Source organism: Streptomyces sp. PKU-EA00015, assembly GCF_013387495.1.
Classification (GTDB): Bacteria; Actinomycetota; Actinomycetes; order Streptomycetales; family Streptomycetaceae; genus Streptomyces.
The window spans coordinates 112,658-166,824 of sequence record NZ_JABZEE010000037.1 but is presented as its reverse complement, the minus strand read 5'-3'; the positions used below and the strand labels follow the sequence as shown (position 1 = coordinate 166,824).

54 protein-coding genes and 5 pseudogenes (1 of these 59 cut by a window edge) are annotated in these 54,167 nt (G+C 73.2%); 20 read left to right on the top strand and 39 right to left on the bottom strand.

Translation table 11 applies throughout. The features are described 5' to 3' along the window. A partial coding sequence (dnaK, locus tag HW130_RS23185) for a molecular chaperone DnaK (RefSeq protein WP_177151582.1) occupies positions 1–1,228 on the bottom strand: 1,228 nt, incomplete at its 3' end. A 204-nt stretch (positions 1,229–1,432) separates the two neighbouring features. Between dnaK and HW130_RS23180 the strand changes: the two genes are divergently transcribed. Beyond that, a complete protein-coding gene (locus HW130_RS23180; RefSeq protein WP_177151581.1) occupies positions 1,433–1,867 on the top strand; it encodes a CBS domain-containing protein in 435 nt (144 codons plus the stop codon). Positions 1,868–2,032: 165 nt separating this feature from the next. Here the strand turns inward: HW130_RS23180 and HW130_RS36130 are convergent, their stop codons facing one another. The 4 genes from HW130_RS36130 to HW130_RS23165 are packed head-to-tail and all read right to left on the bottom strand — an operon-like array spanning position 2,033 to position 3,689. Next, positions 2,033–2,236 (bottom strand): hypothetical protein, encoded by a 204-nt coding sequence (locus HW130_RS36130; RefSeq protein WP_256356266.1) that lies wholly within the window; start codon positions 2,234–2,236, stop codon positions 2,033–2,035. Further along, on the bottom strand, positions 2,215–2,712 hold the full coding sequence (locus tag HW130_RS23175; RefSeq protein ID WP_256356265.1) for a DUF3618 domain-containing protein: 498 nt from the start codon (positions 2,710–2,712) through the stop codon (positions 2,215–2,217). The genes HW130_RS36130 and HW130_RS23175 overlap by 22 nt, the downstream gene beginning before the upstream one ends. Continuing rightward, positions 2,688–3,053 carry a phage holin family protein gene (locus HW130_RS23170; protein WP_309140536.1) on the bottom strand — a complete coding sequence of 122 codons (366 nt, stop codon included), beginning with the start codon at positions 3,051–3,053 and terminating at the stop codon, positions 2,688–2,690. The genes HW130_RS23175 and HW130_RS23170 overlap by 25 nt, the downstream gene beginning before the upstream one ends. 54 nt (positions 3,054–3,107) lie before the next feature. Next, positions 3,108–3,689 (bottom strand): hypothetical protein, encoded by a 582-nt coding sequence (locus tag HW130_RS23165; protein ID WP_177151579.1) that lies wholly within the window; start codon positions 3,687–3,689, stop codon positions 3,108–3,110. A 534-nt stretch (positions 3,690–4,223) separates the two neighbouring features. Here HW130_RS23165 and HW130_RS23160 point away from each other — a divergent pair. Next, complete coding sequence (locus HW130_RS23160; protein ID WP_177151578.1) at positions 4,224–5,066, top strand: hypothetical protein; 843 nt, start codon at positions 4,224–4,226, stop codon at positions 5,064–5,066. Between the two features lie 62 nt (positions 5,067–5,128). Here HW130_RS23160 and HW130_RS36125 read toward each other — a convergent pair. The 7 genes and pseudogenes from HW130_RS36125 to HW130_RS37015 form a co-directional block, all read right to left on the bottom strand. After that, positions 5,129–5,370, bottom strand: a pseudogene (locus HW130_RS36125) (SMP-30/gluconolactonase/LRE family protein); the annotation flags it as partial. 525 nt (positions 5,371–5,895) lie between these two features. Beyond that, positions 5,896–6,228 carry a hypothetical protein gene (locus HW130_RS23150; protein WP_177151577.1) on the bottom strand — a complete coding sequence of 111 codons (333 nt, stop codon included), beginning with the start codon at positions 6,226–6,228 and terminating at the stop codon, positions 5,896–5,898. Between the two features lie 265 nt (positions 6,229–6,493). Continuing rightward, positions 6,494–6,694, bottom strand: coding sequence for a hypothetical protein (locus HW130_RS36115; protein WP_309140535.1), 201 nt, complete (start codon positions 6,692–6,694; stop codon positions 6,494–6,496). Next, a complete protein-coding gene (locus tag HW130_RS36110; protein WP_256356264.1) occupies positions 6,679–6,876 on the bottom strand; it encodes a hypothetical protein in 198 nt (65 codons plus the stop codon). Before HW130_RS36110 ends, HW130_RS36115 begins: the two co-directional genes overlap by 16 nt. Positions 6,877–6,967: 91 nt before the next feature. Beyond that, on the bottom strand, positions 6,968–8,773 hold the full coding sequence (locus HW130_RS23140) for a gamma-glutamyltransferase family protein (RefSeq protein ID WP_177151576.1): 1,806 nt from the start codon (positions 8,771–8,773) through the stop codon (positions 6,968–6,970). 253 nt (positions 8,774–9,026) lie between these two features. Beyond that, positions 9,027–9,125, bottom strand: a pseudogene (locus HW130_RS37020) (hypothetical protein); the annotation flags it as partial. 70 nt (positions 9,126–9,195) lie between these two features. After that, a pseudogene (locus HW130_RS37015) lies at positions 9,196–9,324 on the bottom strand (FCD domain-containing protein); the annotation flags it as partial. Between the two features lie 63 nt (positions 9,325–9,387). Between HW130_RS37015 and HW130_RS23130 the strand changes: the two are divergent. After that, positions 9,388–10,018 (top strand): annotated as a pseudogene (locus HW130_RS23130) (SDR family NAD(P)-dependent oxidoreductase); the annotation flags it as partial. Between the two features lie 168 nt (positions 10,019–10,186). On the opposite strand, the gene HW130_RS23125 reads toward HW130_RS23130, so the two are convergent. Then, entirely contained in the window at positions 10,187–10,549 is a 363-nt protein-coding gene (locus HW130_RS23125) for a hypothetical protein (RefSeq protein WP_177151574.1), read from the bottom strand. Positions 10,550–10,820: 271 nt separating this feature from the next. On the opposite strand from HW130_RS23125, the gene HW130_RS23120 reads away from it, so the two are divergent. The 3 genes from HW130_RS23120 to HW130_RS23110 all read left to right on the top strand — a co-directional run bounded on the left by HW130_RS23120 (position 10,821) and on the right by HW130_RS23110 (position 12,636). Then, entirely contained in the window at positions 10,821–11,024 is a 204-nt protein-coding gene (locus HW130_RS23120) for a hypothetical protein (RefSeq protein WP_177151573.1), read from the top strand. A gap of 567 nt (positions 11,025–11,591) precedes the next feature. Next, complete coding sequence (locus tag HW130_RS23115) at positions 11,592–12,080, top strand: hypothetical protein (protein WP_177151572.1); 489 nt, start codon at positions 11,592–11,594, stop codon at positions 12,078–12,080. 151 nt (positions 12,081–12,231) lie between these two features. After that, complete coding sequence (locus HW130_RS23110) at positions 12,232–12,636, top strand: ChaB family protein (protein ID WP_177151571.1); 405 nt, start codon at positions 12,232–12,234, stop codon at positions 12,634–12,636. Between the two features lie 39 nt (positions 12,637–12,675). Here the strand turns inward: HW130_RS23110 and HW130_RS23105 are convergent, their stop codons facing one another. Both HW130_RS23105 and HW130_RS23100 read right to left on the bottom strand, forming a co-directional pair. Beyond that, positions 12,676–13,431, bottom strand: a complete 756-nt coding sequence (locus tag HW130_RS23105; protein WP_375256573.1) for a polysaccharide deacetylase family protein — start codon at positions 13,429–13,431, stop codon at positions 12,676–12,678. Continuing rightward, a complete protein-coding gene (locus HW130_RS23100) occupies positions 13,425–14,258 on the bottom strand; it encodes a DMT family transporter (RefSeq protein WP_177151570.1) in 834 nt (277 codons plus the stop codon). Before HW130_RS23100 ends, HW130_RS23105 begins: the two co-directional genes overlap by 7 nt. On the opposite strand from HW130_RS23100, the gene HW130_RS23095 reads away from it, so the two are divergent. After that, positions 14,257–15,084 (top strand): galactosyldiacylglycerol synthase, encoded by an 828-nt coding sequence (locus tag HW130_RS23095; protein WP_177151569.1) that lies wholly within the window; start codon positions 14,257–14,259, stop codon positions 15,082–15,084. The two genes, HW130_RS23100 and HW130_RS23095, sit on opposite strands and share 2 nt — an antisense overlap. Before the next feature lie 49 nt (positions 15,085–15,133). Here the strand turns inward: HW130_RS23095 and HW130_RS23090 are convergent, their stop codons facing one another. From HW130_RS23090 to HW130_RS23080, 3 genes are all read right to left on the bottom strand, one after another. After that, positions 15,134–15,493 carry a hypothetical protein gene (locus HW130_RS23090; RefSeq protein ID WP_177151568.1) on the bottom strand — a complete coding sequence of 120 codons (360 nt, stop codon included), beginning with the start codon at positions 15,491–15,493 and terminating at the stop codon, positions 15,134–15,136. 37 nt (positions 15,494–15,530) lie between these two features. Next, complete coding sequence (locus tag HW130_RS23085) at positions 15,531–15,947, bottom strand: DUF2795 domain-containing protein (RefSeq protein ID WP_177151567.1); 417 nt, start codon at positions 15,945–15,947, stop codon at positions 15,531–15,533. 120 nt (positions 15,948–16,067) lie between these two features. After that, a complete protein-coding gene (locus HW130_RS23080; protein WP_177151566.1) occupies positions 16,068–16,814 on the bottom strand; it encodes an SDR family oxidoreductase in 747 nt (248 codons plus the stop codon). Between the two features lie 520 nt (positions 16,815–17,334). Between HW130_RS23080 and HW130_RS23075 the strand changes: the two genes are divergently transcribed. Next, entirely contained in the window at positions 17,335–18,609 is a 1,275-nt protein-coding gene (locus HW130_RS23075) for an MFS transporter (RefSeq protein WP_218183887.1), read from the top strand. A gap of 86 nt (positions 18,610–18,695) precedes the next feature. On the opposite strand, the gene HW130_RS23070 is transcribed toward HW130_RS23075, so the two are convergent. The 11 genes from HW130_RS23070 to HW130_RS23020 all read right to left on the bottom strand — a co-directional run bounded on the left by HW130_RS23070 (position 18,696) and on the right by HW130_RS23020 (position 31,892). Then, positions 18,696–19,775: a glycosyltransferase family 9 protein gene (locus HW130_RS23070; RefSeq protein ID WP_309140533.1), complete on the bottom strand. Its 1,080-nt coding sequence runs from the start codon at positions 19,773–19,775 to the stop codon at positions 18,696–18,698. Between the two features lie 54 nt (positions 19,776–19,829). Further along, positions 19,830–21,233: a D-glycero-beta-D-manno-heptose 1-phosphate adenylyltransferase gene (rfaE2, locus tag HW130_RS23065; protein WP_177151565.1), complete on the bottom strand. Its 1,404-nt coding sequence runs from the start codon at positions 21,231–21,233 to the stop codon at positions 19,830–19,832. Beyond that, the gene (locus HW130_RS23060; RefSeq protein ID WP_177151564.1) at positions 21,230–21,862 is read right to left on the bottom strand and encodes an SIS domain-containing protein; all 633 of its coding nucleotides are present in this window, start codon (positions 21,860–21,862) and stop codon (positions 21,230–21,232) included. Before HW130_RS23060 ends, rfaE2 begins: the two co-directional genes overlap by 4 nt. Positions 21,863–21,958: 96 nt before the next feature. After that, complete coding sequence (locus HW130_RS23055) at positions 21,959–23,203, bottom strand: glycosyltransferase (RefSeq protein WP_177151563.1); 1,245 nt, start codon at positions 23,201–23,203, stop codon at positions 21,959–21,961. Continuing rightward, the gene (locus HW130_RS23050; protein ID WP_177151562.1) at positions 23,200–24,165 is read right to left on the bottom strand and encodes a glycosyltransferase; all 966 of its coding nucleotides are present in this window, start codon (positions 24,163–24,165) and stop codon (positions 23,200–23,202) included. Before HW130_RS23050 ends, HW130_RS23055 begins: the two co-directional genes overlap by 4 nt. Next, positions 24,162–25,247, bottom strand: coding sequence for a glycosyltransferase family 9 protein (locus tag HW130_RS23045; protein WP_177151561.1), 1,086 nt, complete (start codon positions 25,245–25,247; stop codon positions 24,162–24,164). Before HW130_RS23045 ends, HW130_RS23050 begins: the two co-directional genes overlap by 4 nt. Beyond that, positions 25,244–25,897, bottom strand: a complete 654-nt coding sequence (locus HW130_RS23040) for an HAD-IIIA family hydrolase (protein WP_177151560.1) — start codon at positions 25,895–25,897, stop codon at positions 25,244–25,246. The genes HW130_RS23045 and HW130_RS23040 overlap by 4 nt, the downstream gene beginning before the upstream one ends. Further along, the gene (locus HW130_RS23035) at positions 25,894–26,967 is read right to left on the bottom strand and encodes a glycosyltransferase family 2 protein (RefSeq protein WP_177151559.1); all 1,074 of its coding nucleotides are present in this window, start codon (positions 26,965–26,967) and stop codon (positions 25,894–25,896) included. The genes HW130_RS23040 and HW130_RS23035 overlap by 4 nt, the downstream gene beginning before the upstream one ends. Further along, positions 26,964–28,628 (bottom strand): carbamoyltransferase C-terminal domain-containing protein, encoded by a 1,665-nt coding sequence (locus tag HW130_RS23030; protein WP_177151558.1) that lies wholly within the window; start codon positions 28,626–28,628, stop codon positions 26,964–26,966. Before HW130_RS23030 ends, HW130_RS23035 begins: the two co-directional genes overlap by 4 nt. A gap of 76 nt (positions 28,629–28,704) precedes the next feature. Next, positions 28,705–29,667 (bottom strand): UDP-glucuronic acid decarboxylase family protein, encoded by a 963-nt coding sequence (locus tag HW130_RS23025; RefSeq protein WP_177151557.1) that lies wholly within the window; start codon positions 29,665–29,667, stop codon positions 28,705–28,707. Positions 29,668–30,419: 752 nt separating this feature from the next. Continuing rightward, complete coding sequence (locus HW130_RS23020; RefSeq protein WP_177151556.1) at positions 30,420–31,892, bottom strand: NAD-binding protein; 1,473 nt, start codon at positions 31,890–31,892, stop codon at positions 30,420–30,422. A 504-nt stretch (positions 31,893–32,396) separates the two neighbouring features. On the opposite strand from HW130_RS23020, the gene HW130_RS23015 reads away from it, so the two are divergent. After that, positions 32,397–33,827, top strand: a complete 1,431-nt coding sequence (locus HW130_RS23015) for an amino acid permease (protein ID WP_177151555.1) — start codon at positions 32,397–32,399, stop codon at positions 33,825–33,827. Positions 33,828–34,068: 241 nt separating this feature from the next. Here the strand turns inward: HW130_RS23015 and HW130_RS23010 are convergent, their stop codons facing one another. Next, positions 34,069–34,992: an EamA family transporter gene (locus tag HW130_RS23010; protein WP_309140532.1), complete on the bottom strand. Its 924-nt coding sequence runs from the start codon at positions 34,990–34,992 to the stop codon at positions 34,069–34,071. 83 nt (positions 34,993–35,075) lie between these two features. On the opposite strand from HW130_RS23010, the gene HW130_RS23005 reads away from it, so the two are divergent. Beyond that, positions 35,076–35,999 (top strand): LysR family transcriptional regulator, encoded by a 924-nt coding sequence (locus HW130_RS23005; protein WP_177151554.1) that lies wholly within the window; start codon positions 35,076–35,078, stop codon positions 35,997–35,999. An 82-nt stretch (positions 36,000–36,081) separates the two neighbouring features. Further along, positions 36,082–37,092 (top strand): NAD-dependent epimerase/dehydratase family protein, encoded by a 1,011-nt coding sequence (locus HW130_RS23000; RefSeq protein WP_177151553.1) that lies wholly within the window; start codon positions 36,082–36,084, stop codon positions 37,090–37,092. A 254-nt stretch (positions 37,093–37,346) separates the two neighbouring features. On the opposite strand, the pseudogene HW130_RS22995 reads toward HW130_RS23000, so the two are convergent. Then, positions 37,347–37,982 (bottom strand): annotated as a pseudogene (locus HW130_RS22995) (phosphoribosyltransferase); the annotation flags it as partial. A gap of 127 nt (positions 37,983–38,109) precedes the next feature. On the opposite strand from HW130_RS22995, the gene HW130_RS22990 reads away from it, so the two are divergent. Together HW130_RS22990 and HW130_RS22985 are read left to right on the top strand one after the other, a co-directional pair. Beyond that, the gene (locus HW130_RS22990) at positions 38,110–39,222 is read left to right on the top strand and encodes a CapA family protein (protein ID WP_177151551.1); all 1,113 of its coding nucleotides are present in this window, start codon (positions 38,110–38,112) and stop codon (positions 39,220–39,222) included. Positions 39,223–39,370: 148 nt separating this feature from the next. Next, on the top strand, positions 39,371–40,234 hold the full coding sequence (locus HW130_RS22985; RefSeq protein ID WP_177151550.1) for a class II glutamine amidotransferase: 864 nt from the start codon (positions 39,371–39,373) through the stop codon (positions 40,232–40,234). Positions 40,235–40,246: 12 nt separating this feature from the next. Here the strand turns inward: HW130_RS22985 and HW130_RS22980 are convergent, their stop codons facing one another. After that, entirely contained in the window at positions 40,247–41,338 is a 1,092-nt protein-coding gene (locus tag HW130_RS22980; protein ID WP_177151549.1) for a glutamate--cysteine ligase, read from the bottom strand. A 490-nt stretch (positions 41,339–41,828) separates the two neighbouring features. Continuing rightward, complete coding sequence (locus tag HW130_RS22975; protein WP_177151548.1) at positions 41,829–42,194, bottom strand: hypothetical protein; 366 nt, start codon at positions 42,192–42,194, stop codon at positions 41,829–41,831. A gap of 185 nt (positions 42,195–42,379) precedes the next feature. On the opposite strand from HW130_RS22975, the gene HW130_RS22970 reads away from it, so the two are divergent. From HW130_RS22970 to HW130_RS22960, 3 genes are all read left to right on the top strand, one after another. After that, positions 42,380–42,682, top strand: a complete 303-nt coding sequence (locus HW130_RS22970; protein WP_177151547.1) for a DUF3040 domain-containing protein — start codon at positions 42,380–42,382, stop codon at positions 42,680–42,682. A gap of 458 nt (positions 42,683–43,140) precedes the next feature. After that, positions 43,141–44,493, top strand: coding sequence for a potassium transporter TrkG (locus HW130_RS22965; RefSeq protein ID WP_309140530.1), 1,353 nt, complete (start codon positions 43,141–43,143; stop codon positions 44,491–44,493). Then, a complete protein-coding gene (locus HW130_RS22960) occupies positions 44,486–45,205 on the top strand; it encodes a TrkA family potassium uptake protein (protein ID WP_177151545.1) in 720 nt (239 codons plus the stop codon). The genes HW130_RS22965 and HW130_RS22960 overlap by 8 nt, the downstream gene beginning before the upstream one ends. A gap of 107 nt (positions 45,206–45,312) precedes the next feature. On the opposite strand, the gene HW130_RS22955 is transcribed toward HW130_RS22960, so the two are convergent. Together HW130_RS22955 and HW130_RS22950 are read right to left on the bottom strand one after the other, a co-directional pair. Further along, entirely contained in the window at positions 45,313–45,702 is a 390-nt protein-coding gene (locus HW130_RS22955; protein ID WP_177151544.1) for a DUF2267 domain-containing protein, read from the bottom strand. A 109-nt stretch (positions 45,703–45,811) separates the two neighbouring features. Further along, on the bottom strand, positions 45,812–46,249 hold the full coding sequence (locus HW130_RS22950) for an Hsp20/alpha crystallin family protein (RefSeq protein ID WP_177151543.1): 438 nt from the start codon (positions 46,247–46,249) through the stop codon (positions 45,812–45,814). Between the two features lie 128 nt (positions 46,250–46,377). On the opposite strand from HW130_RS22950, the gene HW130_RS22945 reads away from it, so the two are divergent. Further along, positions 46,378–47,046, top strand: a complete 669-nt coding sequence (locus tag HW130_RS22945) for a type III effector protein (protein ID WP_177151542.1) — start codon at positions 46,378–46,380, stop codon at positions 47,044–47,046. A gap of 7 nt (positions 47,047–47,053) precedes the next feature. Further along, complete coding sequence (locus tag HW130_RS22940) at positions 47,054–47,218, top strand: hypothetical protein (RefSeq protein WP_177151541.1); 165 nt, start codon at positions 47,054–47,056, stop codon at positions 47,216–47,218. Positions 47,219–47,274: 56 nt separating this feature from the next. Here HW130_RS22940 and HW130_RS22935 read toward each other — a convergent pair whose 3' ends face one another. The 4 genes from HW130_RS22935 to HW130_RS22920 all read right to left on the bottom strand — a co-directional run bounded on the left by HW130_RS22935 (position 47,275) and on the right by HW130_RS22920 (position 53,367). Further along, positions 47,275–47,943 (bottom strand): dienelactone hydrolase family protein, encoded by a 669-nt coding sequence (locus HW130_RS22935; RefSeq protein WP_177151540.1) that lies wholly within the window; start codon positions 47,941–47,943, stop codon positions 47,275–47,277. Positions 47,944–48,082: 139 nt separating this feature from the next. Then, entirely contained in the window at positions 48,083–50,002 is a 1,920-nt protein-coding gene (locus HW130_RS22930; RefSeq protein ID WP_177151539.1) for a DUF2264 domain-containing protein, read from the bottom strand. Between the two features lie 29 nt (positions 50,003–50,031). Beyond that, the gene (locus HW130_RS22925; RefSeq protein WP_177151538.1) at positions 50,032–52,449 is read right to left on the bottom strand and encodes a polysaccharide lyase 8 family protein; all 2,418 of its coding nucleotides are present in this window, start codon (positions 52,447–52,449) and stop codon (positions 50,032–50,034) included. 480 nt (positions 52,450–52,929) lie between these two features. Then, positions 52,930–53,367, bottom strand: coding sequence for a hypothetical protein (locus HW130_RS22920; RefSeq protein ID WP_256356263.1), 438 nt, complete (start codon positions 53,365–53,367; stop codon positions 52,930–52,932). 54 nt (positions 53,368–53,421) lie between these two features. On the opposite strand from HW130_RS22920, the gene HW130_RS22915 reads away from it, so the two are divergent. Both HW130_RS22915 and HW130_RS22910 read left to right on the top strand, forming a co-directional pair. Beyond that, positions 53,422–53,826, top strand: a complete 405-nt coding sequence (locus HW130_RS22915; protein ID WP_256356262.1) for a discoidin domain-containing protein — start codon at positions 53,422–53,424, stop codon at positions 53,824–53,826. A gap of 18 nt (positions 53,827–53,844) precedes the next feature. Further along, positions 53,845–54,167, top strand: partial view of a Gfo/Idh/MocA family protein gene (locus HW130_RS22910; RefSeq protein ID WP_177151537.1) — the start only. The gene runs 865 nt beyond the window's last position; 323 of the gene's 1,188 nt are visible here — the first part of the coding sequence; the start codon lies at positions 53,845–53,847; the stop codon falls past the right edge of the window.

The following is a 54,167-nucleotide window of genomic DNA, read 5'->3' as shown; positions in this document are numbered from 1 at the left end:
GCTGGTTGTCCTCGGCCGTCGTGAAGACCTCCGAGCGCTTGGTCGGGATCGTGGTGTTGCGCTCGATGAGCTTGGTCATGATGCCGCCCTTGGTCTCGATACCGAGGGACAGCGGGGTCACGTCGAGGAGCAGGACGTCCTTGACCTCACCCTTGAGGACACCGGCCTGGAGCGAGGCGCCGATCGCGACGACCTCGTCCGGGTTCACACCCTTGTTGGCGTCCTTGCCCGTCAGCTCCTTCACCAGCTCCGTCACCGCCGGCATACGGGTCGAACCTCCGACCAGGATCACATGGTCGATGTCGGAGACCTTGATCTTCGCGTCCTTGACGGCGTTGTGGAACGGAGCCTTGCAGCGCTCCAGCAGATCCGCCGTCAGCTGCTCGAACTGGGCGCGGGTGAGCTTCTCGTCCAGGTGCAGCGGCCCCTCGGCGGACGCCGTGATGTACGGCAGGTTGATCGCCGTCTCGGTCGACGACGACAGCTCGATCTTCGCCCGCTCGGCCGCCTCGCGCAGACGCTGCAACGCCATCTTGTCCTTGGACAGGTCGACGCCGTAGCCGTTCTTGAACTGCTTCACCAGGTGGTCGACGATCCGCTCGTCCCAGTCGTCACCGCCCAGGTGCGTATCACCGTTGGTCGCCTTCACCTCCACCAGGCCCTCGCCGATCTCCAGCAGCGACACGTCGAACGTGCCGCCGCCGAGGTCGAAGACGAGGATCGTCTGGTCGTTGCCCTTGTCCAGGCCGTAGGCGAGAGCGGCGGACGTCGGTTCATTGATGATCCGCAGGACGTTCAGACCCGCGATCTGCCCTGCCTCCTTCGTGGAGGTGCGCTGCGCGTCGTTGAAGTACGCCGGGACGGTGATCACCGCGTCCGTGACGTCCTCGCCGAGATACGCCTCGGCGTCCCTCTTCAGCTTCTGCAGCACGCGGGCCGAGATCTCCTGGGCGGTGTACCGCTTGCCGTCGATGTCTCCGGACGCCGGGAAGTGCCAGTCGCCCTCGCCCATGTGCCGCTTGACGGACCGGGCGGTGCGCTCCACGTTCGTCACGGCCTGCCGCTTGGCGAGCTCCCCGACGAGCACCTCGCCGTTCTTGGCGAACGCCACGACCGACGGCGTGGTCCTCGCGCCCTCGGTGTTCGTGACGACCGTCGGCTCGCCGCCTTCCAGGACACAGACCACGGAATTCGTCGTTCCCAAATCGATGCCCACTGCTCGTGTCATCGCAGCCTCCTCGGAGACAGGAACTGCCGGTATGTCCTGCGTAAATCCTGTCTCCGATCAAGTCAAGACCGGCCCGGGACGGAGACCGGGCTGCGACGGCCGCTCCGGCGCCCGGGACCGGGCGCTGTGCCCGGGAGCACCCTGGCGCGGGGCGTGGTCTCATCGAAGTGTGGGCGGAACACGCTGACGAGACCGGGAGGAAACATGGCCGGACAGCTGAGAGCCCGAGACATCATGACGAGCGGAGTGCACTGCGTAGGGGCGCACGACTCGCTGCACAACGCGGCGAGGATGATGCGGGATCTGAACGTCGGATGCCTGCCCATCTGCGGTGACAACAACAGGCTCATCGGCCTGGTGACCGACCGCGACATCGTCGTCACATGCTGCGCGGAGGGGATCGACCCGGCGACCGTTCAGGCCGGTTCGCTGGGCGGGACCCTGCACTGGATCGACGCCGAGGCGGAAGCCTCCGAGGTCCTGGAGGTCATGGAGAGCAATCACATCAAGCGCCTGCCGGTGATCGATGTCGCGGGCGGCCACCGTCTGGTCGGGATGATCACCGAGGCCAACGTCGCGAAGAACCTCAGCGACGAACAGATCGCGGAGTTCGCGACCCACGTCTACGCGACCACGTAGAGAGTCGCCCGACAGCCCGTCACGTTGCGGACCCGTAGGGCCGGGCAAGGCCGGTGGCCGGGCCCTCCTGCTGTGCAGGTCGGCCGCCGGTGCACCGTTGCGCAGGCCGGGGAAGGAGGCGCCCGCCTGCGCAACGGTGCCGTCGCCCGGAACCCCGCGTGGCCCTCACATGGTGCCGGGGCTCTGCCCGCGGGCCTCGTCCGCGACCTGCTTCCCGGAATCCCGGGCCTGTTCGCCGACCTGTGCGGCCCGGTCACGTGCCTCTTCCCCAGTCGTGCGCGCCGCCTCGGCTGCCGTCTCCTTGACCTGCTCGCCTGCCTGTTGTGCGGCCTGTGTGGCGTCCTCCTTCAGCCGCTGCGCGGATTCCACGGCGGCCTGCTTGACCGGTTCGATCGCGTCCCCGGCCTGCTCGGACAGCTGGGCGGCGGACTGCTGCCCGCCTCTGAGGCGGGCAGCAGCGATGCTGCCAGCAGCCCTGCGCCGAAAGCGATCAGTCCGGCCGCCAGCGGGTTGCCCTGTGTCTGCCTCATGGCCTGCTCGGGGGCCCTCTTCGCCGCGTCGCCCGCCTGTCCGGCCGCGTCGCGCACGGTGTCCGCCGCCTGGCCCGCGCTTTCCTGTGCCGACTGGGCGGTCTCGTGCAAACCGCCCTGAGCGCGGCTCGTGGCGTGCGATGCGGTGCCCATCACGCGGTCGCGTGCTCCGGACAGCGCGCCCCGCAAGCGGCGACTGCGGCGTCGTGCCATCCGGCGCGGGCTGGTGCGGTCGGCCAGTTCGTCGACGTCGTACGACAGCTGCCGCCGGGTCGATTCGATCTCGGCCCTCATTCGGTCGGGTGACGTGCCCATTGCGCATCCTCCTTCAGTGTCTCCACGGTCCGCTCCGGCTTCGGCGACACCTGCCGCATGCGCGCGCGGCCCTTCACGAACAGCACAGCACCGACGACCGTCCACACGCCGGTGACGATCAGTGCCGCCCAGCCGGCGTCCATCACGTTGGCCAGTCCGAACACCGCCGCCAGCGAAGCGAACAACGCCACCATGGAGCCGGCGAACCCGGCTCCTCCGTACATCCCGGCGGCCTTGCCCGCCTTGGCCGCCTCCTCACGGACCTCCGCCTTGGCCAGCGCGGCCTCCTGCCGGAACAACTGCTGCACGTCCGAGGTCACGGCCGTGAGAAGTTCGCCCACCGACCGGTCCTGTGTACCCGGCCGCGCCGAGTGCGATGAGATCGAGGACATGGGTCACACCCCCGGAGGGCCCGGCAGCCCGACACGTGGTGCGGCTGCCGGCGGCAGCGGCGCCTCGTCGCGGGCCGGTGCCGCAGGCTGCCGGTCGGGGGACCGGCCCTGCTGGGTCCCCGCCTTCGCGAGGCGGCCCACCACCAGTCCCGCGAGCACCGCTCCGCCGAGGAACGCTCCCGGCCGCCTTCGCGCGAAGCTCTGAAGGTCGCCCAACAGTCCTTCAAGGCCCTGCTTGTCCAGGTAGTCCGCCGCGCGGTGGCCGCCGTCCGCCGCCTGCGCCGCCATGCTGCGGGCCGGGGAGTCCCCCGGCGCGTTCTCGGCCAGCCCCGCGAGGTCGTCGGCCCACTGACGCATGGTCCCGGCGAACCGCTCGGTCTGCCCGCGTGCCTCCTCCCGCAGTCGCCCCTGGAGGTCACGGACCGCCGTACCGGCCTGTTCACGGGCCTGGCCGGCCACATTCCTGGCCTTCTCGGCGGCGACCCCGCCCACCTGGCCGGCCGCCTGGCCGGCCTGACCGGCGGTGGCCGACGCCTGTTCCCTGGCGGCCTGTCCCGTTTGTTGTGCACGCCCGACATCGCTCATGGATCATTCCTCCTTCAGGTCTCGGATTCCGCGCCGTACCCCGCCTCTCGCGGGCCGTCACCCGGGCCGCAAGCCCGGCCGGGCGACGGGACGGCGCCTCCGGATTCCCTGGGGCCGTGGGTACCACCCCGTATGCCCGTGAAACACCTGCAGACCGAAACGCGGACCAGGTGGATCGGCCTCCGTGGGCTGACCTGCGGCGACCTGGCCCGGTGCAGCCCCGTCGGCGGCCGCCCCACGGGGGCATCACCTGCGCCGAGGCCGAAGCGGCGGGGACAACAGGCCGACTGAACGACAACAGGAACCGCGAACGCGAGAGGGGCAACGAATGTTCGCAGGCGCGGTCTTCGCCCAGGCCCGCGACCACTCGGCGAACTGCCATGGAAGCAGACGTCGTTGGGATCGTGACTTCCTGCTCCGTCGTGCGTTGTGCGAAAGGGGATGTTGCGGAAAGGTGACCGCCGCGCAACATCGGCCGTACCCTGCAACACAACAACCCGAACGCCACACCCCCCAACTCACCAGGAGGGCGTCATGCCGACGACACCCAGCACAGACACCATCGAAACAACAACCGCACTGCTGCAGGCTGAACTTCCCCGCCTCGAAGAGCATCAGGTGGCGCTCCAGAAGGAACTCGCCGTGGTCTCCGAGCGGCTCGAATCCGTGCGCAGCGCCCTGTCGGCGCTCAGCGCGCTGGCTGCCACGACCGTGCCGCGGCCCCGTGCTTCGGAGCAGCAGGCCGAAGCCGCGGCGACCGTGGCCGACGAACCGCCGGCCCCCACCGCAACGGACGAGCCCGCGCCGGAGCCCGCCCAGGAATCCGCACCGCTGCCCGAACCGGCCCAGGAGCCCGCTCCGGCTGCGGAGTCCGCCGACGTCGGCCCTGACAGCGACACCACCGACACCACAACACCCGCGGACGGAGCCGAGACCGCTTCTCCCACGCCCCGCAAGGCCGCGAGCCGGACCAAGAGGAAGGCCGCGCCCAAGGCCGCTGCTCCGCAGGCGGCCACGCGCCGGCCGGCGAAGAAGCGCACCACCGCGAAGGCCGCCAAGACCGCAAAGCCCGCAGCGAAGCCCACGAAGACAACGAGGGCCGCGCTGGACAAGCAGGCCACGAAGGGCAAGCAGGACGCACCGAGCAAGGCGGCTGCCACGGTCGCACAGGACACCAGTGGGCTCACCGAGCAGGTCATCGCCATCCTGTCCGGGAAGGCCGGCACCCCGCTGCGGGCGCGGGACGTCGCTCAGGCTCTCGGCCGTGACGAGAGCGCGGGCGCCATCAACACCGTGCGCAGCACCCTGGACCGCCTCGTCGCCACCTCCCGCGCCCACCGCGCCGGCCGCGGCCTCTACCAGGCGCCCACCGGCTGACATCGGCCTGCGCAACGGCCGGGCGGTGGCCCGGCCGTTGCGGGCGGACGCGTACACCGTGGTCAGCCGCCGGACGCGGCGGCGGCCGTCCCCTCCCCCGCGTCCGGCACGACGAGCAGGGAACCACTGAGCGGGTGCGGGCGGGCAGGACCGTGCGCGCGGTGGTGATGTACAGGCCGCGCAGGCCCGCGCCGCCGAAGGCGCAGGCGGTGGGACGGCGCACGGGCAGGTGAAGAGTGCGGTCCAGACGCCCGTTCGGGTTGTGCCTGCGCACCTGGGCGCCGTCCCAAAGAGCGCCCCAGACGCGCGAGGTATTCGGACTCGTTGAGCGTGTCGGTGTGCAGGGCGACGGGCAGGTCGCGGTGTTCCGCGACGCCCAGGCAGGTGTCGACGATCCGGGGCGCCGCGCCCCAGTCCTCGTGGATCTTGAACCCGCCGGCTCCGGCCAGGACGGCGCGCTCCAGCAGTTCCTGCGAGGACGACGAGCCACGGGCGAGGAACGCCACGTTGACCGGCGTGTCACGCCACGCCTCGATGAGGCTGTGCAGGTTGTACGCGGGTTGGCGCCCACGTCCCACACGCCGCCGATGCCCATGCCCATGCCCACCAGGGACGTGACGCCCGCGGAGAGCGATGCGGGGACGACCTCGGGGCTGGAGAGGTGGACGTGCTGCCGACGCGATGATCTCGCATGACGATCGGCAGCGACGTCGGCCGGGCGGTCTGTGTCCACTGCGGCACAGCGCACATGCCCACCCAGCCGGACGGGGGGTTCACCGAACCCGGCCCGACTGGGCGGCACCGTTGATGCGTCGTCAACTCCTAGGCATCAGTGGCTGTCACTGCCCCTGTCGCCATTGTCGTGGCCGTTGTCGTCCTGGCCATTCCCGTTGCCTCCACGGCCGTCGTCGTCGCTGTCGTCGTGGTTCCCGTTGCCTCCGCGGCCGTCGCCGTTGTCGTCGTGGTTCCCGTTGCCTCCGCGGCCGTCGCCGTCATCGCAGTTGTCGCCGTGACGGTCCCAGTAGTCGTATGCGCAGTCCTCGTACGAAGTCGAGTGCGACGAATCGGTGGCACTCGCAACGCCGGCTCCGCCGAAGGCGAGAGCCACAGCTGCGAACAGGCCGGCGAAGAGCTGGAGAATCCTGGTCGTCTTTGCCCTCATTATGTGCTTCCTTCCGGGGCGTAGACGGGGCCGATGGCCCGCAGGGGCGAAGCAGCGCAAGAAGCAGCACAAGAGGTGCAGCAAGATGATGCGTTCGCGATAGGGGACCCGGTACGTCGGTGCCGGGTGGCTGGAAGCGCCACCACCGGCTCACGCGCTGAACGCGCGGCATCGGGCAACCCTGCGGCGGGGAATCCGCCCCTCGGAATCGTTCAATCTGCTCCTAAACTAGGCATACCGCTAGATGAAAGTCAAACGGCACAAATCACTTTGCGCACAAGGGGATGGGACCGCACCGATACTGCTCGGAGCCGCAGTGGGCCCGGGTGGCGCGTTCGGGCAGCGGGGCGTACGGTCCGTCAGGCGGGCCCGCCGCGCGCAGAGCGAAGAGCGCGGTCGCCGCGTCGACGGGGTCGGTGGGCTGGTAGCCCGTGAGTTCCGAGAACCGGCTCAGCCGGTTGAGCACCGTGTTCCGGTGTGGCAGTACAGCTCGTGCGTGGTCGCCGAGACGGACCCCGTCCGGCAGTAGGCGACCACTGTCTCCAGGAGGCGGTCGCGTTCCTGCGGCGGCAGCGGGCCCAGTCCCGCGAGCACGGAGTCGGCGAGCATCCCGGCCATGGCGCCCAGACGTGCCGCAGCGACGGCCATCCACGCGTCGCTGAGTGTCACGGGACCGGCCGCCGAGGAGGCGCATTGTGCATGTGCCCATCATCGGCGACGCCGGAACGTCGCGCCGGGATCAGCGGCCCACCGCGTACCCCTGCATCCCCCTCGGGTTGGCTCCCGCCGACAGGATGCCGGTCTCCGGGTCGCGGGACACCGCGCACAGACGGCCCTCGGACCACGCCTCACCGGTCGAGACGTCGTGTCCGCGGCGGCGCAGCTCCTCCGTCACCTCCGGTCCGATCCGGGACTCGACCGTGACGCCGCCCGGTCGCATCTGCCGCGGGTAGAAGGAGCCGGGGAAGCTGTCGGTGTGCCAGTTGGGCGCGTCGATCGCTCCCTGGAGGTCGAGTCCGCCGCGTACCGGGTCCCGCAGCGCGACCGCGAGGAAAAAGTGCAGTTGCCACTGGTCCTGCTGGTCGCCGCCGGGGGTGCCGAAGGCCATGACGGGTACGCCGCCCCGCAGGGCGAGCGAGGGGGTGAGGGTGGTGCGCGGGCGACGGCCGGGGGTGAGAGAGTTGGGCAGGCCGGGATCCAGCCAGGTCATCTGCAGCCGCGTGCCGAGCGGGAAGCCGAGGGACGGCACGACGGGGTTGGACTGGAGCCAGCCGCCGCTGGGGGTGGCGGCGACCATGTTGCCCCACCGGTCCACGATGTCGAGGTGGCAGGTGTCGCCGCTCGTTGCGCCGTTCCCGGCGACGGTCGGCTCGCCCGCGCCCGGGACGCCCGTGGCGTCGGGGCCGGGCCCGCCCGCCGCGACGGCGAGCGCGTGCCGGCTCAGCCGGGGCGTGCGCCCGTCGGGGCTGCCGGGGCGCAGCTCGTACGACGCCGTGTCGCCGATCAGTGCGCGGCGCTCGGTGTTGTACGCGTCGGACAGCAAGGCCTCGACGGGCACGGTTCCGGGGCCGTCGGCGTCGCCGTACCAGGCCTCGCGGTCGGCCATGGCGAGTTTGGCGCCCTCGACGAGGGTGTGGACGTACTCGGCGCTGCCGTACGCGGGGAGCCGGCCGGGGAGCAGGGCCAGCTGTTGCAGGAGCGCCGGGCCCTGGGACCAGCCGCCGGCCTTGCAGACCGTCCAGCCGTTCCAGTCGTAGGTGACCGGGTCCTCGTAGGTGGCGCGGTGGGCGGCGAGGTCGTCGCCGGTGAGGGCGCCGGCGTGGCGGGTGCCGGAGGTGTCGAGGGTGGGGCGGGCGGCTGCTTCGGCGAGCGCCTCGGCGACGAACCCTTCCCGCCAGACCCGCCTGGCGGCGTCGATCTGCGTCTCGCGGCCGCTCCCGGCGGCCTGTGCCTCGGCGAGCAGCCGGCGCCATGTGGCGGCGAGGGCCGGGTTCTTGAGGAGCCGTCCGGGCGCCGGAGGCCGCCCGCCGGGCAGATAGACCTCGGCGGAGGACGTCCATTCCGTCGTGAACAGCTGGCGCACGGTCTCGACCGTCTGCCCGACGCGCTCGACGGGCGGGTGGCCCGCCTCGGCGTACCCGATGGCGTACGTCAGCACCGAGGCGAGGGACTTCGTGCCGTGGTCGCGCAGCAGGATCATCCACGCGTCGAACGCGCCGGGAACGGCGGCGGCGAGGGGCCCGGTCCCCGGCACGAGGTGCAGGCCGAGTGCGGTGTAGTGGCCGATGGTCGCCGCGGCGGGCGCAGGGCCCTGGCCGCACAGGACCCGTACCGGCCCGCCTGCGGGCGCGAGGACGATCGGGACCTCGCCGGCGGGGCCGTTGAGGTGCGGTTCGACGACGTGCAGGACGAAGCCGGCGGCGACGGCCGCGTCGTAGGCGTTGCCGCCGTCCTCCAGGACGGCCATGGCGCACTGCGAGGCCAGCCAGTGGGTGGACGACACCATGCCGAAGGTGCCCTGGAGGGTGGGTCGGGTGGTGAACACGTTCGGCGGCTCCCTCTGATCGCGGTGCGGTGCAGCGGCCTGTGGGGGCCCGGAGCCGGCGGGACCCCACAGGCCACTGCCCCGCAGCCGCTCCGATCAGACGACGGCTCCCCGGCCGAGCTGCCCGCACGGTACCCGGCAGGCCGACAACACATGCTCCTCGGCGGCCTGTTGCAACGTCACGACGTCCCGTTCCCCTGATCAGCCGCACCAGCTCGCGATGCTCCTCGACGACCACCGCGCGGTAGTTGTCGTACCCGAGCCGGACGCGGGTCGGCTGGAACAGGTGGACCTGCGAGCGCACCGCCGCCCAGCCGTCGTACAGTCGGCGGATGCGGGCCAGGCGGTAGATCCGGTCGTGGAAGTCGAGGTCGAGGGCGAGCAGGCGGGGTCCGTCGGGCGCCGCGGTCGAGTTCCGCCGCCATGGTGTCGACGATGCTGTCCAGCTCGGCGACCTCCTCCTCGGTGGCGCGTTCGGCGGCGAGGCGCGCGGCCAGCCGTTCGAGAGCGGCCCGGACGGCGTAGACCTCCTCCGCCTCGTCCGGTGTCACGTCGATGATCTTCGTGCCGCAGTGCCACTCGCTCCGGATGAGCCCCTCCCGGGCGAGCACGGACAGGCCCTCGCGGACCGAGCCCCTGCTGGCGGCCACACACTGGTCCAGGGCGACCTCACCGATGCGGCGCGCGTCGAAGCCCTGGTCGCCGAGGCCGACGAGGCGCTCGGCGGTGTGGACGTCCTGGTGAACAACGCCGCCGTGATGATCCGTCACCCGCTGCCCACTACGTCGTACACGGACTGGCAGGAGGCGTGGCAGCGCACCGCCGCCGTGAACCTGTTCGGCGCGGTCAACGTCAGCTACTGCGCCGCCCGCCGCATGATCGACGGCGGCCGGGCCGGGCGCATCGTGAACGTCGGCTCGCGCGGCGCGTTCCGGGGCGAGCCCGACCATCCGGCGTACGGCGCCACCAAGGCGGCGCTGGCACGCGTTCGGCCAGTCGCTGGCCGTCTCGCTCGCGCCGCACGGCATCGCGGTCGCCTCGGTGGCGCCCGGTTTCGTCGCCACCGAGCGGGTCGCCGACAGGCTCAGCGGCGCGGAGGGCGAGCAGATCCGGTCGCAGAGTCCCTTCGGCCGTGTCGCGGCCCCGGAGGAGATCGCCTCCGCCGTGCTCCATCTCGCCTCGCCCGAAGCCACGTGGTGCTCGGGCACGGTCCTGGACGTCAACGGAGCCTCGCACCTGCGCACCTGCGCACCTGAGCGGCCGACGCGAGGGGGCCGGCGTCCCTGTGGACGCCGGCCCCCTGTCGGCCCGGTGTGCGGGCCGGCCCGCGGCGGAAAGAGTTGCACGTCCTTCGCTCGGTTTTCTCCTTTTCTCCACACACCCGAACGGGCCGTGAATACATCGGGAATTCGGTCAGAGGCGGCGGACTCGCGAGGAGACACCGTGACCGACCAGGAGATAGATCACTGCGGGCAGTCCGTAATTGAGGAGAACGCGGAGACCGTCCGTGTCCATCGTGAAAATGTCCTGTGACCACCATGCCAGCCAGTCGGCCATCCCCTCGACGAACTCGACGAAGATGTTCGAACGGTTGGCCTCGAGCAGGTAGAGCAGGATCCACAGCCCCAGGAACACGGCGGCGATGTCGGCGATCGTGTGGATGACCAGGGCGGCCCGGCGTGCGGCGGACCCGTCCCCGTCACGGGAGCGGCGCGGGTCGCCGCCCTGGTTGAAGTCGTACTGCCGCTGGTCCGGCAGGGGTTCGGTGTTACTCACTGGAGTCCCAATCTGACGCGTACACCGCCTCGACGGCACGGAAGTTCGGTCACTGCGCAAAAGGGAATTCCCGCAGCGGGAGAAATCCCGGCCGTGACCGCATACAGGGCGCTCCTCGCACCCCTGCCCGAAACTGCGCCGCACGCGGACGAAGCGTTACACGGAGGCCGGACAGGCCCTATACCGACGACTACGAGAATTCCCGTCGCCCGAGACCGAACGGCCCGCAACGCCGCCCGGCCACGCGACGGCTCCGCTCTTCCTCGAGGCAGTGGCCCTCTACGACGCGACCGACGGGAGCGCGGCGGCGCGGGCCCTCGACGCCGACACGAACGCGGACGCGGACGCGGCGTACTGCACCCCCGTCCTCCAGGGCATGGCCGTACGGGCGCGCGACGGCGCCTCGCAGACGGAGCCGGACCGTGCCCCCGACCTCGCGACGGCGTCGTGGGACGTGGTGACCGGGACCGGCTGACGCCTCAGCGGCCGGCTCCCCGGCCCGGCCGCCGGGTCCCGCCCGCGTGCCCCGGCACCCCCGCGAGGTCACGGTCGGCGGCCGATCTTTGCAGAAGCATCACAAGTAATGCGCAGCGCCTGCCGAGATCGTGGCTAGCGTTGCTGGCCGACCGAACCCATGCGCGAGAGCGCACAAGGCGCCGATGTCTCTGGCAGCTCCGGCAGCACAGAAAGTTTGCAGATGGACTACTGCTCGTCATGTCGTCGGCACCTCAACGGAGCTCTGGTGTGCCCGGGTTGCGGCGCGTACGCACCGGACATCGCCCCGCCCTCTCACAGCGGTGACCCGGCGACGACGGCCACGGCGGAGTGGGGTCCGTTCCGCGCGGAGCGGTCGCCCGCTCCCAAGTCGCCGTCCGGCCCCGGTTCCCGAACCGTCACCGGCGCACGGGCGGGGACGGCCATATCGGACGGCTCCGCGGGCGACGCAGCAGTCACGGCCTCCGGATCCACCGCTTCCGGCGCGCCGGGCCGTGCGGCCCGGCGGCGACAGCTCGCCCGCTGGAAGAAGAGCCGGCGGCGCGCCGTGGCCGGGACTGCCATCGCCCTCGTCGGCGGCGGCCTCACCATCGCGGCGCTGCCCTCCGGGTCCTCCAAGGGCAAGATGAACGCGGTCTCGGCACCCGAGACCGTCACCCCCAACGCGGCCCGGATGAGCGAGCCCGTCTCGCCGTCCGCGGAGCCGACCAAGCCGGCGACGCGGAAGCCGGACACCCGTCCCTCCCCGACGGCCGTCCCTCGTCAGCGGACGGCGACGATCACCGTGGCCCGCCCCGCGGCCACGCCTCCGCCGCAGCGCCCTGTCACCGAGACGGCCGCACGGCCCGACGCACAGCGCTCCGAGGCCCCGGCCCCGCAGCCCACCGCCGACGACTCCGCCGCGCAGAAGCCGAGCACCTCGGGCAGCACGGGCGATTCGGGTACATCGGGCGAGGACCGTCCTGAGGCGACGCCGTCGCAGACGGCGACCACGTCGCCGAGCGAGGTGTGCCTGCTCGTCCTCTGCCTCGGCTGACGGCAGGACGGGCGTCACTGCGACTCGGGACGCCGGAACCGGCGTCCCCGACGACCGCGCAGTCTCTGCGCGGTCGTCGGCGTTCCCCGCGCGGCACCGTTTCGTCCGGAGCGCAGAGGGCACACGGCCTGCATCGCACCGGAGGTGAACCATGCCAGGACGCGAAGAGCTCCCTTCGACGCTGGAGCGCTCGTCCAAGGACGCACAGCGCACATGGATCAAGGCTCACGATTCCGCCGTGGAGCAGTACGGCGAGGGCGAGCGGGCCCATCGGGTCGCCTTCAGCGCGCTCAAGCACACGCACGAGAAGGTCGCCGACCACTGGGAGCGGAAGGAACACGGCCGCAAGGGACCGTCGGACCCGCGCGCTCGGACGCCGCGGCAGCGGCCCGCCCGCAGTGGTGAGGGCGTCGACGAGAACGCCACCAAGCAGCATTTGTACGACCTGGCCCAGCGCCTGGACATCACGGGCCGGTCCCGGATGAGCAGGTCCGAGCTGCTGGAGGCCATTCGCAAGGAGAACCGCTCGAAGACCCGCCAGGCTCGTTCACGGTGAGACGGGTGGGACGGGGCCGTCCCCGGTCGGCGTCACCGGTCAGCCGATGCCGTGGTCGGCGAGCCGTCCCACCGTCAGTCCGCGGGACCGGCACGCCTCCACCACCAAGGGCAGCGCGGCCAGCGTGATCCGCCACGATCCGGCCGCGCTGTACGCGTCGGTGTCGTGGAGCAGCACCGTCGCACCCCCGCGCAGGGTGCTCGTGACCTCCGCGAGGACCCTGCCGGGGGTGGCGGATGCGGTCCAGTCGCGTCCCCAGGCCGACCAGAGCACCGGCGTGAGCCCGGCACGGCGCGCCGCTGCCCAGCGTCCGCCGGTGAGGACACCGTAGGCGGGCCGGTACCAGCTGGGGTACACGCCCGAGACTCCGTGGACGGCGTCCGCGGCTCGGGCCACGTCGTGCGCTTCGCGGACCGGGCGGGGCGCCCAGCCGCGTTCGTGGCGCCAGCCGTGCACGGCCAGTTCATGGCCCTCGGCGGCCATGCGGCGCCCCAGCTCCGGATGCCGCGCGAGCCTGCTGCCGAGCACGAAGAACGTGGCGCGCACGGAGAGCCGGTCGAGGGCGCGGAGGAAGTCGGGGGTACTGCGGGGGTCGGGGCCGTCGTCGAAGGTGAGGGCCACCCGGCGGGGATCCCCACGACCGTCGAGGGTCGCTGCGAGCGCCGCCCGGACGGACGGGATCCAGGTGGCCGCCGGCCCGATGTGCCATGCCGTCACCGCCAGAGCCGCAGCGGCGGCGGCCGGGACTGCGGGCCTGCGCCCGTCGGCCGCGGCCGTGTGTGGGGTGGTCACCACGCTGCCTCCTTGTCTTCCTCGCCCCCGAGCAGGGGCGACCTGGCCAGCTGCGCCGTGCCGGCGACGAGTACGGCCAGTGCGGCCGCCTCGGGCAGGATCCGCAGTCCGAGTTCCACGTGTTCGCCGAACAGCACCGAGCCGAGGACCACGCTGAGCAGGGCGTCTCCCAGGATCAGCGCGGGCTGCGAGGCGACGAGCGTGCCCGCCCGCAGGGTCACCTGGAGCAGCAGGAAACTGCCGAGTCCGACGGCGAACGCGGTGTACAACTGCCACGCGGCGAACAGGGCGGCGACGCCTTCGTCCAGCCGTCCCGTCGCGTCCTTGATCAGCGCGGCGGTGCAGGCGAAGCCGAGGGCTGTCGCCGTGCCGAGGACGGCCGCCCGCGGCGCGGACGACAGGCGCGGTGACACGGCGACGAGCGCGACGACCACCGTCGCGACGGCGACGGCCGCCCACAGCCACCGGACTCCCGGTACGGTCGTCGGCTCGCCGGACGGTTCGAGGAGTGCGAGGAAGGCGGCGAGGCCCGTGGCCATGGCGAGCAAGGCCCACCATGTGCGGCCGTCGGGGCGGCGGCGGAACACGATGCCGCCGATGGCCAGGGTGAAGAGCAGTTCCGTGGTCATGACGGGCTGCACGACCGACAGCGGGCCGGTGGCGAGGGCGGCCGCCTGGCACAGCCCCGAGACGGCGAGCAGGACCGCTCCCCAGATCCAGATCGGCCGCCGGACCAGCCGGACCGCCCAGGACCAGGGGCGGGCGGGCTCGGAGGACGGGTCCGCCTCCTCGGCGGCGGCACGCCGCTGGAGCACGGAGCGCAGACTCATGGAGCTGGTGGAGCTGTGGTGGCCGGACGCGGTCGTCTCCACGTTCCACCTGGCCGCCGAGATCACGGGACGGCTGCGTGCCCGGGGAACGCTGGCGGTACCCGCGGCCGTCTTCCTCACGGACTTCGCGGTGCACCGAGGGTGGCTGCACCCGGGCAACGACCTGTACGTGTGTGTCACCGAGGAGGCCGCGGCGGCGGTCCGCTCGGACACCGGGCGGCCCGCGCTGGTGTCGGGACCGGTCGTCGCGCCCCCGTTCCGTACAAGGGCCCGCGTGCCCTCCCACTGGGAGTCCGACTTCGCGCGGCTGGCGCCCGGCCGGGCACCCGTGCTGCTGTCCACGGGCGCGTGGGGTGTGGGCTCGGCGGTCCCGGACACCGCGCGGTCGCTCGCGGACCACGGATGGCTGCCCGTCGTGCTGTGCGGGCGCGACCGTGCCTTGATGCGACGCACGGCCCAGCTGCCGGGCGTACTGGGGCAGGGGTGGGTCCCCGACATGCCCAAGCTCCTCGCGTCGGTGCGGGTCCTGATCGACAATGCGGCCGGGCAGACCGCGGTGCAGGCGCTCGCCTCGGGCGTTCCCGTCATCGGCTACCGGCCCCTCCCGGGCCACGGCGCCGAAGGCGTGCGGAGCATGGCGGCGGCCGGCCTCTGCGTCCACGCCCGGGATCTGCCGGACCTGCTGCGGGCCGTGGACCGGCTGGCGTCCGCCGGAGCCGCACGGGACCGGCAGTGCGCCCGCGGCGCGGCGGCGTTCACCGCCGACGCCGCCGCACTGATCAGTGACTTCTGCCTCCCCGGGCCCGCGGACCACGGCCCTTCATGACCCGGCCCGCCGAGTGGGGGCGGGCCGGGCCGGCGACGTACGCGGCCGTTCAGCGGGGCTGCGCCGGATTCTGCGGCGTGCCGTGGGACGGCGGATTGACCGGCGGGCCGGCCGTCTGCGGGGACACCCCGGTTCCCCCGCTCGGCCCGGGGGCCTGTTCCGGTGTGAGCCCGGCCGGGGAGCCGCCGGACGGCGCGGCCCCCGACTCCAGTTCCTCCAGCCGGACCTGCAGCGCCTGGACCACGGGGAGCCGGTTGGCGTGGGCCTCCTCGTACGCGAGCAGCTGCCGCACCCCGTCCTGCGACAGGGTCCGGACGCGCTGCTTCACCGCCTCCAGGCCGAGGTGGTCGTAGTCGGGAAGCGGCAGTGCGCCGTGCTTCGGTGCCCCCGACGTCCTGTCGTCGGCCATCGTTCACTCCTTCGGTCGTGGTCCTTCTCGTGGTTCCTCAGGTGGTGGGCCGGTGACCGAGCGCCCTGACGATCTCGTCCGCGTTGTGGAAAGTGCCGTCCTCCGGGAGCCGGCGCGCCTCTTCCAGCACCGGTTCGGGCGCGTGGCTCTCCTCCAGGGCGCGCAGCACGGCACGGCGGTCCGCCGGGAAAACCGTCCGGTCGAGGTGCCGGGCGATCTCCAGGCGCAGGGCGTCGGCGCCGGCCTGCGCCTCGGCCTGCTCGCGGGCCTCTCCGGGGGGCGGGACCGGACCGCCCGGGTGCACCACGACGTCGTCGTCGGCGGTGGGCTCGGGGTCGTGGGCCTCCTCCGCGTGCGTGTGCTGGCCGGACCGGAGGTAGCCCTCCAGTTCGTGCTTCCGCTCGTCGTCCTCGCGCGGGCTCACCGGGTTGCTGCCTCGCTCCATCCTGTTCATGTCCTGGGCGCCTCCTTCGTTCCTGCGCGTGCTTGGGCTGCCCTGCCGCAGGGCCGGGTACCCGGGTACGGCAAACCCATACGAACCGGTCGACCGGTGCCGGAGCGCGCTGTGCGGCGGTCAGGGCCAGGACGGTTCCTTGCGCGGCACGACGACCAGTTCGGAGACCGCGCTGCCGGGCGGCACCGAAAGGGCGTACAGCAGTGTGTCGGCCACGATGTCGGGGCTCTGCAGCATCGAGACGTCGGCGTCCGGGAACCGCTCCAGGATGAACGGCGTCTCCATGCCGCCGGCGATGATGCCCGTGACGCCGATCCCCGGGCAGTCCCGCTGCGCCTCCTTGAAGAGGGTGTGCGTGAACGCGCGCAGGCCCGACTTGCCCGCCGAGTACGGTCCGGCCTCGGTCCAGGTGCGGTTCGCCGCTGTCGAGAGGATGTTGACGATGTGTCCGCCGCCGCGCGCGATCATGCGGCGATACGTCTCCAGGCACAGGTACATGGGGCCCAGGAGATTGGTGGTGACGACGCGGGTCACCTCCTCCGCCGTCAGGTGCTCGATCGGCTTGGAGACGTCGACGGCGGCGTTGTTGACCAGAATGTCCACCGCCTGCCCTTCCGCGTCCAGATCGCGGAAGACGTCCGCGACCATCGCGGAGTCGCAGACGTCCAGCTCCACGAAGCGGGCGTCGTGACCGGCCCGGGTCAGGTCCTCGCACAGCTCCCGTGCGGTCTCTTTCCGTACGTCCGCCGCGAGGACCGACGCCCCCGCCCCGGCGAGCCTGCGCGAGATGGCGGCTCCCAGTCCCCGGGCGCCCCCGGTCACCAGTGCCTGCTTTCCCCGAAGATCGACCTGCACTGCGCTGCCCATGTCCCTGCCTCTCCTTGACTGCACCGTCACCGGTACCACCGTGTGCGCCGGGAAACCGCTCCGTCTCTCACTGTGACTCCGCCGGGTGCCCGCGGCACGCCGTACTAGGCCGCCTCCCGGGGCCCGTGGGAGTGGCCGCCGTCACCTTCACCGGCCCCGCGCTCACCGGCCCTGCCGTCCCGGCCGGCCCTGTGAGCAAGCACACGAGAAGTACGGATTCCCAGGCGGCACAAGGGCTGTGCGGACCGGCCGCCGTCACCGCGCCGCCCCGCGGCGGCTCTTGTCCGTTCCGGTCTGCCACGATGGTCGACGCCGTCTCCCGGGGTGAACCGCCCCCGGGCGCCACGGCACCAGACAGATCCGGTGGATCAGCCGCGCAGAGCAGCCGGCCGTCCGACGTCCGCCGTATGCCGCACCTGCCTCCCGGTACTTCACTGTGTCTTCTTCCTCCGCCGTCCGCTCCGGCACGTCCGCGTCCGCCACCGACCGCTCGCCCTGGCGTTCCCTCAGGTACCGCAGCATGCGCTGGTGGTCCGTCGCGAACTTCGTCTCCAACGCCGGTACATGGATGCAGCTGACCGTGCAGAACCTGCTGGTCCTGCAGATCACGGGCTCCGCTGCGGCGACGGGTCTGTCCATGTCCGTGCAGGCGGCGCCTGGCCTGCTGATGAGTGTCGCGGGCGGCGCCGCCGTCGACCGCTGGCCCCGCAAACTGACCGCGGCCGCCAGCCAGGCGCTGCTCGGTGCCGTGGCGTTCCTGACGGCGTTCCTGGTGGCCTTCGACCAGCTCAACCTCGGCATCCTGATGGCGCTCGCCGCCGTCACCGGTGTGATCGCCACGGTCGACGGGCCGGCGTGTGCGCTGCTGGGCAACGACCTGGTCCGCACCGAGGACGTGCCCTCCGCCATCGGCGTGGGTTCCTTGGTGCACAACGCCGGGCGGCTCGCGGGCGCGGCGCTCGCGGGTGCGACGGTCGGCTTCCTGGGCACCGGCGCCGCCTATGCCGCCAACGGGCTCTCGTTCGTGTTCGTCGCCTGCGTCATCCCCTTCCTGCGTCCCGTGCACAAGACGGTCCCGCGGGCGGAACGCGGAGCAGTGCCCGCGCCGCGGCGCGGGGACGGGGGCGCGGCGCCCCAGGACGATATGACGGTGCGTCAGGGCCTGGCGTTCTTCATGCGCCGCCCGCGCCTGGTCGCGCTCGCCGGCATCAGCGGCATCAGTGCCATGTTCGGACGCAACTACGGCCTCACCCTGGCGGTCCTCGTCACGGGTCCGCTCGCCGGAGGCGCCGGGGCGTTCGGCACGGTGTCCACCGTTCTCGCGGTGGGCGGCATCGTCGGCGCCGTGCTCGGCGCCCGGCTGCGCAAGCCCTCCGTACGCCTGGTCGGCACGCTGGCCGCCGCGGGCGCCCTGCTCCAGGTGGTGGCGGGACTGTCGCCGTCGCTGGCCGTGCTGCTGGTCCTCGTTCTGCCCATGGCCGTGGTCGAATCCGTGTCGGACACCGCCGGGACGACGGTCCTCCAGACGGACCCGCCCGCGCACCTGCGCGGCCGTGTCCTCGGCGTCTGGGGCAGCATCCGCACCCTGTGGGGTCTGGCCGGACCGCCGGCGCTCGGCCTGCTCATGGAGCTCGCCGGGGCGCGGGGCGCCCTCGTCACCGGTGGACTGCTCATCGCGGGCGCGATCGGCGCGGGCTGCCTCCTGCACCGTCGCCGTACGGCCCCGCCCGTGGTGCTGCGCACGGAGGAGACCGTCGCGGCCGAACAGCGCCCGGCCCTGATCACCGCCGCCTGACCACCACGGCCTGATCACCGCTCGCCGACGCGCCGGCCGCCCTTGCCGCCGGCGAGGTCGGGGCGGCCGCCGCCGAGGCGGCGGGCTCATGCCTGCGCCACCGCGGTCCTTCCGGGCCCCGCCGCCGGCCCGCGCGAGCGAGCCGGCTCCGGCTCCGGCAGGGCGCGGACCGCGTCGACGACCTCGTCGACACCGATCCTCAGCAGCCGTTCGTCCGGGAGCCGTCCGTGGGCGTCCCCCGGGCGGGGCGAGTCGTCCCCGCCGGGGTGCCACAGCACGCGGTGCCGTGCGCCGGCGGGCGGCCCCCACAGCCGCGGTGCGACCGGGCCGAACAGGACGACGGACGGCGTGCCCAGTGCCGTCGCGAGGTGGGCGAGCCCGGTGTCCCCCACCACCACGCAGCGCGCCTGCCCGACCAGCGCGGCGAGCCGCTCGAAGGGGACGTCGTCCCCGCCTCCCAGCACCGCCCCGGGCGGCAGGCCCGCCGCGCACGCCACCCGGTGTGCGAGCGGCCCCTCTCCCGCACCGGCGGTCACCACGACATCCTGGCCCGAGCGGTGCAGCTCTCCCGCCACGGCCGCGAACCGCTCGGGCGGCCAGCGGCGGGCGCCCGCGTCGGCGCCGGGGTGGATCACGACGGCGCCCGGGGCCGGGGAGGGGACGGGCGCGGGCGGGATCCACACCTCGCCGGGGTCCGCGGCGATGCCGTACCAGGCGAGCAGCCGGCACCAGCGGTCCCGCTCGTGCTCGTCCTCCCGCCACACCGGCCCGGCGATCCTGGGCGTGCCGGGGTGCGCATAGGCGAGCAGGCGTCGGGGGCCGAGCCGCTGGAGGAGCAGGTGGCTGGGCGGGCCGTTGCCGTGCAGGTCCACGGCGACGTCGGGTTCCGGTCCGCTCCAGGCCAGCTCGGCGGGCACGTCCCGTCCGGTCGCCGTGGTGGGCAGCAGCCGGTCCACCAGGCCGGTGGCAGCGGCCGCCGCCGCCAGCCTGCGGGGTCCGGCGAGCACGAGGTCGTGGCCGGGCAGGTGCCGGCGCAGCGCACACAGCGCGGGCACCGCCGTCAACAGGTCGCCCAGGCCGAGTGCGCGCAGCACCAGCACGCGCGGGCTCGCTGCCACCGCCCGGTCGCCGTCGTCCCGGGGGGCCGCATGGCGGGGCGTGCTCACGTCACGTACACCTCTCTCGCGTGAAGGCGGCCCGGACCGGCAGTGCCGGGGCGGTCAGGCCGGGGACGGGCCGGACCGTACGGCGGCCTGCGCCGCGCGGCGGGCCAGCAGGGTCGTCGAGCGGCCGTCGAGGTAGGGCAGGACGACCGCCTGGCCGCCCCACGCCCGCAGGACCTCCGCCTCGGGCAGGTCCTCGACCGCGTAGTCGCCGCCCTTCACCCACACGTCCGGGCGCAGTCTGCTCAGCAGCGCCTCCGGGGTGTCCTCGTCGAACACCGCGACCGCGTCCACGCTGCCGAGCGCCGCGAGGACGCGTACGCGGTCCGCCAGGTGGTTGAGCGGCCGGCCCGGACCCTTGCGGCGGGCGAGGGACGCGTCGGAGTTGACGCACACGATCAGGCAGTCGCCGATCCGCCGCGCGCTCTCCAGCAGCCCCACATGGCCCGCGTGCAGCAGGTCGAAGCAGCCGCCGGTGGCGACGACCGTGCCGCCGCGGGCGCGGACCTCGCCGGCCAGGGCGAACGGGTCGGTCTCGCGGGTCCGCGGGGGCGCGGCCGGAGCCGCCGTCCGCCACAGGGCCGAGTTCCCGGCACCCCCCGCCGCGACGAACGCGGCCGCTTCGGCCACGGCCCGCTGCACGGCCTCCTCGGGGAGCGCGCCGTCGGCCAGTGCCGCGGCGGTCGTGGCGGCGAAGCAGTCGCCGGCGCCGCACGGGTCGCCCTCGGCCCGGTAGGGGACGGGCACCAGCATCGGCGTCCCGCCGCCCGGCAGTGTCAGCATCACGCCCCGCTCGCCGAGCGTCACGGCGACGGCAGCGGCCCGCCAGCGGTCCGCGAGGTCCGAGCCCCGACGGGCGTGCGCGCGCAGCGAGTCACCCGTGTCGGCGTTGCACAGGGCACGGGTCTCCGCCGCGTTGGGCGTGACGATCCGGGCCCCGGGCACCGGCGCGTCCCCCCGCGGATGCGGGTCCCACACCAGCGGTACGCGACGGGCCGCGGCGGCGAGTTCGTCGCGTACGGCTCGCGCCGTGTGCCGCCCGTAGTCGGCGACGAGGACGGCACGGGCCCGCTCCAGGGCGTCGCGGACGGCACCGTCCGGCGTGCCGGGGATGCCGCCGCCGCGGTCGATCCGTACGAGGGGCCGGCCGCCCGCCAGGACCCGGGTCTTCACGGGGAGCGAGCCTTCGAGCGGCAGTTCCACGAGCCGTACGCGGCCTTGCAGAGCGGTCCGCACGACCTCGCTGGCCGGATCGTCGCCGAGCGCGGTCACCAGGGTCACGTCCCGGCCGGCGCGGGCTGCCAGCGCGGCGGCCAGTCCGGCTCCGCCGGGCCGTCGCCGGTCGCCGGTGACGTCGACGACCGGGGCGGGCGCATCGGGCGACAGGCGGGTGGCGACGCCGTCGACGTCCTCGTCCAGGAGCACGTCGCCGACGACCACGAGCGGCGCGAGCCCGGTCACGAGGTCCTCCGGTGCACGGCCACGGGCCGGTTCACGACCGTCCCGGCGACCGGTGACGCCGCGTCGAAGCATTCGCAGAGCAGGTGCACGGCGACGAGATGGGCCTCCTGCACGGTCGCCGTGGACGGGGCGTCGATGCACAGCGCGTCGTCGGCCGCCTCGGCCAGCGGGTTGGGGCCCGGCCCGGTCATGGCCCAGACGCGCAGTCCGGCCGCCCGGCCGGTCACGGCGGCGGAGATCAGGTTGGCACTGCGCCCCGACGTCGACAGCAGGACGAGGACGTCGCCGCGGCGGCCGTGCGCGGACACCTGCCGGGAGTACACCTGGTCGAACCCGTAGTCGTTGCCGATGGCGGTGACGCTGGACGTCTCCGCGTGCAGGGAGATGGCAGAGAAGGCGGGACGTTCCTGCCGGTACCGTCCCACGAGCTCCGCGGTGAGGTGCTGGGCCTGGGCGGCGCTGCCGCCGTTGCCCGCGGCCAGCAGGCGGCCGCCGGCGGGGAGTACCGCGGCGAGGTGTGCGGCCCAGTCCGCGATCCGGCCGATGCCGTGCCGGCGGAACCGGCCGAGCGCGTCCTGCAGCGACTGGCAGTGCTGGTGCGCGTCCTGGAGTGCAAGGTGTTCGCTCATCGTCGTCGGGGGCGGCGCGTCGTACGGGACGACGGCCTGACCCGCACCTCCTTCGGGCGTCGGTGCTGCGCGAGGGTTCGCACGGCGGCGTGCGTCTCAGGTCGCTCCTGTCATGGCGTAGCGGGCGGCGAGCACCGTGGCGTACACCGTCTCGGTGGCCGCCGCGACCCTGGGCCAGCCGTAGCGGCTGAGGACGCGGCGGCGGCCTGCCGCCCCGCATGTCTCCCGCAGGGCGGGGTCCGCGAGGAGTTCGGCCGTGGCGCGGGCGAGGGCATCGGGAGAGCCGGGCGGCACGAGACGGCCGGTGGCCGGGTCGGCGACGGTGTCGAGCTGGCCGCCCACCGCGCTGGCGACGACCGGCTTGCCGCAGGCCATCGCCTCCAGGGGCACGATTCCGAACGGTTCGTAGTCCGCGGGGCAGAGCACCACGTCGGCGCTCCGCAGCAGCGGTGCGACCTTCTCCGAGGGGACGCCGCCGGTGAACGTGACCCGGTCGGCGACTCCCTCCGACTGCGCGATGTGGCGCAGCCGGCGGACCTCCGGGTCGTCGTCGAGCCGGTCCGCCGGAGGGCCACCGACCACGACGAGTTCGGCCTCGGGCAGCCGGCTGAGGGCGGCGATGGAGACCGCCGCGCCCTTGCGCGGCACGAGGCGGCCGAGATGCAGCAGCCGGTGGCGGTACGGACCCCGGTCGGCGACCGGCCCGTGCGGCGTGAAGTGATCGGTGTCGACGCCGCACGGAACGACGCTGATCCGGTGGGCCGGGATGCCCATCCTGCCGAGTTCGACGACCTCGTCGCGGCAGGTGGCGATCACCCGGTCGCACGCCAGACCCACTTCCTTCTCGCAGGCGATGCGCGCCGGCGGGCTGGTGTCGAGCTGCCTCTGGTGACGCAGCTTCACCGTGCCGAGCGCGTGGTACGTCTGCAGCAGCGGGAGCCGCAGGTCGGCGACCGCCTCCAGGGAGGCGAGACCCGACATCCAGAAGTGCGAGTGCACGAGGTCGGGCGGGCGCGCCTGCCACTCGCGGACGAGGTGGCGGCTGAAGGCCAGCATGTGCGGCAGGAGTTCGTCCTTGGGGATCTTCTCCTGAGGTCCCGCGTGCACGTGGTGCACCTCGACGCCGTCGCGCAGCCGTACGCGCTGCGGGAGGTCGGGGGCGTCCCGGCGGGTGTAGACGGTGACGCTGTGGCCCCGGTCGGCGAGTGCGCAGGCGAGGCGCGCGACGTGCACGTTCTGTCCGCCCGCGTCGACGCCGCCCAGGGTGGCGAGCGGGCTCGCGTGTTCGGAGACGAGCGCGATGGACAGTGTGCCGACGGGGAGAGGGCCGAGGGATGTCATGAGCGCACCTCCGTGATCAGACGCTCCCAGTCGTTCAGGAAGCGTTTGAGCCCGTACCGTTCGAGAGCTGCGTGGCGGGCGCGCGCGCCGTCCTCGGCCGCGGCTTCCGGTTCGGCCAGGTAGCGGCGGGCGGCCCGCGCCAGCACCTCGGGCCGGGTGGACAGCGTGCCCGCGCCGGGCGGGATCGCCTCCACCGCTTCGGTGGTGGCGAGGGCCACGACGGGCATGCCCAGGTGCATGGCCTCCAGCAGGGACAGTCCCAGGGAGGTCCAGCGCACCGGGTGCAGATACAGCCGGCGCTCCGCGAGGGCGGTGTGCAGTTCCTGCTGCGGCAGATCGGCCGTGCGGCACCGGTCGGCGGGGAGGCCGAGGTGTGCGGCGAGGCCCTCGGTACGCATGCCGAAGACGTCGAGGGGGGCCGCCTCCGACAGGGCCGGCAGCAGGTCCGTACCGGTGTACCGGCCGCGCCGGACCGGCTCGTTGACGACGACGGCCGCGCGGGCCAGGTTCCCGGTGTACTGGTGCCCAGGGTCGACGATGCCGTGTTCGACGACGTGGGTGCGGGTGGAGCCGTTGTCCCAGAACAGCCGGTTGAAGTGGGTGACATGGACGAGCGTCAGGTCGTCGCGGTCGGCGAAGGGGTGCCGCGTGTCGGGGACACTCCCGTCGGGCGCGTTGTGCTCCAGGTAGACGGCGGGCACATCGCGGCCGGGGCGGCGTCCGCCGAGCCAGCGTTCGGCGAGGTCCATCTCGTGCGGGCGCTGGAGGAGGACGAGGTCGACCTGTGTCCGGCCCAGCTCCTGCGGCGTCACCTCCCGGACCGCGTCGGGCCAGGAGAAGGTGCGGGCGCGGCCGAGACCGTCCGGGTCACGGCGTGGTGTGACGGGAACGAGGTACGTGTGGGGGCCCTGGACGAAGGCGGTCGTCCAGGATCCGTGAACGTGCCACAGCAGGATGTTCATACGCTCGCTCCTCGTTCTGTTCCGGATGCCCGGCCCGGGACGACCGCTCCGGCCGGAGCGGTTGCGGTGTCCGGGCCGCCGCCGAGCGCGGTGACGGCATGGAGCACCGCGCTGTCGGTGACGGCGTCGAGGCAGGGGTGGCCGGGGACCGGGCAGCGACGGGCTCTGCTGCCCGCGCACGGCGCGTGCTGGTCGCCGAGCAGCACGTGCGGAACGCCGTAAGGACGCCAGCGCTCGGCCGGGACCACCGGCGCGAACAAGCAGGCGACCGGCGTCCCCACGGCGGCGGCGAGGTGCGCGGGCCCGGTGTTGCCGACCACGGCGACGCTCGCCCGCGCGAGGACACCCGCGAGGTGAGGGAGGTCGGTGGCACCGCCGAGGTCGAGGGCGTGGTCGTCGGCGACGCGGGCGGTGAGGTCCTTCTCCCCGGTGCCGCCGGTGACGACGACGCGGTGTCCTGCGGCGGTGAGCGCGGCCACGGCACGGGCCGCCCGCCCGGCGCTCCACGACCGGGCCGGGACCGCCGCCCCGGGGTGGAGCACGACGTACGGCTCCGGTCCCGTGAGGTGGGTGGTGTCGGGCGGGTCGCACACGCGCAGCGCCCCGGAGTCCGAAGGGGGCAGCGGGAACCCGGCGTCCCGGGCCAGGTCGAGGGCGGCCTCGGCCTCGTGACGGCGGGGCAGCCGGTGGTGGCGCAGGTCCAGCAGGGCGCCGGGGTAGTCCTCGCTGTCGGCAGCGGTCCAGCGGACGCCGCCGAGCTTCAGCAGGAGGGCGACGGGCAGCGGGCTCTGGTGGTAGGAGACGAGTACGAGGGCGCGGTCGTAGCGGCCGTCGGACAGAGCCGTCAGCAGGGCGCGGGTCTCCTCGTGCGAGACGGGCGCCGGTTCCAGGCCGACCCAGGGCGCGTCGTACACGAGGACCTCGTCCACGCCGGGCAGGAGCCGCGCGGCCTGCTCGCCGTGCGGCCCGCACAGCAGGGCGGTGTGCGAGGAGCCCGCCGCCACCGCGCGCACGGCGGGTCCGGCGAGGAGGACGTCGCCGGCGCTGTCCAGGCGGACGACGAGGGTCCGGGGGGCCGTCATCGGCGGCCACCCGGTGAACGGGCCAACACCAGGCGGACGGCTTCGATCAGGTCGGTGGCCGTCTCCTCGGCGGCGGTGATCTCCTCGGGGCGCGTCGCCGGGGTCGGCACCAGCACACCGCGCGCGCCTGCCGCGCGGGCGGCCGCGATGTCCGAGCCGATGTCCCCGATGACGACGGTGCGTTCGGGGGTCGCGCCGAGCCGTTCGCAGGCGGCGAGCACGAGGCCGGGCGCCGGTTTGCGGCAGCCGCAGCCGTCGTCCGGTCCGTGGGGGCAGACGGCCCAGACCGCGAAGGGTCCGAACAGCGCGTCGACCCGCTGCCGCACCGATTCGACCTGACGTCGTGTCAGCACACCGCGGGCGACGCCCGACTGGTTGCTGACGACGCCCACCGGGATTCCCAGCGAGCGCAGGGCGGCGACGGCTTCCGGCGCGGACGGCATGGGTGTGACCCGGGCGGGATCGCCGTTGTAGGGGACGTCGGCGACGAGCGTGCCGTCCCGGTCGAACAGGACCGCCTGCGGAAGAACGGCGTGTGCACCCGTGCCCCGCCGGGACGCGGCGGCGTGCGGGCGCGCGCCCCTGGGTCCGTAGAAGAGCCAGGGACCGGTCGCGGGCCGCCGGGGGCGCACCGTGGAGGGCGAGGTCATGGCAGCACCCGCTGCCGGAACGCCTCGCGCGGAGCGCGCGGCGGCCTCGTCGTGGCCACCGGGTCGAACGGCGGTGTGGCGCGGTGCCTCACCTGGCCGCGCAGCCAGTGCCAGGTCGCTGCGGGGGGAATGAGGACGCTGGTCAGCGCCATGGTGACGATCTCGTGCCGGGTCCGCGGGCCGGGCGCGATGCGTGCCGCGGCCAGTTCGGCGGTGCCGGCCAGCCAGGCGGCGGCGCAGCCGGCGGCCGCCGCGGGCCGCCGCAGTGCCGCGCACGACAGGGCGGCCACGGCGGCGGCCGTGACGGCGAGGTGGCGGGGCAGGCGTCCGCGCGGGGCGTCCGCGCGGATCCACCAGTCGGGACCGTGCAGCCGGTTCATCAGCGCGTCGTCCGCGTTGCCCGCCTGGAGGCGTACGGACACCCACCGGTCGGCCGGGCGGACGGGGTGCGTGGTGCTGCGGGTGCCGGTGTTCAGCGTCCAGCCCGCGGCGAGGAGCCGCAGGGCCAAATCCGCGTCCTCGCGGAAGGCGCGGCGGAACCGTTCGTCGAATCCGCCGACGGCGTCCAGGGCTTCCCTGCGGTACGCCATGTCGGCGGTGATCCACCGGGCGGTGGCCAGACCCGCGGTGTTGCGCTCCCAGTCCGTGGGGCGGCGGTCCGAGGGGAGCGGCACGGTGATGCGGGCCGCGACCCCCGCGGTCCGGTACGTCGTGGCCGCGAGGTCGCGCGTGAGGTCCTCGCCCCAGGTGGGGCCGGGCACCACGTCGTCGTCGAGGAAGACGATCCAGGGCACGGGACCGGCCGACTGGCGCCCCGTGTTGCGGGCAGCGGCGGGCCCGCGCGCGCGGCCGGGGACGACGGTGGTCACGGGCTGCAGGGCGGCGGGTATCTCGACCGGGAGAGGCGTGGCGCCGGCGGCCGGCCGGTCGTCGACGAGGACCACCCGTGCCGGTTTCGGTCCTGAGGCGTCCGCCAGCGCGCGCAGGCAGACGTTCAGGCTGGGGCGTCCGATGGTGGGGACGACCACGGCGTAGGCGGTCTCGGGCGACCACGGTCCGAAGGCGGTCATCGCATGGCTCCCTCGTCGGTGCTCTGGAAGAGACCGGCGCGCCGGATCGCGTACGGCCCGATGGCCAGCAGGTCGACCGGTGCGGAGCCGAAGCACTCCAGGGCGTCGCGCGGGTCGTCCACCATGGGACGGCCGGCCGTGTTCAGGCTGGTGTTGACCACGACGGGAAGGCCGGTGAGCCGCTCGAACTCGCCGAGCATGCGGGCGACCAGCGGTTCGCTCTCGGGATCGACGGTCTGGATGCGGGCGGTGCCGTCGACGTGCACGACGGCCGGGATCCGTTCCCTCCAGGCGTCCGCCACGTCGTGGACGAACAGCATGTAGGGGCTGGGCAGCGGGCCGTCGAAGATGCCGGCTGCGCGGTCGGCGAGCACCATGGGCGCGACCGGCCGGAACTGCTCCCTGCCCTTGACGTCGTTGAGCCGTTCCAGGTTCCCCGCGTGACCGGGGTGGGCCAGCAGCGAGCGGTGGCCCAGAGCCCTGGGGCCGTACTCCGAACGCCCTTGGAACCAGGCCACGATCGCGTTGTCGGCGAGCGCCCGGGCGACGGTCGCGGCGATGTCCGCGGGCCGCTCGAAGGGCACGGCCGCCGTCTTGAGCCAGGCGCCCAGTTCCGCGTCCGACCAGTCCCTGCCGAGGTCCGCGCCGGTCATGGGCTGCGGGTCGTCGCCCTGGCCGGCCGCGAGGAGCAGGGCGCCCCCGAGCGCGGTGCCCGCGTCGCCGGCGGCGGGCTGCACCCATACGCGGGAGAAGGGGCCCTCGCGGGCGATACGGGAGTTCGCCACGCAGTTGAGCGCGACGCCGCCGGCGAGGGTGAGGACGCTGTCGTGCGTGCGTCCGTGCAGCCAGCGCACGAGGTCGAGGAGGGTCTCCTCCAGGACGGCCTGGGCGCCGGCCGCGACGTCGGCGTGGTCCTGGGTCCAGGGCTCGTCCGGGCCTCGCGGCGCGCACAGTTCGGACCAGGGGACGGCCGTGGCCCGAAAGCCTCCGTCACCGGTGGGGTGCACGTACCGGCGCAGTTCGGGCAGCATGCGGGGGGAGCCGTGCGAGGCAAGTGCCATCACCTTGAACTCGTCGGAGGAACGCAGGAATCCGAGGTGTTCGGTGAGTTCCTCGTAGACCAGGCCCAGGGAGTGCGGCAACTCCTGTGCGTGCAGGGCCTCGAGGCGGTCGCCCACGCGGTGCGCTGCCAGGTGCGAGGCCCGCTCGCCGCGGCCGTCGAGGACCAGCACCGAGGACGTCTCGGCACCGGGCGCGGCGAAGGCGCTCGACGCGGCGTGCGCCATGTGGTGCGGGACGAATCGCACTGCCTGCGGCTCGAGTCCGGGCAGCGCCTCCGCGAGGAATCCCGGTGCCTGGCGGGCGTAGGTCAGCCTGAGGTGGTCCCAGGGGTCGTCCAGGCCCATGGCGTCCGCGGGCCGGGCGAGGGCGGGGTCGAAGGAGTACGCCACGGCGTCGAGGTCCTGGGGGCGCAGTCCGGCCCTCTTGAGGCACCAGGCGGCGGCCTTCTCCGGAAGTTCCCAGGCCGAGAACGGCACCGGTCGCTTGCCGTGCTTGCGCCGGGAGAAACGTTCCTCCTCCGCGGCTGCCACGCATCGGCCGTCGATGACGAGGGCGGCGGCGGGGTCGTGGAAGAGAGCGTTGATTCCAAGAATGCGCATGGAGTGCCAGGCCTTTCGGCGGATCGGGGCGGAGCCGGCCGCGCCATGGGGAGGCGGCCGGAGGGGCTCGGCCGGATCAACTGTCCGTGTGGGCGCGGAACCAGGCGATGGTGCGCCGCAGACCCTCCTCGGCGGCGACGCGCGGCTCCCACTGGAGCTTGTCGCGGGCGAGGGTGATGTCCGGGCAGCGCACGGCGGGATCGTCCGTCGGCCGTTCGATGAAGCGGATCTCCGAGGTCGAGTCCGCCAGCTCGATGACCAGGCGGGCCAGTTCGAGCATGGTGATCTCGGCGGGGTTGCCGATGTTGACGGGTCCGCGCATCCCGTGGGCGGCCGCCGCCAGGATGCCGCGCACGGTGTCGTCGATGTAGCACAGCGAGCGGGTCTGGAGCCCGTCACCGGTCACGGTCAGGGGCTGACCCGTGAGTGCCTGCCGGACGAAGGTCGGCACCGCGCGCCCGTCGTAGCCGCGCATGCGGGGACCGTAGGTGTTGAAGAGCCGCACGATCGCGGTGTCGACGCCGTGAGCGTCGTACTCGGCGGTGGTGAGCGCCTCGCCGAAGCGTTTGGCCTCGTCGTACACGCTGCGCGGGCCCACGGGGTTGACGTTGCCCCAGTACCGCTCGTTCTGCGGGTGCTGCTGGGGGTCGCCGTAGACCTCGGAGGTGGAGGCGAGGACGAACCGTGCGCCGCTGCCGCGGGCGAGAGCTAGGGCGTTGCGGGTACCGAGGCTGCCGGCCTCCAGGGTGTGCAGGGGCAGACGCAGGTAGTCCGCTGGGGACGCCGGCGACGCGAAGTGCAGTACGAGGTCGGGCGGCCGGTCGACGGTGAGCGGCTCCGAGACGTTGGCCTCCACCAGGGTGAATCCGGGGCGGTCTCGGAGCTCGGATATGTTCTCGGGCCGTCCGGTGCTGAAGTCGTCCACGCATGTGACGTCAGTGCCTGCCTCCAGCAGCGCCGTGCACAGGTGCGAACCGACGAACCCCGCGCCGCCGGTGACGACGGCGTGCTCCCAGGTGGGCGAGAAAGCGTTGGTCATGTCCGTCTCCTCTGGCATGGGCGGCGATCGCCTGGGCCGTCGTCGGCGCCGACCGGCGCGGGGCCCTGACCGGCAGGTGGCCGGTCGCGAGACCTGCGATCACCCTGCCGGGCGACGCCGCAGACGGCACGGCGACGTGGCATTCGGATGAATTACGGTGCGTGAAGGCATGCGGGACGAAGAGTTGGTTTCCGCAGGTCCCTCCCTGTGTCAAGGCCGGTCACAGGCTTGGTCACGGCCTGCTGATCATGCGCTACTGCCTCCAGGTATCCACGAAACGTGGATACAGCCGCCCGCCTGGCAGAAGTCCGGCCGGGGCAGGCCGGCGCGCGTGAGGCGCTGACGCCGTCCGGCCGGCGCCGTCTGCGGCGCGTGACTGTGGGCTCAGCCTGATCAGGCTCACGACCGGCTCGGGCGCAGGGCAGCCGCCTCCGGCATGGATGCCGTGGTCGCGCGACGGCGCCCCGCGGCGCACAGCGCCAGGAGCGGCCTCGCCGCAACGAGGCGGGACTCGGGGCCACGCACGTCGGCATCGGCCACGAGCCCGCGCTCGGGCCCGCAGCGAGCGCAGCCCCTGCCCTCAGCGCCAAGAGCCGCCTCGCCGCACGAGCCGGGCCTGGCGGCGCGCGCCCGTCGGCGTCGGCACGATCCCCGCGCTCGGGACGCCCGCCCAGCAGGCGGCGACCGGCCCCGCGGCGCACAGCGCCAGGAGCGGCCTCGCCGCAACGAGCAGGAACCCACGCGGGGCGACTTCAGCCGTCGGCGTCGGCTCCGCGATCCGGCGGCGGGGACGCGCCCGGCCACTGGGCACGGTCGTCCTGGGGGTGGTCGCAGCGGCCCGGGTGCGGCCAGCGCGTGAAGCGGCCGTCCCCGCGTTCCACCAGGAGCCGCCCGTCGTGGGCCAGCACTCCTCGGGGGCGGAGCCCGGTCAGGCTCGCGGTCGTGTACGCGGCGCTCAGGCTGCCCAGGTCGTGGACGATGCCGATCTTGAACAGTGAACGGGTCTCCGCGATCGCCTCGTGGTCGCCCGCGCGCATCACGACCCGCAACTCCGGCGCGACTGCCAACGCCGCCACGCTCACCGCGATGTTGTCCAGGTCGTCCGACGCCACCGCCGCCATCGCCTGCGCCTTGTGCAGGCCGAGCCTGCGCAGGACGAACCTGTCCTTCGCGTCGGCGACGACGACGGGCAGGCCCATCGCCCTGGCCAGACGCAGGTTGGGGGCCGCCGGGTCCCGCTCGACCGCGATCACACCGATGCCGAGGGCCTGCAGCCGGGTGCACAGGCGCAGCCCCACCTGCCCGAGGCCCACGACGACGACGTGGCCCGCACGCGGCAGCGCCCGCGGCCCGACGATGCCGACGGAGCGCGGGGCGAGCAGGCGGTCGATCATGCCCGCGGTGAAGACGGCGGTGAACACCATGGTGACGAGCATCGCGACGATCGCGAACGCCGGGTACGCGACGTCCTCGCCGTGCACCGACACGGGCCCGACGGTGGACACGGTGCGCGTCGCCTCGAAGAGCGCCTCGACGGGCGGGCGGTGGTGCAGAGCCATCAACCAGGCCCAGTCCGACAGCAGGACGGCGAGCAGGCCGGCGAGGCCGGTCAGCATGATGCGTGAACTGCCGTCGTGGGGCCGCAGTTGCCCCCGGATCTTGCCCAGCCGCGCCCGGTACCTCAGCGACCGCGGCGGCCGGTACGGCTCGAGCCGTACGCCCTCCCCCGCCCAGCGTGCACCGGCATGGCCGGAGGGCGTGCGGTTGAGCGCGAGGAGGTCGGGCTGGAGGCAGGCGGCCAGCAGGACCGGCGCCGCGACATCGGCCGGTGAGGTCACCTCGCAGTTGGGGACCACGCGCACGAGTTGCTCGGCGACGGTCCGGTCGAAGACGGTGACCACCAACGTGACGTGGGGACGGATGTGTTCGACGGCGAGTGCGTAGCGCAGGGACTCGACGTCGTCGTCGAGCAGGATCGCCACACCCGCCACTTCCTCCTTCAGGGCTCGGCGGAGATCCTCGTCCGTGGGCTGGGTGAGATGGTGCACGTCGTGTCCGGCCGCTTGCAGGGAGCCGCACACCTTGCGCGCCACGTCGCTGCCGATCACGACGAAACGCCGACCCGGCCCACCGCTCTCGGGAAGCGGGGATCCGGCCGTGTGGTGTGTGCGCCGCTCCGTGAAGTCACCGGTGCGCAAGGGTTCGGAGGCGGTGGTTGCAGTCATCGGTCCGGTCGAGGTCGCAGGGACAGCCGCACGGACCAGCGGATCGCGTTGCGGCAGTACGCCCAGGGCCGGCCCCGGTACAGGGCGGGGAGCGACCTCCGATAGAGGCGCCGCAAGGCGGAGGACGAGCGCGGGGATCGCCCTGACGCGTCGTTCGATGTGTCTCCCGAAGGTAGGAGCGGCCCGCAGGCGGCACCACAGACAAATGTCACACGCTCACCCGCCCTGGTCAGACAGATGCTCAAAGGCCGGGGCCGTTTCGCGTCAGGAACGGGAAATCTCTCCCGTGCCCTGGCCGTCCGGCCGGACCTGTGCCTACGATCCGGACCGCCGAACCGGCAGTTCCGGCTGTGAGTGCAGAAGCGCCGTGACAGCCCGCCGCAGAGCCTCGGGAGCCTGCGGCCCCTCCGTGTGGTGTGCGTGTGCCGTCCTCTTCTCCGTGCCGGCCCGCGAATCCGCCTGCTTCACGCACCTCCTTCAGTCCTGCGAAAGTCGAGGAACCCCATGAGCGCGCAACCGACGACCACCACCGCCACCGCGGCAGGCGGCGATCCCGGGGACGGACGGCACCATGCGTCCGCCGACGGTCTGAAGGCCGGTCTCAAGAACCGCCACCTGTCCATGATCGCCATCGGCGGGGTGATCGGAGCGGGCCTGTTCGCCGGCTCGGGCAAGGGCATAGCCGCCGCCGGACCGGCCATCCTCGTGTCGTACGCCCTCGTGGGCCTGATGGTCGTCCTCGTGATGCGGATGCTGGGCGAGATGGCCGCGGCCGATCCCAGCTCGGGATCCTTCTCCGCCTACGCGGACCGGGCGCTCGGCCGCTGGGCGGGCTTCTCGATCGGGTGGCTGTACTGGTTCTTCTGGGTCGTGGTCCTCGCCGTCGAGGCAACCATCGCCGCCGAGATCCTCGAAGGCTGGGTGCCCGCCGTCCCGCAATGGGGCTGGGCACTGATCGTCATGGTCGTCCTGACGGCCACCAACCTCGTCTCCGTCGGCTCCTACGGCGAGTTCGAGTTCTGGTTCGCGGGCATCAAGGTCGTCGCGATCGGGGCGTTCGTGGTCGTCGGCGGTCTCGCCGTGTTCGGACTGCTGCCCGGTTCGGACAACCCGGGCGCCGGTCTGGCCCATCTCACCGACGCCGGGGGCTTCTTCCCCAACGGCTACGGCGCGATCCTCACCGGCATCCTGATGGTCGTCTTCTCGTTCATGGGCAGCGAGATCGTGACTCTGGCCGCGGGCGAGTCCGCCGACCCCCAGCGCGCTGTCTCCAAGGCCACCAACAGCGTGATCTGGCGTGTCGCCGTCTTCTACCTCGGCTCGATCTTCGTCGTGGTCACACTGCTGCCGTGGAACGACAAGTCGATCGTGGAGGACGGCTCGTACGTCGCTGCCCTCGACTCCATCGGCATCCCGCACGCCGGCCAGATCATGAACGTGATCATCCTGACCGCCGTGCTGTCCTGTCTCAACTCCGGCCTCTACACCGCCTCCCGCATGGCCTTCTCCCTCGGACAGCGAGGTGACGCGCCCGCGACCTTCGCCCGCACCAACGCGCGCGGCGTCCCGATGGCCGCCATCGTCTCCTCGGTCGCCTTCGGCTTCCTCGCCGTGTTCTTCAACTACAAGTGGCCGGACACCGTCTTCGAGTTCCTGCTCAACGCCTCGGGTGCCGTCGCCCTGTTCGTCTGGCTGGTCATCTGTTTCACCCAGCTGCGGATGCGCGGCATCATCCTGCGAGAGGCCCCGGACAGGCTCGTCGTCCGGATGTGGCTCTTCCCCTACCTGACCTGGGCCACCATCGCCATGATCTCGTTCGTGCTCGTCTACATGCTGTTCGACGACTCCGGTCGCCGGCAGGTCGTGCTGTCCCTCCTGGCCGCCGCGTTCGTCGTGAGCATCGGTGTGGTCCGGGACAGGACCCGGCTGCGGTAGCGGGCGGTCAGGGGGCGCGGGCCGGCACGCCGGCCCGCGCCCCCGCGTCCGGGGCGGGAGCTCAGGTCCAGCGGACGTTCGCGCGTTCGAGCAGAGCGGACTGGCCGGCCGGCGTCCGGAGGCAACCGCGGTTGCCGCATGTGCAGCGGGCCCCGGGGTCTCCTCGACACGGCCGGCGTCGACGGCTACATCGGCGACACCAAGGCGGACGGCCTCGGGGGCCGGGCGTGCGCCCGGCGGCTCACCGTCGTGACTCGGCCCGCGTGGCCCCGATGCCCGCGGCGACCACGAGGACCGTGCCGGCGATCTGCGGCACGGCGGGGGTCTGGGAGATCAGGACCATGGCGGCCAGCAGGCTGACGGCCGGTTCCAGACCGGCCAGCGTGCCGTACGTGGTCTTGCCGATGCGCTGCAGTGCCTTCATCTCCAGCAGGAAGGGCAGGAGGGGCATCAGGACGGCGATGCCCGCCGCGGCGGCGGCCGTCTGCCAGGTCAGCGCGCCGAGGGCGCCCGGCGCTCCGAAGGGTGCGGCGGCGACGGCGGCGACGGCGAGGGAGACGGCCAGCGCGTGGGGCGCGGACAGGCGGCTGCCGACGTGCGCGGTGCCGACGACGTACAGCGCCCAGCAGGCGGCCGACCCCAGGCCGAACAGGACACCGGTCAGGCTGGTGGAGCCGGTCCAGGGCGAGGTGAGCAGGACGACGCCGGCCGCCGCGAGCGCCAGCCACGCCAGCTCCCTGACCCGGTGGGACGCGAACACGGCGACGGTCAGCGGGCCGAGGAACTCCAGCGCCGTGGCGGTGCCGAGCGGCAGGCGGGCAGCGGCTTCGGAGAACAGCAGCATCATTCCGGCGCTCACGACGCCGAGGAACCCGGTGGCCAGCAGGTCGCGCCGCGGAACCGTGCGCAGTGTCCGCCACAGGGACCCGCCGGTGACCAGGAGCAGGAGCACGGCCGCGAAGGTCAGGCGCAGCCATGTGGTGCCCGCCGGGCCGAGGGAGTGGAACAGCTCGGTCGCCAGCGCACTGCCGGTGTGGAGCAGGAGCATGGCGACGAGGACGAGAACCGGTCCGGGCATCATGCGGCGGCCGGGAGCCGGGGCCGTGACCGTCGGGGAGGAGGCGGTCGGCAGGGCGGCGGCGGACGTGTCGGAGGTGGCGGTCACCGGCCCATTGCAGCGGCAACCGTCTGTTTCTGTCCACTGGCCGAAAGTGGACCGACCGGCCACCTTTCGTGGACAATCAGCGGATGGCCACGGACGACATGGAACGACTGCCCGACCTGGGCCGGCTGAAGCTGCTGGTCGAGCTGCACCGCCTCGGCACCATGGCCGCCGTCGCCGCCAGTACCGGCTACGGGACCTCGGCCGTCTCCAAGCACCTGGCGGTGCTGGAGCAGGAGGTCGGTGTGCGCCTGCTGACACCGGACGGCCGCCGCGTCCAGCTCACGCCCGCCGGTGAGCGACTGGTCGAGCACGCGGTGGGCATTCTCGCGGCGGTGGAGGCGGCGCAGTCCGAACTGCGCGGCACGGCGGATCCAGTGGGGCGGGTGCGCCTGGCGAGCTTCTTCACGGCGGTCGAACCGGTGGTCCTGCCCGCGCTGGCCCGTCTGCGGGAGCGGTATCCGAGGGTCGCGGTGGAGGTGCATGAGCACGAGCCGGAACACACGGCGCGGCTGCTGCGCTCGGGCGGCGCCGACCTGGGCGTGGTGTACGACTACAGCCTGGTGCCGCGGACGGTGCCGCCGGAGCTGAGCGCCCGGCAGTTCGAGGAGCAGCCGCTGTACCTCGCCGTCCCGGCCGGCCACGCCGACGCGGGCCGGCCGGTCGCCGTGTCGGACCTGGCGGAGTTCGCGGACACCGGCTGGATCGCCAACTCGCGCGGCACGGACGACGACGAGCTGGTGCAGCGCGTCTGCGCGATCGCCGGCTTCGTCCCCCGCATCGCGCACCGGGTGGACAGTCTCAGCCTGGTCAACAGCCTTGTGGGGGCCGGTCTCGGTGTGGCGCTCCTCGCGAGTTCGGGCATCGAGCGGCACCGTACGGACGTGGCCTTCCGGCCGCTGGACCCGGTCGCCGGCCTGCGCCGCAGTTTCCTGCTCGCGCGCGCAGGCCAGTGGTCGTGGCCGCCCATCGCGGCCCTGGCGTCGACGATCACCGACGGCCGTACGTGACCGCCCGGGCGGCCCGGCAGCCGCCCTCTGCCGACAGCGGATTTCCGGGACCCGCTGCCGCCGCACGTGCTTGGGTGGCGGAATGGAGATCTTGATTCTGGGCGGTACGGCGTGGCTGGGGCGAGAGGTCTCGCGGCAGGCCGTGACGCGGGGCCACCGGGTGACGTGCCTGGCCCGAGGGGAGAGCGGCCACGTGACCGAGGGGGCGGAGCTGGTGACGGCCGACCGGGAGGACTCCGGCGCGTACGCATCGCTGTGCGACCGTACGTGGGACGCGGTCGTCGAGGTGTCGTGGCAGCCGGGGTTCGTACGCGAGGCGCTGGCGGCGCTGGCGGACCGGGCGGGTCACTGGACGTACGTCTCGTCCGTCAGCGCCTACGCGTCCCATGCCGTGCGCGACGCCGACGAGTCCACAGAGCTGCTGGACCCGGCGGAAGGGGACCGGGCCGGCCGTGAGCGGTACGGGCAGGCGAAGGTCGCCTGCGAGCGGGCTTCCCTGGCCGCCGTGGGAGACCGGCTGCTGATCGCGCGCGCCGGCCTGATCGGCGGGCCCGGTGACCCCAGCGGCCGCTCCGGCTACTGGGTGGCCCGCGCCGCACGCGACCCGTTCGGGGCCATGCTCGTTCCCGACGACCCGGCGTCGCCGACCCAGGTGATCGACGTCAGGGACCTGGCCTCGTGGCTGCTGGACGCCGCGGAGGCGCGGACGACGGGGACGTACGACGCTGTGGGTCCGGTGGTGCCGTTCGCGCGGTGGCTGGAGCTGTCCCGTGCCGTCGGCGGGCACACCGGGCCAGTGGTCGCGGCCGCGCCGGCGTGGCTGCGGGAGCGGGAGGTGGCGCAGTTCATGGGTCCCGACTCGCTGGCGATGTGGCTGGACGAACCGGGCTGGGAGGGCTTCTCGGCGCGCAGCGGCTCCGCCGCGCGCGCCGCGGGGCTGCGGCATCGCGACCGCCAGGACCTGATCTGCGACACCCTGGTCTGGGAGCGGGCGCAGGGCCTGGACCGGACCAGGCGCGCCGGTCTGAGCGCCGCGCGTGAACGCGAACTGCTGGACGCCCTGGAGCGGGTGGGAGCCCCGGGCCAGGACTGAGGCGCGTCGGGGAACGGGGGCCGCGGGTGCGCGGGCCGGCCGCCCAGGGTCTTTCGTTTGGATCAGGCCGGATCGTCAGTGAGTGGGGGTCCCCCCACGCCCGCAGGGCGTAGGGGGAGGGTCTGGTGCGTGCGATCGCAAGGCGGAGGAGGGAGACAATGGCGGAGCCATGGCGACCGACGACAACGCGGCGAGCGTGCGTGCCAGGGCCCGCGAGCCCGGCATGATCCAAACGAGAGGCCCTAGCCGGCCATGCGCGCGGCGGCCTCCTCCAGGCAGCGCACGACCTCGCTGTCGTCGGTCTGCGCGAAGTCGGCGTAGAACTGGCCGATCGCGAAGAACTCGCGCGGCGTGCCCAGGCAGATCAGATCGTCCGCCTCGTCACCGAGCCGCATCGTCCAGTCCTCGGGTGCCACCGGGACCGCCAGCACGATCCGGGCTGCTCCCCTGGCGCGGGCGATCCGGCAGGCGGCCCGGGCGGTGGATCCCGTGGCGACCCCGTCGTCGACCAGCACGACCGTGCGGCCCTCGACCGGCAGCGGCGGCCGGTGCCCGCGGTAGCGCCGGGCGCGTTCCTCGAGCACCGCCCGCTCGCGCGCCTCGACCTGCTCCAGTTCCTCCGGGGTGACGCGGGCGCCCCGCACGATGTCGTCGTTGACGACGCGGACGCCGCCCTCCCCGAGCGCGCCCATGCCGAGCTCCGGCTGGTAGGGCACTCCCAGCTTGCGCACGAGGCACACGTCCAGCGGCGCGTCCAGTGTCCGGGCGACCTCCGCCGCGACCGGTATCCCTCCCCTGGGCAGCCCCAGCACCACCGGCTTGTCCTGCTCGAAGCCCCGCATCCGGGCGGCCAGTCGGCGTCCCGCGTCGAGGCGATCCACGAAGAACACGATCGGCCTCCTCTATCCCTGGCAGCGGCCGACCCCCTTGCCATTCTCGTCCCCGTCGAGGCTCCCCGCCGCCGGAGGGCCGCCCGGCCCCGGATGACGCCGTGGCGAGCGGGCTACCGTGGAGGTCATGGACGGTGACCTCGTCACCCTGTTCCTCAGCGGCGACGTCATGCTCGGCCGCGGCGTCGACCAGATCCTTCCGCATCCCGGTGATCCGGCGCTGTCCGAGCCGTACGTGCGGGACGCGCGCGGCTACGTCGAGCTGGCCGAGGCGGTGAACGGTGCGATTCCCCGCCCGGTCCCGTTCTCCTGGCCCTGGGGCGAGGCGCTGCCGCTGCTCGACGCCGCCGCGCCCGACGTGCGGCTGGTGAACCTCGAGAGCTCCGTCACCCGCAGCGGCGACGCCGCGTACGGCAAGGAGGTCCTCTACCGGATGCATCCGGCCAATCTGCCCTGCCTGTCGGCCGCCCGTCCCGATGTGTGCACCCTCGCCAACAACCACGTCCTGGACTACGGCCGCCTCGGGCTGGAGGAGACGCTCGCGAGCCTGGCGGCCGCGGGCCTGCGCACGGCCGGCGCCGGCCGGGACCTCGACGCCGCCCGGCGGTGCGCAGCTGTCCCCGTGCCCGGCGGCGGTCGGGTGGTCGTCGCCTCCCTCGGCCTGGAGTGCAGCGGTGTCCCGCCGAGCTGGGCCGCCACCGCCCGGCGCAGCGGGGTCCATTTCGCGGCCGGTCCTTCGCCTGCCGTCGCGGCGGATGTGACGGCCCTGCTGCGCCGGGCGAAACGGCCGGGCGACGTGACGGTCGTCTCCGTCCACATGGGCTCCAACTGGGGCTACCGCGTGCCCCGCGAGCAGGTCCGCTTCGCCCACGCGCTCGTCGACGCCGGCGCGGACGTCGTCCACGGGCACTCCTCGCACCATCCCCGGCCCGTCGAGGTCTACCGCGGCAGGCTGGTCCTCTACGGCTGCGGCGATCTGATCAACGACTACGAGGGCATCACCGGCTACGAGCGGTACCGGGACGACCTGCGGCTGCTCCTCGTCGCCTCCGTCGAGTCCGGCACCGGCCGCTTCCACGAGCTGCGCATCACGCCACTGCAGGCGCGGCGCATGCGGCTGACGCACGCCTCGGACTCCGACTGCCGCGCTGTGCACGAGGTCCTGAGCCGGATCGGCGACGGCCTCGGCACCCGTATGCGGGCCGAGCCGGACGGCTCGATCACGGTCCGGCCGTCCTGAGCACGCTGCGTCGCGCCGCGGTCCCGCATGGCGATCACCCCGTGCGACGCGTGATGATGGAGCTGCCTGCCCACGGGCACCGGTCGCGCCAGGACGCCCGAAGCGACGCGAGTCCCGCGTTCCGGGGACGGAGAGGGGAAGGGCCCAGATGTGCCGATGGCTTGCCTACTCGGGAACCCCGGTGCTCCTCGACTCCCTTCTGTACCGCCCCGCCCACTCCCTGATCGACCAGAGCCTGCACTCCAAGATGGGCGTCGAGACGACGAACGGCGACGGCTTCGGCATCGGCTGGTACACCCCGGGCATCGACACCCCGGCCGTGGTCCGTGACACCGGCCCCGCGTGGAACAACCGCAATCTGCGCGAGATCTCCGCCCATGTCCGCTCGCACCTGTTCTTCGCGCACATCCGGGCGTCCACCGGTTCGGCGATCCAGCAGACGAACTGCCACCCCTTCCGGCACGGGCGCTGGCTGTGGATGCACAACGGCGCGATCACCGACTTCCACTTGCTGCGTCGGGACCTGTGCCTCCTCATCGACCCGTCGTTGTTCGCCGACATCGAAGGGTCGACCGACTCCGAGGTCATGTTCTTCCTGGCGCTCAGCCTCGGCCTCGACCAGGACCCCCCGGGCGCCGTCGCGCGCATGGCGGGGCACGTGGAGAGCCTCGGCCACCTGCACGGTGTGGAATTCCCTCTCCAGATGACCGTGGCCGTCACGGACGGAGGGGACCTGTGGGTCTTCCGCTACTCCAGCGAGCGCCGCTCGCGGTCCCTGTACTTCAGCGCCGAGGTCGAGACCCTGCGGGCGCAGCACCCGGATCTGGAGTTCCTGGAGGGCCTGTCCGACGAGACGCGCCTGGTGGTGTCCGAGCCGCTCAGCGGCCTGCCCGGTGCTTGGAACGAGATCCCCGAGTCCAGTTACGGCCTGGTGCGCGCCGGCCCGGACTTCATGCAGCCGTTCGTGCCGGTTCCGAACGGGGGCACACCGGCGGAACGCGCCCTGCGGTGACCGCACGGCGCGTCACGGACAGGTCCGCCGTACGCATTCGGTGACCGTCTTCCGCAGATTCCCGGTGCGGGCCAGTAGCTCCCGCTGGGCCTGTGCCCCGGTGCCGTTCTGGAGCACGGCCGCCAGGGTGTCCTGCGCGTGCAGCAGGTCGCCGGTGTCCTCCAGGGCGTCCCGCACATGGTCGAACAGCGCGTGGACCACCGTTTCGGCGGGCGCCGGGCGCATGGTGGCCGGGTGGACCAGCTGCTCCTCCAGGCCGGAGCGGCCGGCGCGCCACGAGGCCAGCCGGAGCATACCCACGCTGTGGCGGGCGGGCGGCACACCGGCCTGCCACTCGCGTGCCGCGGTCTCCACCAGGCCACGCACGAGCGTGGCCACCAGCACCGTCGCGGCGGGGTCGAGGCACACGTCCGCGACGCGGACCTCGACGGTGGGGTAGTTGCGCGAGAGCCGCGCGTCGAAGTAGATCATTCCCAGGTCGCGCAGCACCCCGGTGCCGACCATGGACCCCACCTGCTCGTGGTACCGGTCGGCGGATCCGAAGATCTCCACGGGCCCGGCCGACGGCCACCGGCCCCACACGCGGCTGCGGTAACTGCTGTACCCGCTGTCCCGGCCCTGCCAGAACGGGGAGTTGGCGCTCAGAGCGAGCAGGACGGACAGCCACGGCCGGATCCGGTCCAGGACGGCGACGCCTTCCTCGTCGGAGGCCACCGACACGTGCACGTGGCAGCCGCAGGTGAGCTGCTCCTGGGCGGTCAGCCCGTACTGCTCCCGCATCCACCGGTACCGCTCCCCCGCCGCGATGACAGGATCGACGGGGAGCGGGGAGGTCGCCAGGGCGGCGACGCCCGCCCCCAGCTTCTCCGCCCGGCGCATGGCCTCGGCGCGCCACAGGATGATCTCGTGCGCCAGAGCGCCCATGTCCGTCTGGGGTCGCGTGGCGAATTCGAGCTGCTGGCGCTGCAGCTCCGCCTCGAAGCCGTCCTCCTGGCCGGCCGCCGAGCGGGCGCCGGCCGCCAGCACGGCTTGCGAGAGCGCCCGTGGTTCACCGGAGGCGGCATCCACGAGCAGGAGTTCCTCCTCGACTCCGACACTGCGCACGATCACTGCCCTTCTGGCAGGCGGCACTCGACCCGCCGCCCGGAGCGGCACGGGGCCACGCCGCCTTCACCGCGGTGTGTCCGGTGTAATCCCTTTGCCCTCAAAATCGCGCCTGATACCCATGGCGCGGGTGCCGGTACGGACGCGTCGGCGGTCCGCCGCCAGGATGCCGGTCCGGCCCCGTGATGCCGGTCGAGCGCCGAGGACGGCCCGTCACCCGTGCCTGCCACCGTGCCCGGCGACGGTCCGTCGTCGGGCCCCCGGTGCGCACGGACGCGACAGAGGCGTCCGCCCAGCCGATGGCGCCGTGGGCCGAGGACGTCCGGCAGGGACGCATGGCGGACGATGCCCGACAGAGCAGGTCCGCAGGACGTCGCCGTGTCCGGGCCCCGCGGCCGGCTGAGCGACACTGACGCCCTGACGGACGACTCCCGTGTCGGGAAGACGTCGCCGTGGCCGGGCCCCGTGGCCGGCTGAGCGACACGGACGCTCACTCCTCGTCCATGTCGTCGAACCCCTCCGCGCGCAGCGCGAGCTCCCGCAGGACGTCGGCGGAGCTGATCTCCTGCCGGCCCGAGTCGTGCACCTCGGCCAACGTCACGAAGGCGACGGTGAACGCTCCGGCGAGCTGCTGGACCGCCTCCCCGAGTTCCCGGCCGACGATGGCGGCGATCTCCTCGACGGTCGCGTCGGCGGGCACCTGGACGCTCGGCAGCGTCTCGTTCAGGAGGGCAGTGACGACATCCGCCTCGTCGTTGATGTCGTCACGTTCCACGTCCTCCTCCAGGAGGCGCTGCCACTCGGAGGCCTGGGTGAGGATGCCGATCACATGCCTGAGTACCTCGCTCTGCCGCATGGCCGGAGCATAGGCGCCTCTCCGGGCCGTTGCCTCGGCGGAGCGGGGCCCGGCCGCAGGCAGGCGGGACGCAGCGCGGGTAATCTCGGGAACTGGAGCACGATCCGCGGTCGCGGCCCGCACATCGAGCCGACGACCCCCCTGCCGGCCTTCCCGCTACCGCTCCGAAGAACCAGGTGGTCGGAATGAATCCTCCGATGGACGACCGCCGCGCCCTCGCGGAGATCGAACGCTTCCTCGTCCGGGACGACCCCGAGCTCGCCTCGCGCATGGACGCGCTGAACGGGCAGTTCGCCGAGGTGCGGAGCGAGCCCCGCGAGAGGTCCCACCCGCACGACTGGCGGTGGGTGGTGGCGCTCGTCGTCGCTGTGGTGGCCCTGCTGGGCATGATCCTCACCGCGGTTCTCATGGCGCCGCCGGCATCCCGGAACAGTGAGACCCCGCCACCGATCGGTCGCGCGCCGGCCGTCTCCGTGCCCGCGCGATAAGGGGGCCGCGGCGGCCGCTCGGCGCACGGCCCGTGCGGCTGCTCGGTCATCGTGCCGAGGCGCCGGTCCGTGGTCCGTCTGCCGGGCCATCGCGCCGAGCGCGGCGGACACGGTGCGCTTCGGGGCGGCTGGGTCGGGGCCTGCCTAGGAGCGCACGTTCACCCCGCAGGCGAGCAGGGCGGACCTGGTCGCACAGGGCCCGGTCGTCCTCACCTCCTACCGCAGTGCCTGGTTCCCGTACTGCAACATCGTCTGAGCCGGCCGCGTCGGCCCGTGCGGTCCCCTGCGAGGGACCGCACGGGCCGACAGCGCGTGACACCCCGCATACACGGACGTTCCGGACAGGGCACCGGCGCTAGGGTGAGCAGCCGGTGCCCCGGCGTCGTGCTGCCGGCGCGGGGGCCGTCCGGTGACATGTGCGGCGGAAGGGCCGGGAGATGTCGGTACGCGCGCCACACGTGTTGCGCTCCCTGTTCGTGGTCCACCCGGCCCGCGTGGTGGTGCTGGGGTTCGCCGTCGTCGTGGTACTGGGCACGCTGCTGCTGATGCTGCCCGCCGCCGCCGAGGACGGTCGCTCGACCAGCGTGCTGACCGCCCTGTTCATGTCGACCTCCGCCGTCTGCGTGACCGGCCTCGCTGTGGTCGACACGGGGACGTACTGGAGCGGGTTCGGCGAGGGGGTGATCCTCGGGCTGTTCCAGGTCGGCGGCTTCGGCATCATGACCATGGCCTCCCTCCTCGCCCTGCTGGTCTCGGGGCGGCTGAGGCTGCGCATGCAGCTGACGGCGCAGGCCGAGACGAAGAGCCTGGGCATCGGTGACGTGCGGCGTGTCCTCGTCGGCGTCGCGGGCACCACCCTCGCCGTCGAGCTCGCGGTGAGCGTGGTCCTCACGCTGCGCTTCCGCCACACATACGGCTCGGGTTACGGCGAGGCGGCGTACCTCGGCTACTTCCACGCGGTGTCCGCCTTCAACAACGCCGGGTTCGGGCTGCACGCCGACAGCCTGACCCGCTACGCGCAGGACCCCTGGGTGACGCTGCCCATCGCGGTCGCCGTGATCCTCGGCGGCATCGGGTTCCCCGTCCTGCTGGAGATGCTGCGGTACCGGAACCGGGCACGGACGACCGGCCGCCGGAACTGGACCCTGCACACAAGGCTCACCGTCATCACCACGGTTCTCCTGCTGATCGCCGGGACGGTGCTGACCTGCCTGATGGAATGGACCAACAGCCGGACGCTGGGCCCGCACGACACCGCGGGCAAGCTCCTGAACGCCTTCTTCTACTCGGCGATGAGCCGGACCGCCGGGTTCAACTCGATCGACATGGGCGCCCTGCACTCCTCGACTCTCGTGATGACCTGTGTGCTGATGTTCATCGGCGGCGGCAGCGCGGGCACCGCGGGCGGCATCAAGGTGACCACGTTCGCGGTCCTGGCCGCCGCGATGCTCGCCGAGGTGCGCGGTGAGCCGCACTCGGTGATCCTGGGGCGCCGCCTGGGACCGCATGTGCTGCGCCAGGCCCTGACGGTGGCCCTGCTCGGGGTGGGACTGGTCATGGCGGCGACGCTCGCGCTGCTCTCGGTCAGCCGGGCGTCCCTCGACGCGGTGCTCTTCGAGGTCGTCTCCGCCTTCGCCACGGTCGGGCTCTCGACGGGCATCACCCCGGACCTGCCCGCCGTGGGCCAACTGATCCTGATCGGGCTGATGTTCGTGGGCAGGATCGGCCCCATCACTCTTGTCTCGGCGCTCGCGCTGCGCGAGCGGACACGTCGGTACCAACTGCCGGAGGAGCGACCCGTCATTGGCTGACCACCTGCACCCCCTGAGGAAGCGCCGCCGCAGGCGCGCGGCCGACCAGCAAGGCCAGGCGGGCGATCAACGGGTCGCCGTCATCGGCCTCGGCCGCTTCGGCAGCTCGCTGGCCAACGAACTCATGCGGCGGGGCTGGGACGTCCTGGGCATCGACAACGACGCCCGCCTCGTCCAGAGGTACAGCGACACCCTCACCCATGCCGCGGTCGCCGACTCGACCGACCCGGAGGCGCTGCGTCAGCTGGGAGTGGACGAGTTCACCAGCGCCGTCGTCGCCATCGGCAACGACATCGAGGCGAGCATCCTGGTGAGCTCCAACCTCCTGGAGGCCGGCGTGCCCAACATCTGGGCCAAGGCCGTCAGCCGACAGCACGGCCAGATCCTGGAACGCCTCGGCGTCCCCCATGTGGTGCTGCCCGAGCACGACATGGGCGAGCGGGTGGCCCACCTGGTCACCGGGCGGATGCTCGACTTCATCCAGTTCGACGACGACTACGCGCTCGTCAAGACCGTCGCTCCCGGCGTCGCCACCGGCATGCCGCTCGGCAGGTCGCGGGTGCGCAGCCAGTACGGCGTCACGGTCGTCGGCATCAAACGTGCGGGGCAGGACTTCACGTACGCCACCGCGGAGACGGTCGTCGAGGCGGGCGACATCCTCGTCGTCACCGGCAGAACCCATGCGGTGGAGGCCTTCACGGAACTCGCCTGACGCGCGGCCTCCCGGACGCGACGCGCGGACGGCGCGGTGGTGCCCGCACCGTCCGCCGATCAACCTCCGTTGTCCAGTTCGTCGCCGCGCCTGCCTCCTGCGGGCGCTCAGGTGGTCTGGGGCCGGCCGAAGAGCAGGTCGTAGCCGGGCGGGAGCTGGATCAGCACCCGACGCATGAGCTCGTCACCGGCCGCGTCGGCCACCACGCTGAGGACAGCGCTCGTGTCCCACGTGGCCGTCTCCTCGGTGGCTCCGTCGATCCACGCCGCCGTGGCCCGGACGAACCGGTCGGGGCCCAGCGGTTCGGCGGCACGCAGGGGATTGAGGAGGATCAGGGCGTACGTCTCCGGCAGGCGGGCGGCGAGTTCGTTCCTCTCCTCGCCCACCAGGTGCGCGCCCAGCAGCGCGAGGACCACACGGGCCGCCCGTTCCGCCTCGGACCTCGTGGGGTACTCACCGCGCTCCTGGACCGCTTCCAGAAACGCTTCCCATCGCATGTGCACCACCGCTGTCCCCCTTTCCGGCGCGGCACGGCGTGGAGCGGAGGCCGGGACGAGGAGGGGGAGACAGGCGCCCCGTCCTCCGCCGCTCTGCCGAGGAGGTGCCTCAGTGGCCGATCTGCTTGCGCGTGGTGTCCGCGCCGCCGATCGCGATCTTGCGGGGCTTGGCCCGCTCGGCGATCGGGATGCGCAGTGTCAGCACACCGGCGTCGTAGTCGGCCCTGATGTTCTCGGTGTCCAGGGTATCCGCGAGCATGACCTGCCGGGAGAAGACGCCCAGTGGACGCTCCGAGAGCTCCATCTGCACGTCGTCCGCCTTCTGGACCGGTCGCCGCTCCGCCTTGACCGTCAGCATGTGCCGCTCGACGTCGATGTCGATCGCGTCGGAGGAGACACCGGGCAGGTCGAATGCGATGACGTATTCGTCGCCCTCCCGGTAGGCGTCCATCGGCATGGCCGACGGCCTGGACCAGGTGCCGGACGTCCCCAGAAGCTGCTGGGTGAGCCGGTCCAGCTCACGGAAGGGGTCAGTGCGCATCAACATCGTGAAACACCTCCAGTCGAACCAGGCAAATGTGCCAATGCGCTTCACCTAAGTCCTGTTGTAGCATGTCATCCAAAGGATGACAAGAAAGAAGTCATCGAAAGGGTGACACCCCGGAGGAGAGCACCGTGTCCGAAGCCGACCGGCCGAACAGGCCCGCCCCCGCTTCCTTCCTCGCCGCCGCCTCCGCGCTCGGCGTCATCGACCAGGCCGTTCGCGCCGCCCACGACTCACCGGACGGCGGCAGCGGCGACGCCGACGCGACCAGCGCGGAGCAGGCCCTCGCCGCGCTCCTGCTCCTTCGCGAGGTGCGCAGCCGGCTCGCAGGCTGGGAGCCGTCGCTCATCGAGGCGGCCCGGGACGCGGGAGCCAGCTGGGCCGACCTCGCCCAGCCTCTGGGCGTCACGAGCCGCCAGGCGGCGGAGCGGCGCTATCTGCGTCTGCGGCCCGGCGCCGACGGCGCCACCGGCGAGCAGCGTGTGAAGGCCACCCGTGACCGCCGCGCCGCGAACCGCTCGGTGACCGCCTGGGCCCGGGACAACGCGGCGGACCTGCGTCAGCTCGCGGGGCAGATCACGGCCCTCCCCGACCTTCCCGGCAAGGCACGGACTCCGGTCGCCCTGCTCGCCCGCGCGCTCGCGGACAACGACGCCGCCAACCTGGTCGGCCCGCTGGCCGACACCCGCCCGCATCTGGGACAGGGCCACCGCGACCTCGCCGCCCGGATCGACGGCATCACCCGCCAGGCCGACCGGCTCCGCCGGGACAGCGACGAGCAGCGCCGCACCACCTCCTGACGGACCGGTGCATCCGCCGGCGCGGGCCAAGGAACTCCTCGGGCACGCACCCTTGCCCGCGTACGCGGCACCGCGCGGGGACGAGGAGTTCCTGGAGTACGTGGACGAGTCCATACACCTGGCGACGCACGAGGGGACGTACGCGCGGTACGGGTCGCAGTGGATGGACTGAGCGCCGCGTGAGCACGGGGACCGTGCGCGCCGGCAGCCACACCGGTGTCCCCGGTGTCACTGCCACGCGTCCTCCGATCCGTAGCCGCCAGGCCTGAGGAACCAGTCGCACGAGACCTCGGCCACCTCCTCCAGCGCGCCGGCCTCCTCGAAGAGGTGCGTGGCGCCCGCCACCACATGCAGCCGGTTCGGCGTGCGCAGTTGCCCGGCCGCGTCCCGATTCATGCGCAGCACCTCCCTGTCGTCACCGCCGACGATCAGCAGGACCGGTGCCTGCACCCGGCCCAGGGCGTCGCCGGCCAGGTCGGGGCGGCCGCCGCGGGAGACCACCGACTGCACGCGGCCGGGGCGCTCCGCCGCCGCGACGAGGGCCGCCGCCGCACCCGTGCTCGCACCGAACAGGCCCACGGGCAGGTCGGCGGCGTCGGGCTGCGTCCCCAGCCAGTCGACCGCGGCGACCAGACGCCGGGCCAGCAGGCCGATGTCGAAGCGGTGCTCGGCGGTCACCGCGTCCACCCGCTCCTCCTCCTCGGTGAGCAGGTCCATCAGCAAGGTCCCCAGGCCGGCGTTCCGCAGGGCCGCCGCCACCGCTCTGTTGCGCGGGCTGTGCCGGGAGCTTCCGCTGCCGTGCGCGAAGAGCACCATGCCCCGGGCCTGCGGAGGAATTACCAGGTCACCGGCGATCGCCGAACCGCCGGCAGGAACAGTAACCGCTTTGGAGATCACCGCCACCGTCTCCCTCCAGCTGTCCTTCGGGGTACGGGTAGCCCTCGGGCCGCACGGTATGCGGCCCGCTCGGACGGAGTGTGCGGGCCCTGGTGGCGGGGCGCCGGGGCTGCGCGACGCGGTCACCGCACAGGGGCCGTCACTCCGCCGCCTCCCAGCGCAGCACCGTACCGTCGACGAGCCGGATGACGACGGTGCCGTCAGCGGCCTCGACCGAGGCGGACGCGCGCAGGGCCTCGGGATGGACGGTGTCCCGGGACAGGGCGATGAGCGAGACGTAGCAGCCCGGAGCGTGAAAGGACGTGGTCAGGCAGGGTGTCGCCGAGTGGGGGCCGTACGCGTTCGCCTCGACCTGGCGCGAGACGCCGGTGTCGCCCTCCTCCCAGCCGTGCAGGCCGATCACGGCGCTGGTCAGTCCGTCCGCGGTACGGGCCAGGGCCCAGCCGGGGCCGGTGCGGGCCTGCGGGGGCAGCTCGTGGGCGACCGCGTAGCCGCCCTCGCGTACGCTCACGCCCTGCGGCAGCGGACCGGACGGGGCCTGGACGTGGTGGACGCGGAACTCCCACGGGCCGTGCGGCAGTGAGGCGGTGGTGACCCTGAACGGCGCCTCGCATCCGGGGACGTCGGCCTGGTGCCAGGACGACGCCCGGCGGGTCTCGCACACCAGCGGGTGAATGCGGCGACGGCGTGACGGCGTACCGTCCGGTGCCGCGAGGAGAGCGAGGTGACCGTCGGTGTTCCGGGTCCAGGCGTGGGGTGCGCTGTCGGGGGCCGTGGCGGTCGAGTAGGCGAACTTGGCGTAGTGCGGGTCGTCCTCGCCGCGCCCGTTGGGGCCGTTGTGGTCGCTGCCGTGGTTGACGAGCCGGACGATGCCGTCGTGGCGGGTGCCGTGCAGCAGCCAGCCCGGTGCCGGAAGCGCGGTGTACTGGTCCGACTCCTCGACCGGCAGGGGAAGTTCACGTGCGGTCCACACGGGGTGGTCGGCGGGCAGCAGCAGGCCGAGGAAGCCCTTGCTCGCCCAGTACGGCGACGCGGGACCGGAGTACGGCTGCGTCGCGGGCAGGAACGTGCCGTACCAGCCGAGCGGCAGCAGTCCCCGCTCGTCCGGCACACCGCGCTCGGCGAAGTGCCGGACCGCGCCCGAGGCCAGACGGCGGGTCAGGCCCGGTGCCAGCGGGGTGCAGTCGGCCAGGGCGCCCGTCCACAGCGGGGCGACGGCCGCGAACCGGTAGGTCAGGGAGCGCCCCTGGTGCACCGGAGCCCCGTCGGCGCCGAAGAAGTGCGGGTAGGGGGCGAGGAAGGCGGCGAGCCGCTCCCGGTAGACCTCGGCGCGTCCCCCGTCCGCGCCGTCGGTGGAGGCGGCGATCCGGGCCCACAGCAGCGGGTACAGGTGCATCGCCCAGCCCGCGTAGTAGTCGAAGTTGCGGCCGTCGCCGTCCGTGTACCAGCCGTCGCCGACGTACCAGTCCTCGATCCGGTCGAGGCCGCCCTCGATGTCCTCCTTGCGGTACGGCGCGCCCACCGACGCGAGGAACTGCTCGGACACCACCTGGAACAGACGCCAGTTGTTGTCCCAGGTGCGGGCCCCGGCGAAACCGGAGAACCAGTCGACGACCCGCTCCCGGACCGCGGTGTCCAGCCGGTCCCAGATCCAGGGGCGGGTCTCGTGCAGGGCGACCGCGATCGAGGCCGCCTCCACCATCTGCTGGGAGCAGTCCGTCAGTTCCGGCCAGGACTCCCCGCTCGTGCGGTCCGTTCCGGACGCGAGACCGGTCGCGTACCGCTCGATCAGGGCCACGGCCCCCACTCCGCCGGCGCCGGCGATCCGGCACGCGGCGAGGAGGAAGGTCCGGGCGTACCCCTCCAGCCCGTCCGACACCACACCCGACCAGCCGGCCCGGCCGGGCAGCCGGTACTGGGCCAGACCGGGTGTGGCGTACGGGGCGACCCCTTCGAGCAGCCGGTCGGCGACGGCCTCCCAGTGGGCGCGCGTCCACCCCGTGCGCGGGGACAGGACGCGGTCGGTCGGGGGCAGCTGCACATGCGGGGCGGCGGGCATGAAGGGGATCTCCTGGGTGTCCGGGCGTGTCAGACCAGTTCGGCGTGGTGGGTGTGGCCGCGCGAGCCGCCGACGGCGACGGTGAGGCGGGGGCTGCGCCCCGGAACGACCGTCACCGTGTCGTCGGCCCGGACCACGAAGGTCACCGGGAACGGCAGTCCGATCGTGACACGGGCCGCGGAGCGGCCGGGGTCGGCGACCGCGACCGAGATGCCGTCGTCCCTGCGCCGCACGAGCACGGACGCCGGCCCGTCGCTGGTGATCCCGGCGGCCGACCCGGCCTCCCAGAAGTGCGCCGCCGTCAGCCCGTCCCGCCGGACCTCGACGGCCTGGACCGCCGCGGAGTTGGCCGCGATCCGGACCGGACGGGACGCCGACCACGCGGCGGTCGCGGCGGGCGAGGCGCCGGGCAGCAGGACGTATGCGTATCCGGCTCCGGCGGGCGAGGTCCCGTGGTCGAGCCACAGGGTCAGGTAGCGGCGGGTGACCGGCGTGGTGCTGCCGCCGGTGTCCGCACCGGTGTTGATGTCCCGCCAGGTTCCGGTGCGCTCCTCCCGCAGGGCGTTCAGGGCTGTGCCGCCGGGGAAGACGTAGCCGCCGACGCCGTCGAGGTGGGCCCAGTCCGCCCGGTCGAAGCGCCGGTGCCAGTCCTGCGCGCGGGACTGCTCGACTCCGTCGACCAGCAGCCCGTTGACGCCGTCCGCGTGCAGGTTGCGGTTCTCGACGACGGTCTCGACCGTGCGGCCGTCGCTCGCGGTGATTTCGGAGCCGAGCGCGATCACCGCGTTGTCCAGGAAGACCCACGCCTTCCTGGCGCGCAGGCTGCTTCCCGGCGCCGAGATCAGCTCCATGGCCGAGACGCCGAAGCGGTCCTGCAGCGCGGCTCCGCCCGCGACCAGGTTGGTGGGCCGGTACAGGCTCGTGCCCGCTCCGGTGCCGGCGTCGGTGCGCGGCCGGGTGTCCACCGTGATGCCGGGCAGCCGGTACGGGTCCACGGTCGGCCAGAAGGCGTCGCCGAACTGGCCGAGGTCGTCGTCGCCGTACAGGTACGTCATGCCGTCGCCGGTGTACCAGCCGTGCAGGTTCTCGCCGTTGCCCGCCTCGTAGCCCGCGATGCGCCGGGACGAGAGCGAGAGCGCGTACGCCCAGCGGGGGCGGCGGTGCACCACGCGGTCCATGTCGGCGAAGACCAGGTGTCCGGTGGCCCGGTCGGCGGGACGTACGCCGTCGTCGGCGAGCAGGGCCTTGGCGCGGGCGAGCTGCGCGACACCGGCGGTGGCCGTGTAGGGGGTGGTGCGGTTGCGCCCGAGCCATCCCTTCACCGTGGCACGCCAGCTGTTCGCGTACGCGGCGGGCGCTCCCTCCGCCAGCAGCAGGACGGCGGAGACGATGGCCGCGCCGTCGTTGTGGTCGGCCGCCCGTTCGCGCGAAATCGCGCGCCCGCGCAGGGCGTCCATCATCAGTCCGTCGAACATCACGGGGGTGAAGGTCCGGTGCACCGCCTCGTACATCACCGAGACCTTCGGGTCGGTGACGGCCCATGGCGAGCCGGCGAGCAGGGCGATCATGCCGGCGGCGCCGCTGAGCAGGACTCCCCCGTACGTGCCCGTGTAGGCGACCGCGCCGTGCTGGACGAACGAGCCGTCCTCGTAGAACCCGTCGCCCGACGTCACATAGGTGAAGAGGCTGTTGCGGCCAAAGTCCCTGGTGTCGGAGAGGCCGTCGCGGGCGAGGGCCACTTTGGCGGAGTCCCTGCCGAGCAGCCCGCGCAGGGCGACGATGACGCACTTGTCGGCGCGGTTGGCGCCGGTCTCCGAGAGGGAGGGGCTGTTGGTGCGGCGGTCCGGGTTCGGGACGAAGCGGTCGACCGTCCCCAGATAGAGCGCCAGGTCGGCTGCCGGCAGCACCGACCGCAGCAGTACGCAGCAGTCCATGAGGGCGCGCGGTGAGCCGATCTCCCAGAACCACCAGTTCCCGGTTTCCCTCGCCGTCGCGTTGTAGGCGCGGTCGTGCAGGAGGCGCAGGGCGGCGACGAGTGCGGCGGAGACGTCGGCCGAACCGGCGAGCGAGGTGCCGGGCGTGGCCCACGCGGTGGCGAGGGTGCGAAGGCGGGTGTAGCTCTGGCCGAAGTTGCCGGGCGCGGTGACGGGGGAAAGGTCCGCCCACAGCGCGGTCCGGTCCGCTGAGCGGTCCAGCCGTGTCCACAGGTCCTTGGCCAGGGTGTCCAGGCGGGCGATCGCGGCGGCGAAGTCGGCGTCGGCGACATCCACCTGACTACCCGTCAGGAATTCGGTGGCGCGGCCGGTGAGTGTGTCGTAGGGGTCGGCGGCGGCAGCGGTGCCCGCGGCGTGGGCGGCACCGGCTCCGCTGACGACAGGGACGAGGGCGGCGGCCGCGCCGGCCGTGAGGAGGGCGCGTCTGCCCAGGTGCGTGTGTGTCGGGTTCACTGTGGTGGTCGTCCTTCGAACGGTATCGGCCGGTGCTGTCAGTCGGTGAGGGTGCCGGGGTCCACGGGCGGCTGCGGCAGGCCGAGGGCCGCCAGTTCCGCCTGTCCGAGCCGGAGCCGCTCGTCCTCGGCCGAGGGGCGGGCGGTCACGGTGACGGTGCGCGCAGGCTGCGGACGGGCCGTGGCCCGGCCGGCACCGGTGCCGAGCAGGGTGGCGGCACCGGCGCCGGCGAGGGCGGCGAGCGCGGTGCGGCGGCCGATCCCGTGCGGGGCTTTCGGACTTCACATCGTGGGACTCCCTTGGGCCGGGCGACAGGCGGAGAAGCGGGGCTTGCGGTCCCTCCCACGGCCGCCGGGCCGTAGGGAAGACTCGCAGCGCATCATGTAAGCGCTTGCTATCGAGCGCAAGAGGCTGGGCCATGTTTCTGCCTGTCACTTGTGTGTGCTGGGCCTGAGACCCCCTACGAGTCGCAGCAAGCGCTCACTCGCCGACAGTCGGCCGCCGTGCGGGGGCGACGGAGTCGCGGACCACGATGTGCGTGCCGAGGCGCACGGTTCCCGTCGTCGGTGCACGCCAGTCGTCGTCGCCACCGTCGCCGAGTGCCACGTCGTCGCCCAGCCGGGGCCTGCCGCACAGCACCAGTTTGGAGTCGTCGCTGTCCAGCTCCCTGGCCCGCCGGGCGAGTTCCGCCGTGTACGCGCGGTCGGCGACGCTGCCGCCCACCACGATCACCGCGTCGGCCCGCCGCTCGTGCATCAGCTCGACGAAGGCGAGCTCGCGCTGCGGGTCGCCCTGGGTGCAGCAGACCAGGGAGAGCCGGTCCCCCCTGGTCGCCTCGCGCTCCACGCCGCGCGCGATGTACGCATAGAACGGGTCGACGACATCATTGACGATGATGCCGACCGTCCGGCCGGACACCCCCGCCAGCGCTCGGTCGCGGGCCGCTTCTACAAGCCCGCCGCCGCCCTGACCGTGCGCGGCGGCCGCCATCTCGTCGTCGACCGGGCCGAGTTCACCCGTCTCGGCGGCGCGGGCGCGATCCTGGAGGCCGGCACGAAGGACTCCTCGGTCGTCCGTTCCGCGGCGCGCGCCGTCGACGGCGACACCACCACCGACACCCGTACGCTGTCCGAGCCTGGCGCCTGGTGGCAGGTGGACCTCGGCAGCACCCGGCAGGTAGAACAGGTCGAGGTCTGGAACAACTCCTCGATGACGACCGCCGGTTTCGACGTCGTGACGGACACCGGAACGGTGCACGTCCCGGGCAAGGCCCTGCGGCCGACGCTGATCGACCTCGACACCGAGACGCGGTTCGTGAGGATCCGGCTCACCGGCACCGGCCCGGTGGCGCTCTCCCACGTCCTCGTCCACCCGTAGCCCCTCGGAAGGAAGACCATGACCGACCTCCGCATCGGCGTTCTCGGCTACGGTCTGCGCGGCAGCCTCGCCCGCACCGCCCACCGCCCGGGAGCCGGCTCCCGTGTCACCGCGATCGCGGACCCGGACGCGCGGGCCCGTGCGGAGGCGGCCACGGTCTTCCCCGACGCCGCCACCACCGAGGACCACCGCAAGGTGATCGCCGACCGCGACATCGACGCCGTGCTGGTCCTCACCCCCGACCACACCCACGCCGACATCGCGTGTGAGGCCCTGCGCGCGGGCAAGCCCGTCTTCGTCGAGAAGCCGCTCGACATCACCGTGGAGCGCTGCGACGAGAT

Excerpts from the sequence above, each read along its gene's own strand:
- HW130_RS22975 (WP_177151548.1), bottom strand. The coding sequence starts at position 42,194 with ATGCGGCAGAGCGAGGTACTCAGGCATGTGATCGGCATCCTCACCCAG.
- HW130_RS23110 (WP_177151571.1), top strand. The coding sequence starts at position 12,232 with ATGCCAGGACGCGAAGAGCTCCCTTCGACGCTGGAGCGCTCGTCCAAG.
- HW130_RS36110 (WP_256356264.1), bottom strand. The coding sequence starts at position 6,876 with ATGGCCGTCGCTGCGGCACGTCTGGGCGCCATGGCCGGGATGCTCGCC.
- HW130_RS23090 (WP_177151568.1), bottom strand. The coding sequence starts at position 15,493 with ATGGCCGACGACAGGACGTCGGGGGCACCGAAGCACGGCGCACTGCCG.
- HW130_RS23050 (WP_177151562.1), bottom strand. The coding sequence starts at position 24,165 with ATGAACATCCTGCTGTGGCACGTTCACGGATCCTGGACGACCGCCTTC.
- HW130_RS23025 (WP_177151557.1), bottom strand. The coding sequence starts at position 29,667 with ATGACCAACGCTTTCTCGCCCACCTGGGAGCACGCCGTCGTCACCGGC.
- HW130_RS23160 (WP_177151578.1), top strand. The coding sequence starts at position 4,224 with ATGCCGACGACACCCAGCACAGACACCATCGAAACAACAACCGCACTG.
- HW130_RS23100 (WP_177151570.1), bottom strand. The coding sequence starts at position 14,258 with ATGAGTCTGCGCTCCGTGCTCCAGCGGCGTGCCGCCGCCGAGGAGGCG.
- HW130_RS22950 (WP_177151543.1), bottom strand. The coding sequence starts at position 46,249 with ATGTTGATGCGCACTGACCCCTTCCGTGAGCTGGACCGGCTCACCCAG.
- HW130_RS23180 (WP_177151581.1), top strand. The coding sequence starts at position 1,433 with ATGGCCGGACAGCTGAGAGCCCGAGACATCATGACGAGCGGAGTGCAC.
- HW130_RS22955 (WP_177151544.1), bottom strand. The coding sequence starts at position 45,702 with ATGCGATGGGAAGCGTTTCTGGAAGCGGTCCAGGAGCGCGGTGAGTAC.
- HW130_RS23165 (WP_177151579.1), bottom strand. The coding sequence starts at position 3,689 with ATGAGCGATGTCGGGCGTGCACAACAAACGGGACAGGCCGCCAGGGAA.
- HW130_RS23080 (WP_177151566.1), bottom strand. The coding sequence starts at position 16,814 with ATGGGCAGCGCAGTGCAGGTCGATCTTCGGGGAAAGCAGGCACTGGTG.
- HW130_RS23035 (WP_177151559.1), bottom strand. The coding sequence starts at position 26,967 with ATGACCGCCTTCGGACCGTGGTCGCCCGAGACCGCCTACGCCGTGGTC.
- HW130_RS23085 (WP_177151567.1), bottom strand. The coding sequence starts at position 15,947 with ATGAACAGGATGGAGCGAGGCAGCAACCCGGTGAGCCCGCGCGAGGAC.
- HW130_RS23020 (WP_177151556.1), bottom strand. The coding sequence starts at position 31,892 with ATGACTGCAACCACCGCCTCCGAACCCTTGCGCACCGGTGACTTCACG.
- HW130_RS23055 (WP_177151563.1), bottom strand. The coding sequence starts at position 23,203 with ATGACATCCCTCGGCCCTCTCCCCGTCGGCACACTGTCCATCGCGCTC.
- HW130_RS22985 (WP_177151550.1), top strand. The coding sequence starts at position 39,371 with ATGTGCCGATGGCTTGCCTACTCGGGAACCCCGGTGCTCCTCGACTCC.
- HW130_RS23175 (WP_256356265.1), bottom strand. The coding sequence starts at position 2,712 with ATGGGCACGTCACCCGACCGAATGAGGGCCGAGATCGAATCGACCCGG.
- HW130_RS22990 (WP_177151551.1), top strand. The coding sequence starts at position 38,110 with ATGGACGGTGACCTCGTCACCCTGTTCCTCAGCGGCGACGTCATGCTC.
- HW130_RS23040 (WP_177151560.1), bottom strand. The coding sequence starts at position 25,897 with ATGACCTCGCCCTCCACGGTGCGCCCCCGGCGGCCCGCGACCGGTCCC.
- HW130_RS23150 (WP_177151577.1), bottom strand. The coding sequence starts at position 6,228 with ATGAGGGCAAAGACGACCAGGATTCTCCAGCTCTTCGCCGGCCTGTTC.
- HW130_RS23095 (WP_177151569.1), top strand. The coding sequence starts at position 14,257 with ATGGAGCTGGTGGAGCTGTGGTGGCCGGACGCGGTCGTCTCCACGTTC.
- HW130_RS23000 (WP_177151553.1), top strand. The coding sequence starts at position 36,082 with ATGGAGATCTTGATTCTGGGCGGTACGGCGTGGCTGGGGCGAGAGGTC.
- HW130_RS23005 (WP_177151554.1), top strand. The coding sequence starts at position 35,076 with ATGGCCACGGACGACATGGAACGACTGCCCGACCTGGGCCGGCTGAAG.
- HW130_RS23015 (WP_177151555.1), top strand. The coding sequence starts at position 32,397 with ATGAGCGCGCAACCGACGACCACCACCGCCACCGCGGCAGGCGGCGAT.
- HW130_RS22970 (WP_177151547.1), top strand. The coding sequence starts at position 42,380 with ATGAATCCTCCGATGGACGACCGCCGCGCCCTCGCGGAGATCGAACGC.
- HW130_RS23045 (WP_177151561.1), bottom strand. The coding sequence starts at position 25,247 with ATGACGGCCCCCCGGACCCTCGTCGTCCGCCTGGACAGCGCCGGCGAC.
- HW130_RS22930 (WP_177151539.1), bottom strand. The coding sequence starts at position 50,002 with ATGCCCGCCGCCCCGCATGTGCAGCTGCCCCCGACCGACCGCGTCCTG.
- HW130_RS23060 (WP_177151564.1), bottom strand. The coding sequence starts at position 21,862 with ATGAGCGAACACCTTGCACTCCAGGACGCGCACCAGCACTGCCAGTCG.
- HW130_RS23030 (WP_177151558.1), bottom strand. The coding sequence starts at position 28,628 with ATGCGCATTCTTGGAATCAACGCTCTCTTCCACGACCCCGCCGCCGCC.
- HW130_RS23075 (WP_218183887.1), top strand. The coding sequence starts at position 17,335 with ATGCGCTGGTGGTCCGTCGCGAACTTCGTCTCCAACGCCGGTACATGG.